This window comes from uncultured Granulicatella sp. (assembly GCF_963516875.1).
GTDB lineage: Bacteria > Bacillota > Bacilli > Lactobacillales > Aerococcaceae > Granulicatella.
In genome coordinates this window covers 1-57,671 of sequence record NZ_CAUQCL010000001.1, presented here as the reverse complement: position 1 = coordinate 57,671, position 57,671 = coordinate 1, and the positions used below count along the sequence as shown (strand labels likewise).

47 protein-coding genes, 1 pseudogene and 1 other annotated feature (1 of these 49 running past the window's edge) are annotated in these 57,671 nt (G+C 33.2%); of the genes and pseudogenes, 43 read left to right on the top strand and 5 right to left on the bottom strand.

Features of this window, described 5'->3' with window-relative positions; translation table 11 throughout:
- The 3 genes in view from RWM24_RS00240 to holA are tightly spaced (at most 59 nt apart) and all read left to right on the top strand, a layout consistent with a single transcriptional unit that may run on beyond the window.
- Nucleotides 1–256, top strand: the end of a protein-coding gene (locus RWM24_RS00240) for a ComEA family DNA-binding protein (protein ID WP_314110474.1). The gene continues 407 nt to the left of window position 1, outside the view; 256 of the gene's 663 nt are visible here — the last part of the coding sequence; the start codon falls outside the window, past its left edge; the stop codon is at nucleotides 254–256.
- Nucleotides 253–2,499, top strand: coding sequence for a ComEC/Rec2 family competence protein (locus tag RWM24_RS00235; protein ID WP_314110472.1), 2,247 nt, complete (start codon nucleotides 253–255; stop codon nucleotides 2,497–2,499). Before RWM24_RS00240 ends, RWM24_RS00235 begins: the two co-directional genes overlap by 4 nt.
- Nucleotides 2,500–2,558: 59 nt before the next feature.
- Nucleotides 2,559–3,587, top strand: coding sequence for a DNA polymerase III subunit delta (gene holA / locus RWM24_RS00230; protein ID WP_314110470.1), 1,029 nt, complete (start codon nucleotides 2,559–2,561; stop codon nucleotides 3,585–3,587).
- A gap of 66 nt (nucleotides 3,588–3,653) precedes the next feature.
- Here the strand turns inward: holA and rpsT are convergent, their stop codons facing one another.
- A complete protein-coding gene (rpsT, locus tag RWM24_RS00225) occupies nucleotides 3,654–3,908 on the bottom strand; it encodes a 30S ribosomal protein S20 (protein ID WP_006703518.1) in 255 nt (84 codons plus the stop codon).
- 224 nt (nucleotides 3,909–4,132) lie between these two features.
- On the opposite strand from rpsT, the gene RWM24_RS00220 reads away from it, so the two are divergent.
- From RWM24_RS00220 to RWM24_RS00190, 7 genes are all read left to right on the top strand, one after another.
- Nucleotides 4,133–5,056 (top strand): Fic family protein, encoded by a 924-nt coding sequence (locus tag RWM24_RS00220; RefSeq protein ID WP_314110468.1) that lies wholly within the window; start codon nucleotides 4,133–4,135, stop codon nucleotides 5,054–5,056.
- Between the two features lie 82 nt (nucleotides 5,057–5,138).
- Entirely contained in the window at nucleotides 5,139–7,115 is a 1,977-nt protein-coding gene (uvrB, locus tag RWM24_RS00215; RefSeq protein WP_314110466.1) for an excinuclease ABC subunit UvrB, read from the top strand.
- Nucleotides 7,116–7,131: 16 nt separating this feature from the next.
- Nucleotides 7,132–7,737, top strand: a complete 606-nt coding sequence (locus RWM24_RS00210; protein WP_314110465.1) for an MmcQ/YjbR family DNA-binding protein — start codon at nucleotides 7,132–7,134, stop codon at nucleotides 7,735–7,737.
- Between the two features lie 79 nt (nucleotides 7,738–7,816).
- Entirely contained in the window at nucleotides 7,817–8,812 is a 996-nt protein-coding gene (locus RWM24_RS00205) for an aspartate-semialdehyde dehydrogenase (RefSeq protein WP_314110463.1), read from the top strand.
- Between the two features lie 335 nt (nucleotides 8,813–9,147).
- Complete coding sequence (locus RWM24_RS00200) at nucleotides 9,148–10,881, top strand: ABC transporter ATP-binding protein (RefSeq protein ID WP_314110461.1); 1,734 nt, start codon at nucleotides 9,148–9,150, stop codon at nucleotides 10,879–10,881.
- Between the two features lies 1 nt (nucleotide 10,882).
- The gene (locus RWM24_RS00195) at nucleotides 10,883–12,628 is read left to right on the top strand and encodes an ABC transporter ATP-binding protein (RefSeq protein WP_314110459.1); all 1,746 of its coding nucleotides are present in this window, start codon (nucleotides 10,883–10,885) and stop codon (nucleotides 12,626–12,628) included.
- A 71-nt stretch (nucleotides 12,629–12,699) separates the two neighbouring features.
- Nucleotides 12,700–12,918 carry a hypothetical protein gene (locus RWM24_RS00190; protein WP_314110457.1) on the top strand — a complete coding sequence of 73 codons (219 nt, stop codon included), beginning with the start codon at nucleotides 12,700–12,702 and terminating at the stop codon, nucleotides 12,916–12,918.
- A 92-nt stretch (nucleotides 12,919–13,010) separates the two neighbouring features.
- Here the strand turns inward: RWM24_RS00190 and RWM24_RS00185 are convergent, their stop codons facing one another.
- Nucleotides 13,011–14,954 carry an ABC-F family ATP-binding cassette domain-containing protein gene (locus RWM24_RS00185; RefSeq protein ID WP_314110455.1) on the bottom strand — a complete coding sequence of 648 codons (1,944 nt, stop codon included), beginning with the start codon at nucleotides 14,952–14,954 and terminating at the stop codon, nucleotides 13,011–13,013.
- A gap of 255 nt (nucleotides 14,955–15,209) precedes the next feature.
- Here RWM24_RS00185 and RWM24_RS00180 point away from each other — a divergent pair, with 255 nt between their 5' ends.
- The 13 genes from RWM24_RS00180 to RWM24_RS00120 all read left to right on the top strand — a co-directional run bounded on the left by RWM24_RS00180 (nucleotide 15,210) and on the right by RWM24_RS00120 (nucleotide 31,924).
- Nucleotides 15,210–15,845: a redox-sensing transcriptional repressor Rex gene (locus RWM24_RS00180; protein ID WP_314110454.1), complete on the top strand. Its 636-nt coding sequence runs from the start codon at nucleotides 15,210–15,212 to the stop codon at nucleotides 15,843–15,845.
- Between the two features lie 722 nt (nucleotides 15,846–16,567).
- Nucleotides 16,568–16,759 carry a hypothetical protein gene (locus RWM24_RS00175; RefSeq protein WP_020991260.1) on the top strand — a complete coding sequence of 64 codons (192 nt, stop codon included), beginning with the start codon at nucleotides 16,568–16,570 and terminating at the stop codon, nucleotides 16,757–16,759.
- 637 nt (nucleotides 16,760–17,396) lie between these two features.
- On the top strand, nucleotides 17,397–19,007 hold the full coding sequence (locus RWM24_RS00170) for an ABC transporter ATP-binding protein (RefSeq protein ID WP_314110451.1): 1,611 nt from the start codon (nucleotides 17,397–17,399) through the stop codon (nucleotides 19,005–19,007).
- A 357-nt stretch (nucleotides 19,008–19,364) separates the two neighbouring features.
- Nucleotides 19,365–20,999 (top strand): ABC transporter ATP-binding protein, encoded by a 1,635-nt coding sequence (locus RWM24_RS00165; protein ID WP_314110449.1) that lies wholly within the window; start codon nucleotides 19,365–19,367, stop codon nucleotides 20,997–20,999.
- Nucleotides 21,000–21,484: 485 nt separating this feature from the next.
- Nucleotides 21,485–23,092, top strand: a complete 1,608-nt coding sequence (locus tag RWM24_RS00160) for an ABC transporter ATP-binding protein (RefSeq protein WP_314110448.1) — start codon at nucleotides 21,485–21,487, stop codon at nucleotides 23,090–23,092.
- A gap of 172 nt (nucleotides 23,093–23,264) precedes the next feature.
- Nucleotides 23,265–24,209 (top strand): ABC transporter permease, encoded by a 945-nt coding sequence (locus RWM24_RS00155; protein ID WP_314110446.1) that lies wholly within the window; start codon nucleotides 23,265–23,267, stop codon nucleotides 24,207–24,209.
- Entirely contained in the window at nucleotides 24,209–25,189 is a 981-nt protein-coding gene (locus RWM24_RS00150) for an ABC transporter permease (protein ID WP_314110444.1), read from the top strand. The genes RWM24_RS00155 and RWM24_RS00150 overlap by 1 nt, the downstream gene beginning before the upstream one ends.
- Nucleotides 25,190–25,198: 9 nt before the next feature.
- The gene (locus RWM24_RS00145; RefSeq protein ID WP_314110441.1) at nucleotides 25,199–26,242 is read left to right on the top strand and encodes an ABC transporter ATP-binding protein; all 1,044 of its coding nucleotides are present in this window, start codon (nucleotides 25,199–25,201) and stop codon (nucleotides 26,240–26,242) included.
- Complete coding sequence (locus RWM24_RS00140; protein WP_314110440.1) at nucleotides 26,235–27,152, top strand: ATP-binding cassette domain-containing protein; 918 nt, start codon at nucleotides 26,235–26,237, stop codon at nucleotides 27,150–27,152. Before RWM24_RS00145 ends, RWM24_RS00140 begins: the two co-directional genes overlap by 8 nt.
- A 120-nt stretch (nucleotides 27,153–27,272) precedes the next feature.
- Complete coding sequence (acpP, locus tag RWM24_RS00135; RefSeq protein WP_006703534.1) at nucleotides 27,273–27,515, top strand: acyl carrier protein; 243 nt, start codon at nucleotides 27,273–27,275, stop codon at nucleotides 27,513–27,515.
- A 517-nt stretch (nucleotides 27,516–28,032) separates the two neighbouring features.
- Nucleotides 28,033–29,820 (top strand): oligopeptide ABC transporter substrate-binding protein, encoded by a 1,788-nt coding sequence (locus RWM24_RS00130; protein WP_314110438.1) that lies wholly within the window; start codon nucleotides 28,033–28,035, stop codon nucleotides 29,818–29,820.
- An 87-nt stretch (nucleotides 29,821–29,907) separates the two neighbouring features.
- Nucleotides 29,908–31,248, top strand: coding sequence for a helicase-related protein (locus RWM24_RS00125; protein ID WP_314110436.1), 1,341 nt, complete (start codon nucleotides 29,908–29,910; stop codon nucleotides 31,246–31,248).
- 1 nt (nucleotide 31,249) lies between these two features.
- Entirely contained in the window at nucleotides 31,250–31,924 is a 675-nt protein-coding gene (locus RWM24_RS00120; protein ID WP_314110434.1) for a ComF family protein, read from the top strand.
- A gap of 645 nt (nucleotides 31,925–32,569) precedes the next feature.
- Here the strand turns inward: RWM24_RS00120 and RWM24_RS00115 are convergent.
- Nucleotides 32,570–32,917: pseudogene (locus RWM24_RS00115) on the bottom strand (iron-containing alcohol dehydrogenase); the annotation flags it as partial.
- 462 nt (nucleotides 32,918–33,379) lie between these two features.
- Between RWM24_RS00115 and hpf the strand changes: the two are divergent.
- The 7 genes from hpf to RWM24_RS00080 all read left to right on the top strand — a co-directional run bounded on the left by hpf (nucleotide 33,380) and on the right by RWM24_RS00080 (nucleotide 43,996).
- Nucleotides 33,380–33,928, top strand: coding sequence for a ribosome hibernation-promoting factor, HPF/YfiA family (gene hpf, locus RWM24_RS00110; protein ID WP_314110433.1), 549 nt, complete (start codon nucleotides 33,380–33,382; stop codon nucleotides 33,926–33,928).
- 155 nt (nucleotides 33,929–34,083) lie between these two features.
- Nucleotides 34,084–36,525, top strand: coding sequence for a preprotein translocase subunit SecA (gene secA / locus RWM24_RS00105; RefSeq protein WP_314110431.1), 2,442 nt, complete (start codon nucleotides 34,084–34,086; stop codon nucleotides 36,523–36,525).
- 59 nt (nucleotides 36,526–36,584) lie between these two features.
- Nucleotides 36,585–37,698 (top strand): peptide chain release factor 2 gene (prfB, locus tag RWM24_RS00100; RefSeq protein ID WP_399539109.1). Its coding sequence is split into 2 segments (ribosomal slippage): nucleotides 36,585–36,644 and nucleotides 36,646–37,698, totalling 1,113 coding nucleotides; the frame shifts between segments, so codons are not numbered across the junction.
- A 209-nt stretch (nucleotides 37,699–37,907) separates the two neighbouring features.
- Nucleotides 37,908–39,338 (top strand): hypothetical protein, encoded by a 1,431-nt coding sequence (locus tag RWM24_RS00095; protein WP_314110427.1) that lies wholly within the window; start codon nucleotides 37,908–37,910, stop codon nucleotides 39,336–39,338.
- 110 nt (nucleotides 39,339–39,448) lie between these two features.
- Nucleotides 39,449–40,135 carry a cell division ATP-binding protein FtsE gene (gene ftsE, locus RWM24_RS00090; protein WP_314110426.1) on the top strand — a complete coding sequence of 229 codons (687 nt, stop codon included), beginning with the start codon at nucleotides 39,449–39,451 and terminating at the stop codon, nucleotides 40,133–40,135.
- Entirely contained in the window at nucleotides 40,125–41,012 is an 888-nt protein-coding gene (ftsX, locus tag RWM24_RS00085) for a permease-like cell division protein FtsX (RefSeq protein WP_314110424.1), read from the top strand. The genes ftsE and ftsX overlap by 11 nt, the downstream gene beginning before the upstream one ends.
- Before the next feature lie 66 nt (nucleotides 41,013–41,078).
- Nucleotides 41,079–41,290, top strand: a binding site (T-box leader).
- 60 nt (nucleotides 41,291–41,350) lie between these two features.
- On the top strand, nucleotides 41,351–43,996 hold the full coding sequence (locus RWM24_RS00080) for a valine--tRNA ligase (RefSeq protein ID WP_314110422.1): 2,646 nt from the start codon (nucleotides 41,351–41,353) through the stop codon (nucleotides 43,994–43,996).
- Between the two features lie 294 nt (nucleotides 43,997–44,290).
- Here RWM24_RS00080 and RWM24_RS00075 read toward each other — a convergent pair whose 3' ends face one another.
- Nucleotides 44,291–45,067, bottom strand: coding sequence for a ferredoxin reductase (locus tag RWM24_RS00075; RefSeq protein WP_314077014.1), 777 nt, complete (start codon nucleotides 45,065–45,067; stop codon nucleotides 44,291–44,293).
- 88 nt (nucleotides 45,068–45,155) lie between these two features.
- A complete protein-coding gene (locus RWM24_RS00070) occupies nucleotides 45,156–45,719 on the bottom strand; it encodes a TetR/AcrR family transcriptional regulator (RefSeq protein ID WP_314077021.1) in 564 nt (187 codons plus the stop codon).
- A gap of 575 nt (nucleotides 45,720–46,294) precedes the next feature.
- Here RWM24_RS00070 and RWM24_RS00065 point away from each other — a divergent pair.
- From RWM24_RS00065 to RWM24_RS00005, 13 genes are all read left to right on the top strand, one after another.
- The gene (locus tag RWM24_RS00065; protein ID WP_314110421.1) at nucleotides 46,295–47,554 is read left to right on the top strand and encodes a folylpolyglutamate synthase/dihydrofolate synthase family protein; all 1,260 of its coding nucleotides are present in this window, start codon (nucleotides 46,295–46,297) and stop codon (nucleotides 47,552–47,554) included.
- 64 nt (nucleotides 47,555–47,618) lie between these two features.
- Nucleotides 47,619–48,305 carry a DNA repair protein RadC gene (gene radC, locus RWM24_RS00060; protein ID WP_314110420.1) on the top strand — a complete coding sequence of 229 codons (687 nt, stop codon included), beginning with the start codon at nucleotides 47,619–47,621 and terminating at the stop codon, nucleotides 48,303–48,305.
- A gap of 182 nt (nucleotides 48,306–48,487) precedes the next feature.
- The gene (locus RWM24_RS00055) at nucleotides 48,488–48,856 is read left to right on the top strand and encodes a PBECR2 nuclease fold domain-containing protein (RefSeq protein ID WP_314110418.1); all 369 of its coding nucleotides are present in this window, start codon (nucleotides 48,488–48,490) and stop codon (nucleotides 48,854–48,856) included.
- Between the two features lie 265 nt (nucleotides 48,857–49,121).
- Entirely contained in the window at nucleotides 49,122–50,195 is a 1,074-nt protein-coding gene (locus RWM24_RS00050) for a D-alanine--D-alanine ligase (RefSeq protein WP_314110416.1), read from the top strand.
- Between the two features lie 46 nt (nucleotides 50,196–50,241).
- Nucleotides 50,242–51,630: a UDP-N-acetylmuramoyl-tripeptide--D-alanyl-D-alanine ligase gene (gene murF, locus RWM24_RS00045; RefSeq protein ID WP_314110414.1), complete on the top strand. Its 1,389-nt coding sequence runs from the start codon at nucleotides 50,242–50,244 to the stop codon at nucleotides 51,628–51,630.
- A 250-nt stretch (nucleotides 51,631–51,880) separates the two neighbouring features.
- On the top strand, nucleotides 51,881–53,410 hold the full coding sequence (locus RWM24_RS00040; protein ID WP_006703553.1) for a DEAD/DEAH box helicase: 1,530 nt from the start codon (nucleotides 51,881–51,883) through the stop codon (nucleotides 53,408–53,410).
- 143 nt (nucleotides 53,411–53,553) lie between these two features.
- Nucleotides 53,554–53,919: a holo-ACP synthase gene (gene acpS, locus RWM24_RS00035; RefSeq protein ID WP_314110412.1), complete on the top strand. Its 366-nt coding sequence runs from the start codon at nucleotides 53,554–53,556 to the stop codon at nucleotides 53,917–53,919.
- An 18-nt stretch (nucleotides 53,920–53,937) separates the two neighbouring features.
- Nucleotides 53,938–55,053: an alanine racemase gene (gene alr / locus RWM24_RS00030; protein ID WP_314110410.1), complete on the top strand. Its 1,116-nt coding sequence runs from the start codon at nucleotides 53,938–53,940 to the stop codon at nucleotides 55,051–55,053.
- 18 nt (nucleotides 55,054–55,071) lie between these two features.
- Nucleotides 55,072–55,410: a type II toxin-antitoxin system PemK/MazF family toxin gene (locus RWM24_RS00025; RefSeq protein ID WP_314110408.1), complete on the top strand. Its 339-nt coding sequence runs from the start codon at nucleotides 55,072–55,074 to the stop codon at nucleotides 55,408–55,410.
- A 143-nt stretch (nucleotides 55,411–55,553) separates the two neighbouring features.
- Entirely contained in the window at nucleotides 55,554–55,823 is a 270-nt protein-coding gene (locus RWM24_RS00020; protein ID WP_314110406.1) for a hypothetical protein, read from the top strand.
- 37 nt (nucleotides 55,824–55,860) lie between these two features.
- On the top strand, nucleotides 55,861–56,082 hold the full coding sequence (gene relB / locus RWM24_RS00015; RefSeq protein ID WP_314110404.1) for a type II toxin-antitoxin system RelB family antitoxin: 222 nt from the start codon (nucleotides 55,861–55,863) through the stop codon (nucleotides 56,080–56,082).
- A gap of 344 nt (nucleotides 56,083–56,426) precedes the next feature.
- Complete coding sequence (locus RWM24_RS00010) at nucleotides 56,427–56,831, top strand: GNAT family N-acetyltransferase (RefSeq protein ID WP_314110402.1); 405 nt, start codon at nucleotides 56,427–56,429, stop codon at nucleotides 56,829–56,831.
- Between the two features lie 49 nt (nucleotides 56,832–56,880).
- Nucleotides 56,881–57,114: a hypothetical protein gene (locus tag RWM24_RS00005; protein WP_006703565.1), complete on the top strand. Its 234-nt coding sequence runs from the start codon at nucleotides 56,881–56,883 to the stop codon at nucleotides 57,112–57,114.
- The last annotated feature ends 557 nt before the right edge of the window (nucleotides 57,115–57,671 follow it).

Here is a 57,671-nt window from a genome sequence, read left to right as displayed (position 1 = left end):
CACAGAGGAAAATTCTGGAAAAGGAAGTTCGACTAATACGAATGTGTCTAATTCAAAACAAGGAACGGTTAATATTAATACGGCAACTTTGGAAGAATTACAAACGATAAAAGGAATCGGAAAGAAAAAAGCAGAAGCCATTTTACAATATCGAAAAGAACATGGAGCCTTTCGTACAAAAGAAGACTTATTACAAGTGAAGGGAATTGGAAAGAAAGCTTTAGAAGCGATTGAAAGCCAAGTGACTTTCCAATGAAGAAGTGGATTTGGGTAACGGTTTTAGAAATCATATTGGGAAGTTTAATCTTTTCTGAATCTTCGCTTTTTTTGAAAGGTGTGTACATTTTATTAGGGATATGGACGTTCATGCTTCATTTTAGAAGTAAAGAACAACTATTCTGGGTGTTTATGATACTCATCTTTTTAGGATTAAGGTCTTATCAAGTCTATCATCCTACAATTGTTCCAGAAGGGGAGCTAGCTGGAATCATAAGATTGAACCGAGATGATTTGAAAATTAATGGAGACTTTGTAACGGGAATTGCTGAACTAGAGCTACCTTCTTCTAAGCATAAAGTATTGTTTCAATATAAAATGCATTCTGAAAAAGAGAGAGCTTTATTTGAAGAAGTGGAAGCAAATCTTACTTTATCCGTTATTGGAAAGAGTAAGCCTGTAAATGAACCTAAAAATAGAGGGGATTTTAATGCGCCAAGTTATTATCGAAGTATTGGAATTCTTCGTGTGTTTGAAGTCAAAGGTTTTAAACAAATGGCAAATAAACCTTCATGGATATCGTTTTTTCAAAATTGGCGTAGAATATTTTATTTAAAAATTAATAAACAGCCAGAAAGTTTCGTTCGAACTTATGCTTTATTATTACTGTTCGGTAAAACGAAGGATGCAGATGCAACGGTGATTCAGCATTATAAGAGACTGGGGATTATGCATGTTTTAGCCATTTCAGGACTTCATATTACACTGTTTATTCATATGCTTGAAAAAGTATTATGGAAATGGAAAATGACTCGAGAAACAAGTGTTGCTGTTATCATCATTGGCTTAGTGATTTATGGCTACTTCATTTATTGGAATATTAGTGGCACACGAGCTATTTTGATGTATGTCTTAGCACAATGCTCTAAAAAATTTCATTGGAAACTAGCAACAGCGGATTGTTTGGGGATTTTGTTCTTGGTATCGTTGCTTTATCGAACAAGTATCATCGAAAATGTAGCTTTTCAACTGAGTTATGGATTAACGGCTATTTTATTATTAACGAGTTATTTTGCCCAGCATAATCTTCAAGAGAAATGGAAGAAAACGATTTGGATTGCTTTTTTGACGCCTATCATTGCTTTGCCGTTAATTTGTCACTATTTTTTTACGTGGAATCTGTTAAGTGTATTATTAGCTGGTTTAGTGGTGTTGTTGTTCGAAAGTATTCTTATTCCAGGAATTTTGCTTTATGCTTTAGCAGTCGCAATAGAGTGGGTGTGGATTTCTAACGGCATAGTTTTCTTTTTAGATGCGTTATTAAATGGATTGAATCACATTTTTGCATTTTGTGAGCAATTTTTATTTTTGCGATTTACATTTGGAACATGGTCAACAATAACTTGGATATTGTATTGGCTTGCTCTTTATGGAGCTCTTGTTTGTTATGAAAAATCTTGGTTTCGTCCTTATTCGAGTGTTGTGTTTGCAATAGGTTCTTGTCTTATTGCTTTCAGCATTCCTTATCATCTGCATGAGCAGATTATCTTTTTAAGTACGGGCTCGCAAGTTTCAGTATTGTATATTCCAAAAGGATTCAATCATGCTACTTTAATAGTAAGGGGAGGAAATTCTTTCATGGATTCGAAGGGGAATGTCCTTCGTAAACAATCATTTTCTAAAACTGTTACAAATAATGTTTTAGTAGAGGGGATTTCTCAGTTGGATTCGATTGTACTAACGAATGCTAGTGTGGAAGATAGTGAGGATTTAAAGGAAATGATACAAGATTTTTCTGTTGGCGAGGTTATTATTTCTAAAAATCATTCTGAAAAAAGAGACTTTGGAGAATTGGACATTACGACACAGTTTCATGAAGTAGGAAAGAAACAATTAAATTCTGGCGTACACTGGGAATTGATTCCAGCGAATGGAAGTAAGAAAGAAGCTCAAAATTCTATTTTTACGTTAGATGAAAAACGAATTTTGATAGTAGATGAGAAGATGAATACTCTACCGAATCAAGCGGATACTGTCATAGCTAGTCAGAAAAATGCAGAAGGAATAGCAAAAATAAAAGGATTTACACAAATGCAAACGAAAAGTTTAATTTTAGAAAAAGGAAGAGAAATGGTGAAATCGCATATTAGTTCACGCTTCTTAGATCAGTTAGAACAACAAATATCTCATATATGGATTTCAGAAGAAGATGGAGCAGTTCATATGATGCAAGAAAAGGATTTTCAAAAATACCATACAATAAAAAGTCATAAAGATGAGTGAAAACATGGACAAAAAGAACACTTCACGATACACTAGACTAAGAGAAAGGGGAGTCATGAATGGAATTTCAAAAGAAAATAGAAGAAATAAAATCCGGGAAATTGTCTTCGATTTATATTGTTCAAGGAAAAGAAGACTATTTACAAAACTGGGCAAGACAAGTATTTTTAGACTCTGTAGTGGCTCCTGAAGACCAAGAATTAAATGTCGCTCGATTTAATATGGAAGAAATCTCTGTCCAAACAGCTATTGAAGATGCAGAATCTGTCCCGTTTTTTGGAGATAGACGTCTAGTGATGATTGATAAACCGTATTTTTTAACAGGGGAAAAAGAAAAAGCAAAAATTGATCATCAACTTGAAAGACTACAGTTTTATTTAGAAAATCCATTAGATTCTTCTGTTGTTGTATTTTTTGCACCTTATGAAAAATTAGATGCTCGTAAAAAAATCGTGAAGCAATTAAAGAAAGTAGCGGTCTTATTAGATGCTTCTTCCTTAGAAGAAAAAGATGTAAGAGCGATGGTTCAAAGTAAAGTCCAAGAACATGATGTTTCGATGGAAACTTCTGTCTTACATTTATTTTTAGAAAAATTACATTATTCTTTAACAGATGCGATGAGAGAAATTGATAAGTTAATTTTGTCTGCGATGGACACGAAAGTCATTGATGTTGACTTAGTAACAACATTAGTTCCAAAAAGTTTAGAACAAAATATTTTTGAACTAGGAGAGGCCGTTCTTCGAAAAGATAGTACAGTAGCGATTGAAATTTATCGAGATTTATTATTACAAAAAGAAGATCCGATTAAAATGAATGCCATTTTGTTAGGACAGTTTCGATTATTATTACAAGTGAGTTACTTACAAAAAGAAGGCTATCACGAGCCTGAAATGCAAAAGGTATTAGGGATTCACCCATACCGTGTAAAACTTGCTCTAGGACAATCTAGAAAATTTTCGATTATATTATTAGAAGCAGTATATCGTTCATTAGTAGAAACAGAGTACGCATTGAAAACAGGACTTGGAATAAAAGAATTACAATTAGAAACATTTATTTTGAAGTTTTGTCAAAAGAGTGCATAAGTGGTTGAATTGAAAAAAGAATAAAAAGTACAAAAAAGGCCCGAGAATCATTTCTCAGGCTTTTTATTATTTGCTTAATTTTGAAGCAAGACGTGATTTATCACGAGAAGCTTTGTTTTTGTGGATTAATCCTTTAGAAGCAGCTCCGTCGATTGCTTTGTGAGCAGCACGTAATAATTCTTCAGCATTTTCAGCACCTTCAGCTACTGCAGCTTCAAATTTTTTGATAGCAGTACGCATAGCAGAAGTTTGTGAGTTATTTGCTAGTGTTGACTTTTTGTTTGTACGAACACGTTTGATTTGTGATGCGATATTTGGCAATGGGTTCACCCCTCTTTCTTACATTTATATAATCACTGATCAGTTGTCTCCAACAGGAATTATTATACAAAAGTCCTTATAAAAATGCAAGTCTTGCGATGAAATAGTACGTTTTCATGTGACATTTATTGTATAAATGTTAAAAATGTTGAAGCTATCGTTTGTAAAATCTTTACTTTTTAAATATTTTTTGGAATAATAAGTAAAGAAAATAGAGGTGGAATATGTATCAATATAATGGATTGCTTCAATTATTAAAGCAAAATCACTTAAATAAATCAGATTTAACAAAAGTTCTTCATATTTCTTCAAGAACAATTGCAAAAATTTCAAAAGGGGAAAAACTTTCTCCAAGAGTCATTCGAAAACTTTGTGATTATTTTGATTGTGCAGAAGAAACTCTTTATAGTGTCGTTCCTAATAATCCAATTCTTAGACAGTTAAGAGAAGAGAAGGATGTTGGGATTTCTGGAGGAATTTATCATGAGCTACAAATACGGATGACTTATAATTCGAATCATATGGAGGGAAGTTGTTTAAACGAAGAACAAACGAGGCATATATTTGAAACCAATACACTTTTTAGTCATGATGCTGTCAGTGTAGATGACATTATTGAAACGGTGAATCACTTTAGAGCAATGGATTACTGTATTGAGATTGCAGAAGAAGCGTTAACAGAAGAAACCATCAAATATTTACACTATTTGTTGAAAAGTAGAACAAAAGATGAAACACTTTCTTGGTTCAAAGTTGGAGAGTATAAAACACGTCCAAATGTTGTAGGGGGAATTGGAACTTCATCTCCGAATAATGTAGCAAATGATATTCAACAGTTACTAAAAAAATATCATGAGAAAAAACAGATTACTTTTGAAGATATCGTAGAATTTCACTTTCAATTTGAAAAAATTCATCTATTTCAAGATGGAAATGGTCGAGTAGGACGATTGATTGCCTTTAAAGAATGTCTGAAACATTCATTGATTCCATTTATTATTGAAGATAAAAAGAAATTTTATTACTATCGAGGATTAAAAGAATTTCTCGATAATACGAATTACTTAATCGATACTTGTTATGATGGACAAGATACGATGAAACGTCTGTTGGAATATTTTCAAGTGGAGCTTCCGATAGAACCATAATCTAGATAGAGAAGTTACTCTGGTTTGTTTTCCACTTCGAGCGTGCTATACTAATTAGGAATATTGAAAAAGGAGTGGAAGAATGGATCATTTTGAATTACATTCTCCCTATCAACCGCAGGGAGATCAACCACAAGCGATTAAAGAATTAGTCTCTGGAATTTTAGAAGGAAAACATGAACAAACCTTATTAGGAGCAACTGGAACGGGTAAAACTTTTACGATTGCTAATGTGATTAAAGAAGTGAATAAGCCTACTTTAGTATTAGCTCACAACAAAACATTAGCGGGGCAGTTGTATGGAGAATTAAAAGAATTTTTCCCGAATAATGCCGTGGAATATTTCGTATCTTATTATGATTATTATCAACCTGAAGCCTATGTACCTTCCAGTGACACGTATATTGAAAAAGAATCTAGCGTTAATGATGAAATTGATAAATTACGCCATTCTGCTACAAGTGCATTGCTTGAAAGAAGAGATGTCATCGTTGTAGCTTCTGTTTCATGTATTTATGGATTAGTAAACCCTGAAAACTACCGTGAACATGTATTATCTTTACGAGAAGGAATGGAAGTAGAACGGAATCAGTTATTAACTCGATTAGTAGAAATGCAATTTGAGCGTAATGATATTGATTTCCGAAGAGGTAGTTTTCGTGTAAGAGGAGATATTGTAGATATTTTCCCTCCAGGTCACGATTCTTCTGCTATTCGTGTGGAATTTTTTGGCGATGAAATTGAAGCGTTAAAAGAAATTGATGTATTAACAGGTGAAGTAAAAGCTACCGTAGAACATGTACCTATTTTCCCAGCTGCTCACTTTGTGTCGAATGAAGATGAAATTAGTCGGGCAGTTTCTACAATCAAAGCAGAATTGAAAGAACGTTTAGAAGAATTAAGAGAAAATAACCAATTATTAGAAGCACAACGATTAGAACAACGAACGAACTATGATATTGAGATGTTACTAGAAATGGGCTATTGTAACGGTATTGAAAATTATTCAAGACATATGGACGGAAGAAAACCAGGTGAAGCTCCGTATACTTTATTAGACTTCTTCCCAGAAGATGCATTATATGTTGTGGATGAGTCGCATATTACCATGTCACAAATTAGAGGAATGTTTAATGGAGACCGAGCTCGTAAAGAACAGTTAATCCAATATGGATTCCGATTACCGAGTGCTTTAGATAATCGCCCATTACGATTTGAAGAATTTGAAGAAAGAATTCCGCAAATGATTTATGTTTCTGCAACTCCAGGACCTTATGAAATGGCTCATACTCCAACCGTTACAGAACAAATTATTCGACCAACAGGTTTATTAGATCCATTAATTGAAGTTCGACCAATTAATGGACAAATTGATGACTTAATCCGTGAAATTCATGACCGAATTGAAAAAAATGAACGTGTATTTATTACGACATTAACGAAAAAAATGTCAGAAGATTTAACGGATTACTTAAAAGAAATCGGTATTCGTGTGAAATATCTTCATAGTGATATTAAAACATTAGAAAGAACAGAAATTATTCGAAACTTACGTCTGGGCGAATTTGATGTATTAGTCGGCATTAACTTATTAAGAGAAGGGCTAGATGTTCCGGAAGTATCTCTTGTTGCAATTTTAGATGCGGATAAGGAAGGATTTTTAAGAAGTGAACGTTCCTTAGTTCAAACAATTGGACGTGCTGCAAGAAATGCGAATGGTCGAGTGATTATGTATGCTGATAAAATTACGGATTCTATGAAATATGCAATTGATGAAACGAATCGTCGTAGAACTATTCAAGAAGATTATAATAAAGAACATGGAATCACACCAAAAACGATTCATAAAAATATTCGTGATTTAATTGCGATTACTCATGCAGTTGAAAAAGAAGAAACAACTCAGACTGATTTCAAACAAATGAATGTTCAACAAAGAAGAGAAGCTATTGAAGTGATGGAATTAGAAATGCGTGCTGCAGCTAAAGACTTGAACTTTGAAAAAGCGGCACAACTTCGAGATATGATTTTAGAACTTCGAGCGCAATATAAATTATAGGAATAAGGATAAAGAAATGAAATGGACATTAACTTCAGATTTAAAAGAATATGAAGGAAAAACAATTCCTAGCAAAATAGACGGATTTTATTTTTATATTGTGAGTGCTTCGGTCAAAAAAGGCTTAGAAATGATTGTACATGATGAATCTCATGAGCGATATTCTTTATTTGATGTGACAAGTACAAATAGTAAAATTGCACAGCAATTAAGGCAAGAAGCGGAAGAGATGGTATTTCAATGGTGCTATTCAGTGGATACAGCTTTAGTAGCTTTAAAAGAACAATGGAATCGTTGGATATTGGAACATATAACGCCTTATTCAGCAATGCCCTTTAAAAAATCAGCAGCTACAGTATACAATGTGAAAGAAAACGGAAAATGGTATGCGTTAATGATGGAAATTCCATTTAGTAAATTTGGAATTACAAGTGATGAAACAGCACTGATTTTGAATGTGAAGATTTTTCCAGAGGAAAAGGAATTTCTCCTTCAAAAAGAGGGAGTGTTCGAAGCATACCACATGAACAAAAAGCATTGGATTTCGATTGCGCTGAATGTTTGTAAGGATGAAGCATTCATTCAGAAGTGTGTCGAAAATAGCTACAAATGTGTTCGTTAGAAGGACGATTTCTTTACATTTTTAGAAACATTCGATATAATTTTCATCACATAGACTTATAGTAAAGAGGAGATTCATTATGGTAAATATTGCAATTGTAGGTGCAACAGGTGTTGTAGGTACAAAAATGATTGAAAGATTAGCAGAAAGTAACCTTCCAGTGGAAAATTTATACTTATTAGCTTCTGCACGTTCAGCAGGAAAAGTATTACAATTTAGAGGAAAAGATTATGTTGTCGAAGAATTAACAGAAAATTCTTTTAAACGTGAGATTGATTATGCGATTTTCTCAGCTGGTGGAGGTACTTCATTAAAATTTGCTCCAATCGCAGAAAAAGATGGCGTCATTGTTATTGATAATTCAAGTGCATGGAGAATGGATCCTGAGATTGACTTAGTAGTTCCAGAATGTAATGCACCAACTTTAGAAAGAAAAATTATTGCAAACCCAAACTGTTCTACAATCCAATCTGTAGTGCCGCTAAAACCACTACATGAAGCGTTCAGGTTAAAGAGAGTGGCTTACACAACTTACCAAGCGGTTTCTGGTTCAGGGCAAGCAGGAATTAATGACTTAGTCAATGGAGAAAAAGGATTAGCACCAACAAATTATCCTCATCCAATTTATAATAATGTATTACCACATATTGATGTTTTCTTAGAAAATGGATATACAAAAGAAGAAATGAAAATGATTCAAGAAACTCGTAAAATTTTAGGGTTAGATGAATCAGTGGCAATTACTGCAACTTGTGTGCGTGTGCCTGTGATGAATTCACATTCAGTAGAAATTAATGTCACTTTTGAAAAAGATACTACTCCAGAAGAAATTCGTGAAATTTTATCGAAAGCTCCTGGTGTTGTGGTAGTGGATAATCCTGCTAATAATGAATATCCAACACCTTTAATGGCAACTGGTCATGATGAAGTGTTTGTTGGAAGAATTCGTCGTGATATTTCTCAACCGAATAGTTTCCATATTTGGTGTGTGGGAGATAATATTCGTAAAGGTGCAGCAAGTAATGCTGTACAAATTGCGGAGTTAATTGAAGAAAAAGAACTACGTAGAAAATGACTTTTCTGAGGTAGCACTTGGACGCCAGAAGCCCCTTTCGGGTCTCTTGGCTAAATTTCGAGCCTAGGTCTCGAAATTCCCTGTACTAGAAGCCAAAGTGGCTTCTAGTACTCGTGCTACGGCGAAAAGTCATTTTCTACTTTAGGCGTGGTGTAATGAGAGTGCGTTTGGGAGTATGACTTTTCTGAGGTAGCACTAGGACGCAAGCAGTCTCGCATTTGCGAGTCTTGTGCTACGGTGATTACGTGTATGAATAAGAGTTTTTTTATATATTTGCATTTTGTATTTACTTTGTTACAATTTAATTATTAAATTTTTGGATTAGGAGTAAGTTTTTGAAGACATTGTGGAAATATGTTCGTTCTTATAAAAAAGAAAGTTTGCTAGCACCTTTATTTAAATTATTAGAAGCCAGTTTTGAACTATTTGTGCCATTAGTGATGGCTCAATTAATGGATGTTGGAATTGCTCAAAATCGTCCGTCTTACATTTTAACGATTTGCGGGTTGTTAATTCTTCTTGCGATGATTGGGTTAGTCGTTTCGATTACTGCGCAGTATTTTGCTGCTAAATCAGCGACTGGCTTTGCGAAGAAATTACGCTATGCTTTATTAGAAAAAATCACGGAAATGAATTTTTCAACGATTGATCAACTTGGAACAGATTCACTTATTACAAAAATGACCAGTGATATTCAACAAGTTCAAACGGGTTGGAATTTATTTTTACGACTATTGCTTCGTTCACCTTTTGTAGTCTTTGGTGCAATGATAATGGCATTTATTGTAAATGTACAAGCAGCTTTTGTATTTGTTGTGACGATTCCAGTTTTAGCGATAATTATTTATGCTATTTTATTAAAAACAATTCCTTTATTTACAAAAGTACAAGAAGGAATGGATCGTATCACTCAAAAAACAATGGAAAATTTAACAGGAGTGAGAGTTCTTCGTGCGTTTAATCGAGTAGAAATCGAACAACATACGTTTCAAACTGAGACAGAGGCATTAGCGAATCAACAAAAATTCGTGAGTCATCTATCGAGTTTAACCAATCCTATTACAATGATTATCATTAATATTGCGATTATTGTGTTATTACAATTAGGAGCGGTACAAATTGATACAGGAATCTTAACAAAGGGACAAGTCATTGCGTTAGTAAATTATATGTCGCAAATTTTGTTAGAGCTTATTAAATTAGCGAATTTAACGATTCAAGTGACACGTTCCATTGCAAGTGCTAAGCGAATTGAAGCGATATTGACGATTGAACAACCTGATGAATTTGTAGAAAAAATGGATAGCTTATCTTCAAAAGAAGAGACAGATGTTGTACTTTCATTTGAAAATGTTTCGCTTAAATATGAAGGAGATAGTCATGAAGTGTTAGAAAACTTAACGTTCTCTCTAAAAAAAGGCGAAACTTTAGGCATTATTGGTGGAACAGGAAGTGGGAAAACTTCACTAATTTCACTGATTCCAAAATTTTATCTTCCAACAAGTGGAACGATTCGTATAAATGGTCAACCTATAGAATCTATTCCAACAGAAGAATTAAGACAGAAAATAGGGATTGTTCCTCAAAAGGCAGCTTTATTTAGAGGAACAATTGCTGAAAATTTAAGATGGGGAAATGCAGATGCTACAACTCAAGAATTATATGAAGCATTAGAAATTGCCCAAGCAAAAGAAATGGTTGAACAAAAACCAAATCAATTAGAGTATGTATTGGAACAAGAAGGAAGAAATCTATCTGGTGGACAAAAACAACGCTTAACGATTGCGCGAGCTATCGTTAGAAAGCCAGAGATTTTAATATTAGATGATAGTTTTTCTGCTTTAGATTATGCAACGGATGCAGCCTTAAGAAAAGCCATTTCAAAAGCTCCGTTTAAACCAACAACTATTATTGTCTCTCAAAGAGCGGCTTCAGTGATGCAAGCTCATCAAATTATTGTGATGGAAAAAGGAAAAATCGTAGGAATTGGAACTCATGAAGAGTTACTAGAAACAAATGCGATTTATCAAGAAATAACGGCCTCACAATTTCAAAAGGAGGAACAGTAGTATGAAGCATGAAAAAATGGAAGTGTATAAAAAATTATTTCCTTATTTAAAAAACTATAGTGTTCTCTTACTATTTTCTCTCTTTTTAGCAATGGTGAGTGTGTTATCTAGTGTATGGATTCCAAAAGTTATTGGTCAAACCATTGATGCTATGATAGGAGTTGGAGAAGTACAATTTTCGATTGTGACAAATGGCTTATTATGGATTTTAGTGCTAGCATTCATCAGTATGGTGAGTCAATATGTGATGAGTTTGTGTCATAATCATATTGCTTATGGCATGGTGAAGTCATTGAGGGATGATGTCTTTATTCATTTATCTAAAATGCCCTTAAGTTACTTAGATTTAAAAGCACATGGTTCTCTTCAAAGCATTGTTATTTCTGATACAGAACAAATGGCAGATGGCTTATTATTAGGATTTTCTCAATTATTTACAGGAATCTTAACGATTATCAGTACATTATTTTGGATGTTTAGTATTCAACTAACAATGACAATAGTTGTTCTTCTTTTAACGCCTATTTCATTTGTCGTTGCATCCTTTATTGCTAAAAAAACATATGATTTATTTCATGACCAATCAACATTAAGAGCGGAACAAACAGCCTTTACTCATGAAACGATTACTGGAATAAAAGTAGTTCAAGCGTATAGTCAAGAAAAAAATGTTTTAAAAACTTTTGATAAAATGAATGAAAATTTGGCGAACCGTTCTTTAAAAGCTATTTTCTATTCTTCGATTACGAATCCAGCAACTCGTTTTGTGAATAGCTTAGTGTACACAGTAGTAGGATTAGTGGGAGCATTTTTTGTGTTGAAAGCTCAGCTAAGTATTGGACAATTGGCAGCATTTTTAACGTATGCGAATCAGTATACAAAACCTTTTAATGAAATTTCAGGTGTGATGACTGAGTTTCAAAATTCAATCGCTTGTGCAAGCCGTATATTTGAATTGATGGAAGAACCTATGGAATCTGAAGAAGGAAAAGAAATCAATTTACCAGAAATAATTAAAGGGGAAGTTCTATTTGAACAGGTGTCATTTTCTTACCAAAAAGACCGAACACTGATTGAGGATTTTTCTTTAGAAGTAAAACCTGGAGAAAAAATTGCGATTGTGGGACCAACTGGAAGTGGTAAGAGTACACTTATTAACTTATTAATGCGTTTTTATGAAGTCGATAAAGGGAATATTACCATTGATGGCATATCAATAAAAGACATGACTAGACAGCAACTTAGACAATTATTTGGAATGGTGTTACAAGAAACTTGGTTGCAATCGGGGACTATTCGAGAAAATTTATTATTAGGAAATCCAAATGCAACTGATGAAGAAATTCAACAAGTATTAATCCAATGCCAATTGGATAAAATGATTGAAAAGCTACCTCAAGGATTAGAAACACCTCTTCAACGACAAGGAGAAGACTTCTCACAAGGACAGAGACAACTCTTGTCCATTGCTAGAGTAATGCTAAGCCAGCCATCGATGCTCATTCTTGATGAAGCAACTTCTTCCATTGATACAAGAACAGAGTTGAAAATTCAACAAGCTTTCCAAACATTAATGGAAGGGAAAACAAGTTTCATTGTGGCTCATAGACTTTCAACGATTCAAAATGCAGATAAAATATTAGTGTTGAAAGATGGACAAGTCATTGAACAAGGAACACATGAAGAATTGATTGCAAGGCAAGGGTTTTACCAACATCTTTATCAAAGTCAATGGATGAATGAGTAAGAGTTTATTTTAATAGAATAATTTTATACAATGAATATAAATAGAAATTTAAAAGAAAGGAAATGACTGTGATGACGGTGAAAGAAGAACTAAAAAGGATTTTAAACCATCTAAATGTCGATGAGTTAGATGATGAACAAGCAAATGCTTTGGTTTCGCTTATTTCTTTATTCCAAGATAGTGTCATTCCTACCAAAGAAGAATTAAAAGCGATTGATAAATATGAAAAGGGCGATATGGAATTTGTTGATTTTGAATCATTCGCAAATGAAATGGGCTTTGAATATTAAGATTTCATGTTAACCAAAAAGACTTTTCTTCAGTAGCAGACATGTCGTAAGCTACGAGGAAAAGTCTTTTGATTTTTATTTGAGAGAAGTCATTAAGATTGGAATTCTTCTAAAGCTAAGCTTGCTTCTTCCCATTCCATCATTACTTCTTCTAATGATTCATTTAATGTTTGTAAAGTTTGTTGAAGTTCACTAGAACGAGTAGGATTCGTATAAACTTCTTCTAATGTTAATTCTTCGTGAACGGAAGAAATTTCTTGTTCGATTTGATGAAGTTTTTCTTCTAGTTGTTCTACTTGTCTTGTCAGAGTACGAAGTTGTTTTTGTTCTTCTTTTGAACTTAAGTAATTTTTCTTAGTATCGGTCAAAGCTACTTCTGCTTGAACGACAGGTGTGGCTTCTTCTTGTTTTATGGCTTCAAGCTCTTGTTTCTTTTCAATATAGTAATCGTAATCTCCAAAATACAAGGTACTTCCCTCAGGAGTGACTTCTAAAATAGAAGTTGCTACTTGGTTAATGAAATAACGGTCGTGTGAAACAAAACAAATCGTACCATCATATTCAATAAGAGCTTGTTCAAGAACTTCCTTACTATCGATATCTAAGTGGTTGGTAGGTTCGTCGAGTAATAAGAAATTATCATGTTCTAATGAAAGTTTTGCTAAAGCAAGTCTTGCCTTTTCACCCCCACTTAATTGGGCAGTTGATTTTTCTACATCTTTTCCTGAAAATAGGAAGTTTCCTAAAATTGTACGAATATCTTTTTCAGGCATCGTTGTATGTCGGCTCCAAAGCTCTTCTAAAACAGTTGTTTTAGAGTTTAATCCGCTTAAATTTTGATCATAGTAACCGACTTGAACATTAGCCCCTAATGAACTTTCTCCAGAAATCCATGGAATTTCTTGTATTAGAGATTTTAAAAATGTTGATTTACCAATTCCGTTTGGCCCAACAATCGCAATTGCTTCTTGTTTTCGGATATTTAAATTGATTGGACCCGCTAGCGTTTGTCCGTCATAGCCAATATAAGCATCTTGCACATTTAACACTTGATTACCAGATTCTTTTTGAACAGAAAATGAAAAACGAGCGGATTTTGAATCTGACTGTGGTTTTTCAATTCGTTCCATTTTTTCTAATTGTTTTCTACGTGACTGTGCTCGTTTCGTAGTAGAGGCACGAACAATATTTTTCGCAACAAATTCTTCTAATTTTTGAATTTTTTCTTGTTGTTTTTCATAAGCTTTTTGTTGTAGTAAGAATCGGTTTTCGCGTTCAGTAACATAGTATGAATAATTGCCCTTATAATATTCGCAAGTGTGATGATGAATTTCATATACTTCTTGACAGACTTTATCTAAAAAATATTGGTCATGGCTGACAATCAGTAGTGATACGGGTGAAGATTTTAAGTAATCTTCTAACCACGTTAATGTTTCAATATCTAAATGGTTCGTAGGTTCGTCTAAAATTAAGATATCATGTTTTTCTAATAAAATTTTAGCTAAGGCTAAACGAGTTCTTTGTCCACCGGATAATTGTTGAATAGGCTTATCATAATCTTCAGGATAAAATTGGAATCCATGTAAGACAGAGCGAATTTCACCTTCATAGCCATAGGCGTTCATTTTATTTAATTGTTCTTGTAAATCATCGTAACGTGTTAATGTTTGTTGGTAGAGTGATTCATTGGCTAATACGTCTGGATTACCTAATTTATCAGCTATTAAAAGAGCTTCTTTTTTTAGAGCTTCGACTCCTTTAAATAATTCAATCATTTCCTCCCAAATTGTATTTTCAGAATCGACTGAAGCATATTGATCTAAGTAACCGATGGAAAGGTCTTTTTTCTTACTGACCATTCCTAAACTAGGTTCTTCAATTCCGGCTAAAATTTTTAATAATGTTGATTTTCCAGTTCCGTTTCTTCCCACTAATGCAATACGAGAACGTTCTTGGACTTCAAGGGAAATATTTTCAAATAGTACATCTGGGCCAAAATGTCTAGCTAGCCCTTGACCTTGTAATAAAATCATGTCATAATCCTCTTTCTATGCAGTTTCAAATTTATTCTATCACACATATGGTAAGTACAAAAGTTTTTAATGTTCTATCTCTAAATGTAAGATTGAGAAAAAATCACAATGTTCACGAACGGTATATATTCTAAGGAATATGTATAATAAATTTTACAAATGTAATAATTTATGTAAAAACAAGCATATTGTTTGTGAAAATTATGAAACTTATGCTAAAATGTCTATGAAAATTGATACAAAGGAGATTGAAAAATGAAAAAAGTTGAAATTCCAAAAGCTACAGCAAAGCGCTTGGCAATTTATCATCGTTATTTAAGATTTTTACATGATGCAGGGAAACGTCGTATTTCTTCAACAGAATTAAGTGAAGCAGTAAAAGTTGATAGTGCAACGATTCGTCGTGACTTCTCTTATTTTGGAGCGTTAGGAAAGCGTGGTTATGGTTATGATGTGGAGTATTTATTAGATTTCTTCAGTCAACAATTAAATCATGATCGTTTAACAAATGTTGCTTTAGTTGGAGTAGGTAATTTAGGTCAAGCTTTATTAAACTATAATTTCCACCAAAGTAATCATGTAAGAATTAGTGCTGCGTTTGAAGTAGACGAAGGTATGGTAGGTAAAATCGTGAGTGGAGTACCTGTTTATTCTATGGACGATTTGGTTGAACAAATTCGTGTACAACAAATTCAAGTGGCGATTTTAACAGTTCCTCAAGAGGTTGCTCAAGAAACTGCTAATTTATTAATCGAAGCTGATGTTCGTGGTATTTTAAACTTTACACCGCTTCGTTTAACTGCACCGGATCATATTCGTGTTCAAAACGTTGACTTAACAAATGAATTGCAAACTTTGATTTATTTCTTAGATAACAACAATAATAACTAATTGTAGAAACATCTTGTAAATGTGAGGAGCATTTATGAGATGTTTTTTTGCGTAAATGACTTTATCTTATAGTAGCAGAGAGGACGCAAGCAGCCTCGCAAAAGCAAGTCTCATTGCTAAACTTTGAGCCTAAGGTCTCAAAGTTTCCTGTATTAGAAGTCGAAGCGACTTCTAATACTACTGCTACTATGAAAAGTCATTACTTGTTATATGGAAGGAAATAGCGGTTTGATGTGGAGTACGGAATGCGTAAATGACTTTGTCTATAGTAGCAGAGAGGACGGCAGCAAACCTTCGGTTTCATGCCTAAACTTTGAGCCTGAGGTCTCAAAGTTTCCTGTATTAGAAGTCGAAGCGACTTCTAATACTAGCGCTACTATGAAAAGTCATTACTTGTTTGATGGAAGGGAATTGCGGTTTGATGTGGGAAACGGAATGCGTAAATGACTTTGTCTATAGTAGCAGAGAGGACGCAAGCAGCCTCGAAAAGTGAGTCTCATTGCTAAACTTTGAGCCTAGGGTCTCAAAGTTTCCTGTATTAGAAGTCGGAGCGACTTCTAATACTGCTGCTACTATGAAAAGTCATTACTTGTTTAATGGAAGGGAATAGTGGTTTGATGTAGAGTGCTAAAGCGTAAATGATTCTGTTGACAGATAGTTGATTTAGAATTACAATCAAGTTAGTTAATTAACTAATTTGATTATGAAAGGGGAGATGGCATATGTTTAATATAAAATGGAATGGTAATCAAGTAATAAAAGAAACAACATCAGGATTGTTTAAAAAAGAAATTGGGTACAATGAGCAAGTAATGAAAGAACAAGAAAAATTAAAAGTTATGAATGCGCATACAGGTGGAGGGACTTCTTCATCTACACCATCTTCTTCAGAACCAAGTATTGTGATGTTTTAATTTTGTTACTATTTTAACAGTACATTTAAGCTGTAACATAGATTACCGAAGCTATGTTACAGCTTTTTATGTTTATAAAATGTGGAGGGTTTTATGAATTGTTATATTAACAAAAGGTGGTAACTAGAATATCCAATTATGGCTATAATGAAATACTTACATATATTTAATTGATGAGAAAAGTAGATAATATACAAAGTAAAAAAAGCATATTACAAAAACTATCGAAAAATATAAAGATTTTAAGTTCATTAGCTATTGCTAGTATAGATACTTACGATGCACTAAATAATATTAATATATTAGGAAATAATAAAGTTGAATCATTAGGAAATGCAACATTATATGACCAATTCGCTTGCCAAGTTGATAATTATGGATTTTCTACCTATAAATAATCATTAAGTTTGTTTGTGCCATGGCATAGCAGGGATTATATATTATCTCTGGCGTGAGGGTTGTTTAGAGTGTAGTCATAATATCTTAAGATTATTGAATCGATATTATAAGCGCCTATTTATCGAACCAAACCAAGATTTTCGAATTCTAGAGGGGTATGTTATTGGTTATGTTAGCATTACACATGAATAAACAATTCAAAGGAGATATTCTATTAGGATATAGTTAGGAGATTAATATGAAAAGTTTAATGAAATATATAAAAAGAGAATGGAAAAAGAATAGTTATGTATTATTGACAATTATTGTAGGGCAAGCTTGTTTAGTATTGTGGGGAGTTAGTATAGCTAATTTAGTGACGGCTTTAGCCAAGTTGGAAATTGAAACAGCAAAGTTATTAAGTGTTCAATTGCTTGTTATTTTCATGGTATGGATGTTTCAACTATTTTTTGAGAGAAAATTACTAACAGATGCAGTTCAAAGTATGGATTGCAGAATACGAGAGGATATTGCGCAAGAATTAGTGACAACAGATTACCTTTCTTTTAATGAAAATGAACAGGGTGTTTATTTGTCTTGGTTGACGAATGACATCATGACGATTAATCAACACGGTTTTAACAACTTAGAGATGATGATTAATCAGGCTGTGGGGATTGCTTTGAGTGTATCGGCTATAGTTTATTTTCATTATTCAATTATTGTCGTAATAGTGTTATTATTTATAGCAATGGTGTTAGTTCCAAAAAAATTTAGCATCAAAATGACAAGTAGTATGGAAATTATGACCAAAGTCAGTGATGAGGTGACGAGTACTTTTACAGATGTACTGCATGGATTTAATGATTTATCAAGTATGAATTTAGGAGATTATTTTAAGGATAAAATCTTATTTGGATCGTACAGATTAAAAAAAGTAAAGGTACAATACGCTGTTGATTCTGGGAAAATGATATCTGCCACAAATGGATTAAGTTTATTTAGTCAAATTATCTTATTGGTATTTACAGGGTATTTATATGTAGAAGGGTATGTCCCTATAGGAGCTATAGGTGGAGTGCAGTTTTTCGCTGCAACAATTTTCTCGAGCCTAACAGGGTTTAATGCTAATTATGCGGAACTGAAAACCGTTCAACCTGTGTTTGAGAAATATAGTAAGAAATTAAAAAGTAATTGTGAAAGAAATGATGGAAAAGTTGTTAATGAGCTAACAAATACTATCCGGTTGCAAAATATTCATTTTAGTTATCCTAATACTGAACGTGTTGTTTTAGAAAATATGAACATGGAAATTAAAAAGGGAGATAAGGTAGTGATTACTGCTGAATCAGGAAAAGGGAAATCAACACTGTTAAATATTATGAATCGTCGTCTAGAACCAACTAAAGGTAACATCTACTGGGATAATATTTCTTATAAAGACTTAGACATTACTAGTTTACAAAATTCTATAATCTACATTGATCAAAATCCACATTTATTTAATGCAACGATACGTGAAAATATTATTTTAAATGAATCGATAGAGGAAGATAGATTAGAAAATATTTTAAAACAGGTTGGTCTTAGCGACTGGATTGATTCTTTGGAACTAGGGTTAGAAACAATTATTGATTATCAAGCAAAAAATATTTCTGGCGGACAGAAACAAAAAATAATATTAGCAAGAGGTTTGTTGAGAAATAAAAAAGTCGTGTTATTAGATGAAATTACTTCATCGCTAGATAATCAATCTGCACTAGAAATAGAAAAATTGTTGTTCGATAATGACACGCTTACTGTAGTAATGGTAACTCATCATCTGTCAGAGTATGTGATTCAAAGATTAACTAAACAATATGTTTTGTAACTGAATAACTTTCTTTTATTACGAAATATTACACTGAGACTTAATGTGTAGAACAAATAGTGGAGTATTTCATATCAGCATGTTCTCTGAAGTGACTTTATCTATAGTGGCAGTATGGACGGCAGCAAACCTTCGGTTTCATTGCTAGTGCTGCTATGAAAAGTCATTGTCCATTCTTAAAATATGTCTGATGTAAAAGTTCCATCAAGAAATTTTCTAATCGTATTGTTTTTTTTTAATTGAACTATAATCTGAATTGGAAGTAGTTTAATCTTCTAAAATTTAATGTGAAGGAGGTAACATCATGTTTTTTAATCGAGTAATGGATGTATTTTAGATTTTTATGGAGGAATTTTAATGTATCGTTATATTCGTAAAAGTATGAAACCATTTATTGCCTTTTCTTTCGTTAGTATGCTTGGGGCAGTATCTGTTGTTTTTATGGCTTATATTATTAATTTATTAGTAGAAACTATCACCGAAGGTAAATTTGAAAATTTTATATGGATTGCAGTTTTATCCTTTGTTTATGTATTGATTGATTCATATTTAGATTATGCAGTAGATGTTGTAAATGAAAGACTTACGCAGGAATTAATGTATCACATTCGAGAAGATTTACTCGAATCAATTGAAAGTCAATCCATTGTGGAGTTTGAAAAATTAGGTAGAGATTACTACTTAAATATGTACACAAAAGATTTAGAAACTATTGAAAGTGATTATATTAAAGAATTGTTAAGTATGTACAATGATGTATGGGTGTTTATTTTAGGATTCGTATCTGCCATAGTCATTAGTCCTTTGTTTGCTATTTTAATGATTGGATTAAGTTCATTACCATTTGCGTTGCCATATTTTTCAAGGAAAATTTTAGGAAATGCAAAATTAAATTTATCTCAAATCAATGAAAAGTATTTATCGTTATTAACAGAGATATTCGATTCTTTTACAACTTTAAAAGTATATGATGTTTTTCCGTTATTTAATAAACGTTTAAGAAGTAAAAGTCGTGATTTAGTAGAAGCAAAGGTATACGTAACTCATACTAATAAATTTGTTTATGCAATTTCTTATGGATTGAGAATGTTTGTAAATGTATTCTCTTGGGTATTAGGAGGCTATTTTGTATTAAACCATTCGGTTACTTTAGCAGTATTTTTTACAATTAAACAATTAACACAATATGTAGCATATCCTATTCAAGGATTTGGAGCGAGTTATACGGAAGTAGTCGCTGCAAAAAGTGTGAAAGATAAAGTGTTTGAAATTATTGATCAAAGAAAAATTGAAGTCGTAAAAGAACAATCTAACATCCAAAAGATTATTTTTGAAGATTTTGCGGTAAATTTTGATGAAAAACTAATATTTCAACAGTTGAATCTTCAATTAGAAAAAGGGAAGAAGTATCTTTTAATCGGTGAAAGTGGTAGTGGAAAATCAACATTTTTAAAATCACTTATTGGTTCAATTTCTGTTAAAAATCAGTCATTGAAATTTCAATTAGAAAATGGGAAATTGTTGGATAGTTCTGAATTAGAAAAAATTTCTCATCAAATTTCTTATATTGGTCAAGAAACTTCACTCTTTCAATTATCATTAAAAGAGAATATAAGTTTGCAAAATTCAATTACTGATTCTCAGTTTCAAGCGTTATGTAAGCAAGTTGGATTAGAAAAATGGGTTAATGAGTCAACGGAGTTTGATACTATTCTTTTAACTGCTTCTGGTGGCGAAAAGAGAAGAATTGATTTGGCGAGATTATTATTCTTTGATAGAGAAATTTTATTATTTGATGAACCAACTGCTGGTTTGGATGCTCAGAATCGCTTGAAAGTAGAAGAAGTAGTGAGTCATTTAGAAAATAAATTAATTGTTTATAGTACACATCAGTATGATGAAGAATTTATGCAACAATTTGATTATTGTTTAGAAATACAAGATGGAAGCATTGTGATGAGAGAGACAAGCGTAAATGACTTTGCCTTATAGTAGCAAAGAGGACGCAAGCAGCCTCGCTTAGCGAGTCTCATTGCTAAACTTCGAGCCTAGGTCTCGAAGTTTCCTGTATTAGAAGTCGAAGCGACTTCTAATACTACTGCTACTATGAAAAGTCATTACTTGTTATATGGAAGGAAATAGCGGTTTGATGTGGAGTACGGAATGCGTAAATGACTTTGTCTATAGTAGCAGAGAGGACGGCAGCAAACCTTCGGTTTCATGCCTAAACTTTGAGCCTAGGGTCTCAAAGTTTCCAGTATTAGAAGTCGAAGCGACTTCTAATACTGCTGCTACTATGAAAAGTCATTACTTGTTTCATGAAAGGGAGTATCGGTTAGAAGTGGAATACGTAAAGCGTAAAAGACTTTGTCTTATAGTAACAATTGAGAGTTAAATTTCTTGCCAGAAAACTATTTACTAACCCTCTACTTTGGGATATAGTTAACAATAATGCTGAAAAAAGGGAGAAATGAAATATGCTGAGTTTATTAAAATTATTCCAATCGATTCCAAAGAAAATTCTTTTGCTTATTGTTATTGGGATGGGGATTACGGCATTGGATGGAATTGTAATTCCTTATTTTATTTCCAATTTAATCGAAGTGGGAACTTCTAAAAATGTTTCGGATTTAGTACTTATTTCGATTGTTGGGATATTAGGGTATGGTTTTGTTCGTTTTGGAGTGTTTATTTGGGATGAATTTCAACAACGACTATTAAAATTATTGTCGATTCAAACGAAGGAAAAACTGATTACGAATTATTACGCAGGTGACTTTGAACAAAGTGAAGTAGAATCCATTTTATTAACGGAATGGAATGTGATTCAGCAACAAGGAATTGTTTCGTTTATTAGTTTTGTCTATTGTCTGACTTTTTCGTTTGTTACCTTTGTTTATATTGCGGTTTTAGATTTGAAAATGACGATTATTTTCTTAGCTTTTGCGATTTTACCTTTATTAATTCCGCATTTGTTTACGAAGAAGATTAAAGCGAAGGCACAAGAGTGGTCACAGAATAATCAACAGTATATTGCAAGACAACATGAGTTTATTGATTATAAGCGTGTCATTAAGAATTTTCGAGTAGAATCGATTGCCATTTCGAATTTGGGTAGTAAAATTCGTGCTACCGAAGAAGATTATTATCAGATGAATCATTTACGTTTTCTTTCAAAAATATTAGCGAATTTAGTATCCGGAATTAGTTCTTTTCTTCCTTTAGCAATTGGAGTTTATTTTTCTATTCAGGGTGATTTGAAATTATCTGTTGTCATGGCGATTTATTTAGCAAGTGATCGTATTATTAGTCCATTATTAAATGCGATGGATTTTTATCAAAAAATGAATACAACGATTCCAATGGTTCAACGAATGAATAAATATTTGGAATTTGAACCATTGAAGGAAGAAAAAGTACTTGTCACAGATGTTTTTCCGATTCAATTAACGAATATTCATTTGACATTAAAAGAACATACGATTTTGCAGGAGTTACACTTTATGATGAATAAAGGAGAACGGCTTTTATTAATGGGGCCTTCAGGAAGTGGGAAAACAACTTTATTAGATTGTATTTATGGAGATATCCATCCACAAGTTGGAAAAATAAGATTTGCAGGAGTTGAAGCTTCAGGGAAGAATAATGCCTTTCAAAAAGATAAAATTGGTTATTTTATGCAAGAGTCTAATATTTTCATGAATTCATTAGCGTTTAATCTAACACTTGGTGAGGAGTATTCTGTAGAACAGATGGAGAATGTTCTAAAAGAAGTGCATTTGTCTTATTTATTGGAACGATATGATTTAATGGATGAAACTGTAAATTTAGTTGACAATTTATCTGGAGGAGAAAAAGCCCGATTATGTTTAGCCCGATTACTGCTTCGTTCTTATGAAATGTTATTAATAGACGAATTTTCTTCTGCAGTTGATGAAGAAACAACTACTTTTATTCGAGACTTATTAAAAGAAAGACAAATGAGTTTCATAGAAATATCTCATCGTATGCCAAAGCATCCAGAGGACTATCATAAAATTTATGTATTGGAAGATGGGAAGTTAAAAGTAACTGGAAAAATTTAAATGGAATGAAAGTATATTTATTGAAAAGGACACTTTATGTGTCTTTTTTTGTTAAGAACACTACATTTTCAAACTTTTTCAAACAAAATGATTGAATTATAAAAGCTAAAAATAGTATGATAGATAAAACATTCTTTATTAAAAAGTGAAGAGTATTTTCAGGAGGAAGTACATGAATCAATATACGAAATATATTTTAAAACGGATATTCTACATGATTGTTACATTGTTTTTAATTGCGACAATCACGTTTTTCTTGATGAAATTATTACCAGGTTCGCCATATGCAAATGAAGAAAATTTAACAGATGCTCAATTACAAATTATGAATGCAAAATATGGGTTGGATAAACCAGTTTGGATGCAATATTTCATTTATCTAGGTGGTTTAGTTCGATTAGATTTAGGAATGTCTTTCCAATATAATTCAACAGTCTTAAATTTATTATCTAGCCGTGTAGGCCCATCGTTTCAAATTGGGCTACAAGCATTAATTTTCGGTATGGGAATGGGTACATTGCTTGGATTAGTGGCAGCGATGAAACAAAATACAATTGTGGATACTGGAGCAACTTTCTTTGCGATTATTGGACGTTCAGTGCCAAGTTTCGTATTTGCAGTTGTTTTACAATTAGTATTCGGCGTTATTTTTCCGATTTTGCCAATTGCATTATGGAATCAAGGGTTTATTTCTTCAATTTTACCGACTTTAGCATTATCTATTTCTCCAGTAGCGGATTCTGCTCGTTTTATTCGTACGGAAATGGTTGAAGTGTTACAGTCTGATTATATGGAATTAGCACGTGCAAAAGGTTTGAGCCGTATGGAAGTGGTCATGAAACATGGGGTACGTAATGCGTTAATTCCTTTAGTGACTATTGCTGGTCCAATATTAGTTGGTTTAATGACAGGTTCAATGGTCATTGAAAATATTTTTGCCATTCCTGGTATTGGGGAGCAATTTGTTAAATCCATTTTAACAAATGATTATCCAACGATTATGGGTGTGACAATGATGTATTCATTTTTACTTGTTGTGACAATTTTAATTGTGGATTTACTATATGGATTTATTGATCCTAGAATTCGTTTAACACAAGGAGGAGAAGCTTCATAATGACAGAAAAAGTAGCATTTAAACGTGTAGCATCATCTTTTGAACAAGTGGAAACTATTTCACTTCCTCCTCAAAGTTTTTTACAAGATGCATGGAGACGATTGAAAAAAAATAAGGGAGCAGTTGTATCGTTAGGAATTGTAGTTCTCTTTATCGTTCTTGCATTATTAGCCCCTTTTATTAGTCCGCATGATCCATTGGAACAAAATGTTCAATTTGCGAATTTACCAGCTAAAATTCCTGGTATTTTTAAAGGGATGAGAGCGGGAGTAGATGCATATGCTCAAGCAGGAGTTCCTGAAGGGACTTATTACTATTTAGGAACAGATGGTTTAGGAAGAGATTTATTATCTCGAATTTTATATGGAACAAGATTATCATTATTAATTGCTTTTGCTGCTGCAATGTTTGATTTAACAGTAGGGGTATTATATGGGTTGATTTCTGGTTGGTTTGGTGGTCGTGTAGACACAGTGATGCAACGTATTTTAGAAATTATGACGGCTATTCCAAACTTAGTTATCTTAGTGTTAATGTTGTTATTTTTACAACCAGGTGTCGGTACAATTATTTTAGCCATTGGGGTTACAAGTTGGTTAACAATGGCCCGTGTCGTTCGTGCGCAAACATTAAAATTAAAAAATTTAGAATATGTCCTAGCGTCTAAATCATTAGGACAAAGTTTTTGGAAAATTGCATTGAAACACCTATTACCAAATATTGCTGGAATTATTATTATTCAAACGATGTTTTCAATTCCTTCAGCAATTTTCTTTGAAGCATTTTTAAGTTTCTTAGGAATTGGGGTTCCAGTACCAAATGCCTCATTAGGTTCGCTTATTAATGATGGCTATAAAACATTTAGATTTTTACCGCATTTAATGTGGTTCCCGGCAACTGTATTATGTATTTTAATGATTAGTTTTAATTTATTAGCAGATGGATTAAGAGATGCCTTTGATCCAAAAATGAAAGAATAGGAGAAATGTATGAGTGAAACAATTTTAAGTGTAAAAAATTTACAAGTATCCTTTCAAACATTTGATGGAAAAGTTCAAGCGGTTCGAGGGATAGATTTTGACTTGAAAAAAGGAGAAACTTTAGCGATTGTTGGTGAGTCTGGTTCAGGTAAATCTGTTACAACTAGATCCATTATTCAATTATTATCTGCCAATGCGTTAATTGAAAACGGAGAAATTATTTTCGAACAAGAAAATATTTTAGAAAAATCAGAATCTGAAATGCAACAAATTCGTGGGAAGAAAATTGCGATGATTTTCCAAGATCCAATGACGTCATTAGATCCAACGATGAAAGTTGGTATGCAAGTGGCGGAATCAATGATCAAGCATTTAAAATTATCGAAAAAAGAAGCCTTGCAACAAGCCGTTCAATTATTAGAACAAGTCGGAATTCCAAATGCGGAAAAAAGAGTGAATGATTATCCACATCAATTTTCTGGTGGACAAAGACAAAGAATTGTTATTGCGATTGCATTAGCATGTAATCCAGATATTTTAATTGCGGACGAACCAACAACTGCATTGGATGTAACGATTCAAGCACAAATTTTAGAATTATTAAAAGAAATTCAACAAAAGCATGGCACTTCTATTATTTTTATTACGCATGATTTAGGAGTTGTAGCGAATGTTGCAGATAGAGTGGCTGTAATGTATGCTGGGAAGATTGTAGAATATGGACTAGTCGATGAAATTTTTTACAATCCAAGACATCCATATACTTGGGGATTATTATGCTCAATGCCTTCTTTAGAAGAGGAAGGATCCTTATATACGATTCCTGGAACACCACCAGATTTATTAAATCCTCCAAAAGGAGATGCATTTGCCCTAAGAAGTGATTATGCATTAGATATTGATTTTGAAGAAATGCCACCAATGTTTGCTGTGTCGAATACACATGCTGCAGCAACATGGTTGTTAGATGAACGTGCTCCAAAAGTAGAGCCACCGGAAGAAATTCAAAAACGCTGGGCACAATTTGAAAGTAGGAGAGTGACAAATGAGTAAACGTAAATTAGTCGAAGTTAAAGGCTTAAAGTGTTACTTTGGTTCTTCTTCGAAACAAGTTGTAAAAGCAGTCGATGATATTAGTTTTGAAATTTTTGAAGGTGAGACTTTTGGTCTTGTAGGAGAATCAGGTTCAGGAAAGTCTACGACAGGTCGTTCGATTTTACGATTAAATGATGCAACTGACGGACAAATTTTATTTGATGGAAAAGAAATTCCAACGAAGACTAAAGACTTAAAAGAGTTTAGAAAACAAGCTCAAATGATTTTCCAAGATCCGTATGCTTCATTAAATGGAAGAATGAAAGTTAGAGATATTATTGCTGAAGGAATGGATATCCATGGTATCGTAAAAACTCGTGCAGAAAGAGATGCAAAAGTAAACGAATTGTTGAAAATGGTAGGATTGAATCCAGAACATGCGAATCGTTATCCACATGAGTTTTCTGGTGGGCAACGTCAAAGAATTGGGATTGCAAGAGCTTTAGCAGTAAATCCACGTTTTATTGTCTGTGATGAGCCAATTTCAGCGTTAGATGTATCAATTCAAGCTCAAATTGTGAATTTACTAAAAAAATTACAAAAAGAGCAACAATTAACGTATTTATTTATTGCGCATGATTTATCAATGGTCAAATATATTAGTGACCGAATTGCAGTCATGTATCAAGGCAAAATAGTTGAGTTAGGAACTGCTGATGCTGTTTATCATCAACCATTCCATCCGTATACGAAGAGTCTATTATCAGCAATTCCTTTACCAGACCCTCAATATGAAAGAAATCGTAAAAGAGTGATTTATCAGCCAACCGTTCAAAATGAACCAGAAGAAATTTTTGAAATTACTCCAGGACATTTTGTGCTAACTACAAAAGAACAAGCTGAAATTTGGAAAAATAGTTTATCATAGTACTATATAAAATAAAGTGCTTTCAAAAGAAATGATAGACAATAAAGCCAAATTTGAGTAAAATAGAGGTATAGCAATTAGGAGTGTAGGGAGAAATCGCTTAGACAAGGAGGACAACAAATGTCAGAGCAAGAAGTACTAGACAAAGTAATTCAATTAATTTCGGAACGTTTTAGTGTCGATGTATTAAAAATTACAAAAGATACAACATTCCAAGAAGACTTAGGTGCTGATTCATTAGATGTCGTTGAATTAGTCATGGAATTAGAAGATGCATTTGGAATTCAGATTTCTGATGAAGATGCCGAACAAATTGTTACAATTGGAGATGCTGTAAACTATATTGTTAGTCAACAAGCGTAATAAGGTTACGAAAAGACTTTTCTAAAATAGCAGAGGACGCAAGCAACCTCGCAAAAGCGAGTTTCATTGCTAAAATTCGAGCCTAAGGTCTCGAATTTTCCTGTCATAAAAGCCGGTGTGATGGCTTTTATGACTCATGCTATAGAGAAAAGTCTTTTCTTATTGGATAGGTGTTTATGAGAGTACGAAAAAAAGTAACTTTTCTATAATAGCAAAGGATGCAAGCAGTTTTGCAAGAGCGAGTTTCCTGTCATGCTATAACGAAAAGTCTTTTTTGTTGTTTAAAATTAAAAAATGAGTAGAAGAATCAATAAAGTGTATCATAATTTTTGTAAATTTTATCGTTATAAAAATTATCTATAACTATAAAAGGTTATAATCATAATATATAGATATGTTTTTAACATTAAAAAATGATGAAATATCTATTAGAAATTGCAATAAATATTGAAATGAGTTCTAAACTTTGTTACTATCTTGACATTCATTAGTTTTTTAAAAACTTAGGAGGGATAATATGAAAAACAAGAAATTATATACAGGATTTCTTAGCGTTACTGCTGCGCTAGCATTAGCAGCATGTGGTAACAAACAACAATCTTCTTCATCAGTACAGGCTCCTGTTGAAGACGGATTTAAAACTGAGGTGGTAAACGATGGTACTGCAATTAGTGGGGGAACACTAAATTATGCACAAGTATCAAACTCACCATTTAAAGGATTATTTAACCCTATTTTATATATCGACTCTGGTGATGGAGATATTGTTAACTTGGCTTTCACTAATTTATTTGGTTATGATGGAAATCAAAAAATTGACAATAGCAAAGGGATGGCTGAGTATAAGTTAGACCGTGAAAATAAAATTTTTACAATCCATTTGAAAAAGGGAGATTATAAATGGTCAGATGGACAACCTTTAACAATTGATGACTACATTTTCACATATGAAGTATTAAGTCGTTCAGATTATGAAGGAGTTCGTTTCTCTGAAGATATTTTAAATGTTGAAGGGGTAGAAGAATTCCATGAAGGAAAAGCATCATCAATTTCAGGTTTAGAAAAAGTTGATGATCAAACTGTCAAACTTCACTTAAAAGAAGTTTATCCAGCGTTAGAGTATGGTGGAGAAGCTGTCAATACTTTAATGATTCCAAAACATATTTATAAAGATATGACTTATCAAGAAATGATTACTTCAGATTACTCTCGTACAAAAGTAGTGGGTAGTGGTCCATTCATTATTAAAAACATCGTACCAGGTGAATCTGTAAGCTTTGAGAAAAACCCTTATTACTATAAAGGTCAACCAAAAATTGACTTGAAATTAGATGTTGTAAGTAGTGAGCAAATTGTTTCAGAATTAAAAGCAGGTCACTATGATTTTGTAAGTGGTATGCCTTCTGATCAATATGAAACATTCAAAGATTTAGATAACATTTCATTATTAGGATTAATGACAAACCAAATTAGCTATACTGGTTTTAATGTAGGACATTGGGATGCAGCTAAAGGCGAACACGTAGTAGATCCTTCTAAGAAAATGAATGATGTGGCTTTACGTAAAGCAATTGGATATGCAATCGACAATGATTCAGTAGCGAAAGATACTTATCACGGCTTATCTGTTCGTGCCAATACATTATTATCTCCATTCTTCAAAGACTTATATGTAGGTAAAGATGTCGTTCCAGGATTCGACTACAACCCTGAAAAAGCAAAAGAAATCTTAAAAGAAGCTGGCTATAAAGATGTTGATGGCGATGGACTTGTAGAAGATAAAGAAGGAAAACCATTAGTGATTAACTTCTTAGCAGCTAAAGGAAGTGAAACTGCAGAAGCAGTATTACAACAATACATTACATGGTGGAAAGAAGTTGGATTAAATGTACAATTATTAAATGGTCGTACATTAGACTTCCAAACTTATGCAGAAAAATTACAAAAATATGCTGATGACTTTGATATGTGGACTGGAGGATTTACAATTGGATTTAACCCATCTCCAGATGGATTATATGGACCAAAAGCTGCCTTCAACTTTGGTCACTTTGTAGAACCAAAACATACAGCATTATTACAACGTATTTCATCTGACGAAACATTCGATGAAAAAGTTAAAAAACAATTATTCTTAGAATGGCAACAATACGTTCAAGAAAACCCATTTGCAATTCCTCGTTTCAATACATTTGAATTAACAGCTGTTAATAAACGTGTGAAGAAAATGAATATTACAGTTGAAAACGGAACTGGTTGGGAAGAAGTAGAATTAGTAGCTGATAAAGGTGTCGCTGCTAAATAAGCTTCGTTTTGAAAAAATAGTATAAAATTTTTTAAGCAGCGAATTTTTTCGCTGCTTTTTTCGTATATAAAGATTAGGAGGTGTGTGATGGAAGAACAAGGAAGAATTCAAGTGAAGTTTCAATCGCAAAGAGATGCTACATTAGAACAAATGGGAGAAGTATTGCCTGGATTTCATAAGGGAAGTGGAAAATTTGTTTGTAATCGTTGTGGCAATCAAAATGTTGAAGAGTTTGCTGTGGGACCTTGTATCATTTGCCAGAAAAATTGCCATTATTGTTTGAGATGTTTAAATATGGGGAAAGTAAAAGAATGTTGCGTACTAGTAGCTGTTGAGGAGCAAACTCCGGCATTTCCACCGCATTCCGTTCAGTTATATTACAAGCATACGATGTCTAAAGAACAGGAAAAATTATCAAAAGAATTAGTAGAAGTAACGGATAAGGAACATTTAGTATGGGCCGTTACCGGAGCGGGAAAGACTGAAATGATTTTTGAATTAATTCGAACAGTATTAGAAAAGGGAGGAAGAGTTGGATTAGCAGCTCCAAGAATTGATGTATGTAACGAATTAGCTCCCAGAATTAAAGAAGCCTTTCCTTTAGAAGAGGTGACTGTTTTACATGGATTAACGGATGAAAGTTATAAAAGAACCCCTATTACTATTGCCACGACTCATCAAATGTTGCGATTTTATCATGCTTTTGATGTTTTAATGATAGATGAAGTGGACGCCTTTCCTTATTCTGATAGTGACATGTTACAATTTGCGGTTCATCGTGCGGTTAAACCAACGGGAAGGCTAGTCTTTATGACAGCAACACCTTCAAAGTTGGAGTTGTACAAAATTCAACATCATCAACTATCGTACTCTTTATTACCAGCAAGATTCCATCGGCATCCTCTTGTTGTACCTCTGTTTAAGGAATTACGAAATTGGAATAGCGCTTTAGAAAAGAAAAAAATTCCACAAGAGTTGTATCTCTGGATGAAGAAGCGACTAGATGAAAAAACTCCGTTTTTAATATTTGTGTCAACGATTGGGCAAATTTGTGCAGTGGAAGAGATGATGAGTCGAGCTTTTTCGAATGCAAGTTTTTCCAGTGTTTCCTCTCAAGAGGATCAGCGACAAGAAAGAATACAACAAATGAGAGATGGAAAGTTAGATTTTCTAATTACAACAACGATTCTTGAGAGAGGAGTTACTTTTTATGGAATTGATGTAGCTGTAACAGAGGCTCAAGAAGAGATTTTTACAAGGGAAGTGTTAGTACAAATTGCAGGAAGAGTAGGCAGAAGTGTAGATCATCCAGGGGGAGAAGTTGTCTATTTTTATGAAGGAATGAGTCGAGCAATGAAACAAGCTAAAAAAGAAATTGAATCATTGAATGAAGAAGCTAGAAAAAGAGGATTAATAGAAGGTGACTAAAATGCGTTGTGTATGGTGTGGAAAGGATGTAACAGCAGATTCAGGAATTAGTTCTTTATTCATGTGGAATTCAAGACCGATTTGTCGTCAGTGTCAAAAATTATTCCACTCATTGGAAAAGGAACCTACTTGTCCGGGATGTGGTCGTTTAATGGAGGAAGCGGCACTCTGTTATGACTGCGTTCGTTGGAAAGAGATGGAGTCTTATTTCCCTAAGAATCAAGCATTATATGTGTATGATGAACAGGCAAAAGAATTTATGGAACGATATAAATTTGCAGGAGATTGTGCTGTAGCTTTTTTAATCCAAGAAGATTTGAAAAGGGCGTTAAAAACATATCTCAAACAAGGATATACGATTTGTCCACTACCCACTTCTAAACAAAGTTTAGAAAAAAGAGAGTTTGAATCGGTTGAGTACTTTCTAGAACTATCGAAAATTCCGTATCAGCAATTCCTTTACCATATTGGAAAAGGGAAAAAACAATCTGAAAAGACGAGAGAAGAGAGAATGCAATTGCAACAACCCTTTGTATTGAAAGAAGAGGTAAACTTGCCGGATAAAGTTTTACTGTTTGATGATATTTATACGACTGGGAAAACCATTCGACTAGCAGCTAAGTTATTACAGGAAAAAGGGATAGAGGACGTCAAATTGTTTACGGTATTTCGATAACAGGAGAAAACAAAAAGGAATTAAGTCATTTAAAGTTACTTAATTCCTTTTAAATTTAAATATAGATACTGTTTAAAATTTTGATAAAACAGTTAAAGAAATAACTACCCCAAAAACAAAAGTGAATGAAAAAAGGGATGTAATCAATTGGGTAAAAACATAAGTTTGTAAAATTTTTGGAATACCAATAATCAAAATAAGAAGGAGTAATCCAATAAAAAGATAGATTCCAACAGTTATCATACGAGATTCCAGTAGGTTAGTTTTGATTGATAGAGTAATGACTAACATTGTTAATACGATATTCAGGATAAATAAAATGGATATTCCCAAAAGAGCAGTATGATTATCCCTTAAAAAGTTAGGATAAAATACATTCATCATTTGAATATCGAAAAAAGGTAATAATAGATATGCTAATAAACTAGTAGAAGCAATAATTCTTTTTAAAATAATGATCCTCCGTTCAATTTTAATGATTCCAATGAATTTAGATGAATTTTTTACTTATATTATACTGTGTTTAATGAAGTATTTATATATGAGTAATGAATTACTTAGGAAATATTCAAAAAAATCAGCAGAAGCAGTTATCTGCTTGAGCTGATTAGTATTATCTTTTGAATAAAATATATTCTTCAATAATTAAAATCGAGTTGTCACGTAATGATCAAGAGCAACTAGAGCATTGGCTACATCTTCAGCAGTATATTGAACCACCATTTGATGGATTGTTTCGCCATCTTGTGTAGCTAAACGACCGATTTTTAGTAAATCTTCATATGGTACAGTATCTAATTTTACTTCTTTTAATGTCGTTGGTAAGCCTAATTCTTTGTAGAATGTAATATATTTATCTAATTCTTCTTTAGGACGATTTTCTAATAATAGTTGTGTTAATGTTCCATAAGCTACTTTTTCACCGTGAGTAAGAGAGTGAATATCGCCATGTAAAGTAGTGAATCTATTATGGATGGCGTGAGCAGCAACTAAATTTTCTTCTAATTCTTTTCCAACTAAATCATAAATGATTGGGTCACATAGAAGAAGTAGTCGATTTCCTAAAGCTAAAACATGGAAAAGACCTGTTTTAAACACATCTTTTCCTTGAACATAACGAGAAGGAATCGCAAAAAACTTTTTCCATAAAATAACACTTCTTTGTGTTATAAGTTATCTTTAACATAATAATGAAAACGGTTTCTGTCAATAGTGTTTATCCATTTAATTCCTGATATTTTGGTAAATTGAATTGTTTTTTGGAAAAAATGAATAAAAAAAATTACAATGTTAAAAAATGTTTAGGAATTCCTAAACATTTTTGAAAACGGTTGTAAAAAATAAGAAAAAGGTTTATAATGAAACCATAGAAAGAAATCAAAAGAAGGGATTCTTAAGAGTGGTCCTTAAGAGATTTCTTCAGTCTGGCATAGCCAGATGAAAGGGGAGATTATTATGTTCAAATATAATATTCGTGGAGAAAACATTGAAGTTACTGAAGCAATTCGTAATTATGCTGAAAAGAAACTTTCAAAATTAGAAAAATACTTTGGAGATGTTGCTAATGCAACGGTTCATGTTAATTTGAAAGTATATTCTGAAAAAACTGCAAAAGTTGAAGTAACAATTCCTCTTCCTTATTTAGTCTTACGTGCAGAAGAAACTTCTGGAGACCTATATGGTAGTATTGACTTAGTGATTGATAAATTAGAAAGACAAGTTCGTAAACATAAAACAAAAATTAATCGTAAATCTCGTGAAAAAGGATTTGAAGTGCTTGTTGCCCCTGTTGTATCTGAAACAGTGGAAGAAGATGAATCAGTATTAGAGATTGTACGTACCAAACGTGTTGATTTAAAACCAATGGATAGTGAAGAAGCGGTTTTACAAATGAATATGTTAGGTCATAACTTCTTTATTTACCAAGATGCAGAAACAAATGAAACACATATTGTTTATCGTCGTAAAGATGGTAAATATGGTTTAATTGAAACAAATGCATAAAATCCTTCTTTAAGGTAGAGTTGGAAAAAAATTTTCCAACTCTGCCTTTTTTTCTTTTCTATTTTGAATAATGATGGTAAAATGAATAAGATGCAACTGGTATACTCATTTGCAAGATAGATGATTTAGAAAGAAAAATATAAAGGAGTCAGAGAATGGCAAATTTTTTAAAGCAATTAGTTGAAAATAACAAACGCGAAGTTCGTAAACTTGAAAAAATAGCAGATAAAGTAATTAGCTTGGAAAGTAAAATGGAAGCATTAAGTGATGCAGACTTTCCAGTAAAAACAGAAGAATTCAAAGCAAGATATGCTTCAGGAGAATCATTAGATAAATTATTACCAGAAGCATTCGCTTTAGTACGTGAAGGTGCTAAACGTGTTTTAGGCTTATTCCCTTATAAAGTTCAAATTATGGGAGGTATCACTCTACATAATGGGAATATTGCGGAGATGCGTACAGGGGAAGGTAAAACATTAACAGCGACAATGCCTGTATATTTAAATGCACTTTCAGGTGATGGTGTACACGTAGTAACCGTTAATGAATACTTATCTACACGTGACGCGAAAGAAATGGGAGAATTATATAATTTCCTAGGATTAAGTGTAGGTGTAAACTTAACTGGACAATCACCAGAAGAAAAACGTGCTGCTTATTATGCAGATATTACTTATAGTACAAATAGTGAGTTAGGATTTGACTACTTACGTGATAATATGGTCGTTTATAAATCACAAATGGTACAACGTCCATTAAACTATGCGGTAGTTGACGAAACAGACTCAATTTTAATTGACGAAGCTCGTACACCATTGATTATTTCAGGTCAAGCTGAAAAATCTACCGTTTTATATCAACGTGCAGATTTCTTCGTTAAAGCATTGAAAGAAGATGAAGACTATACGATTGATTTAACTTCGAAATCTATTTCATTAACAGACGAAGGTATTAATAAAGCAGAACAAACTTTCCGTTTACCAAACTTATATGATGTGGATAATTCAGCATTAGTTCACCATATTGACCAAGCATTACGCGCAAACTACATTATGATCCGAGATATCGATTATGTAGTAGATGAAGGACAAGTAAAAATCGTAGATGGATTTACAGGGCGTATCATGGAAGGTCGTCGTTATTCAGATGGATTACACCAAGCAATTGAAGCTAAAGAAGGTGTAGAAGTTGAAAATGAATCTAAAACAATGGCGACAATTACATACCAAAACTTCTTCCGTATGTATCGTAAATTATCAGGGATGACAGGTACAGCTAAAACAGAAGAAGAAGAATTCCGTGAAATTTATAATATGAACGTTATTACGATTCCAACAAACCGTCCTGTTCAACGTATTGATGCGCATGATGTGATTTATCCATCATTGAAGAGTAAATTTAAAGCGGTAGTACGTGATATTAAAGAACGTCATGAAAAAGGACAACCAATTCTTGTTGGTACAGTAGCCGTTGAAACAAGTGAGTTAATTTCACAAATGCTACATCAAGAAGGAATTCCTCATGAAGTATTAAATGCGAAAAACCACTTTAAAGAAGCAGAAATCGTTATGATGGCTGGACAACGTGGAGCCGTTACAATTGCGACAAACATGGCAGGACGTGGAACAGACATTAAGTTAGGTAAAGGCGTTAAAGAATTAGGTGGATTGTGTGTTATCGGAACAGAGCGTCATGAAAGTCGTCGTATTGATAACCAGTTACGTGGACGTTCTGGACGTCAAGGAGATCCAGGTGCAACTCAATTCTACCTATCATTAGAAGATGACTTAATGAAACGTTTCGGTGGAGAAAGAATGCAAGCCATTTGGGAAAGATTAAATATTGACGAAAATGGAGATGACAATTTCATTCAAAGTAAAATGTTATCTCGTCAAGTAGAATCTTCTCAAAAACGTGTAGAAGGAAATAACTATGATACACGTAAAAACGTATTACAATATGACGAAGTGATGCGTGAACAACGTGAAATCATTTATTCGCAAAGACTACAAATTATTAATGAAGAAAATTCATTAGAAAAAGTAACGAAATCAATGATTCGTAGAACAATTCATCGTATGGTAGAAAATCATACATTAGGTGAGAAGAAAACTTGGGATTTAGATGGATTAGTAGATTTTGCTACAAGTGCTATTTGTCATCCAGATGATATTTCATTATCTGATTTGAAAGGTAAAACACCATCAGAAATTGAAGGTCTATTAAATGAAAAAGCAATGGAAATTTACAAAGAGAAACAAGAGCAATTAAATGGGGATTCTCAAATGCTTGAGTTTGAAAAAGTTGTGATTTTACGAGTTGTTGACCGTAAATGGACAGATCATATCGATGATATGGATCAATTGCGTGAGGGTGTAGGGTTACGTGGATATGCACAAATCGACCCACTTACTGAATATCAAACAGAAGGATTCAATCGTTTCCAACAAATGATTGCTGCGATTGATTATGATGTAACTCGTATCTTGATGAAATCTCAAATTCGTCAAAACTTACAACGTGAACAAGTGCAAGGTGCTAGAAGCGTGATTGCCCAAGGGCATGATCGTCCAACTGAAGAACCAGAACAAGCATAATAAGAAGTAGGCTGGGCAAAAGTCCAGCCTACCTTTTTACAAAAAGATAGGAGAATGGTATGGAAATTAGTGAAATTAGAAATGCTTTAGAAAAAATGAATACGCAAATGACAAGTTATAGGGGGTCTCTTTGACTTAGATCATTTAGAAGAAGATATTGCTTCTTATGAGCAACAAATGTCAGAACCTGGATTTTGGGATGATAATGAAAAAGCACAAATTGTCATTCAAAAAAGTAATGAATTAAAAGCAGTCTATGATACTTTTCATCAATTAGAACTACAAGTAGAAGAAGTGGAACTGCTATTTGAAATGTATAAGGAAGATCCAGAAGAAGAAATTCATAAGGAATTAGTGGAACGTGTTTATAGCGTTGAAAAAGAATTAGAAAAATATGAATTAAGTATGTTACTAAGTGGACCTCATGATAAATGTAGTGCGATTTTAGAAATTCATCCAGGAGCTGGTGGTACAGAATCACAAGACTGGGGAAGTATGTTGTTAAGAATGTATATAAGATGGGCTGAACAACATGGATATCGTATCGAAACAGTCGATTATCAAGATGGAGAAGAAGCAGGTATTAAATCTGTGACTTTATCTATTGAAGGATTAAATGCTTATGGTTATTTAAAGAGCGAAAAAGGGGTGCATCGTTTAGTGAGAATTTCTCCATTTGATGCTGCCGGAAAACGCCATACTTCATTTTGTTCCATTGATATTATGCCTCAATTAGAAGGGGATATTGATATTGAAATTAATCCGGACGATTTGAAAATTGATGTCTATCGTGCGAGCGGTGCTGGTGGGCAACATATTAATAAAACTTCATCAGCTGTTCGTATTACGCATATTCCAACTGGAATTGTAACGCAAAGTCAGGCGCAGCGTTCGCAATTTAAAAATAAAGATCAAGCGATGGCGATGTTAAAAACAAAATTATATCAATTAGAAGAAGAGAAGAAAGCAGCTGAATTAGCTGAAATTCGTGGGGAGCAAAAAGATATTGCATGGGGTTCTCAAATTCGAAATTATGTGTTTCATCCGTATTCATTAGTGAAAGATTTGCGTTCGGGTCATGAAACAGGGAATATTGGTGCTGTGATGGATGGAGATTTAGACCCATTTATGGATGCGTACCTAAAATGGGCATTATCTGGAGAGACGGAATAAAAAATGACTTTTTGGATATAGTAGCAAGAGGACGCCAGCAGCTTCGCAAGCGAATCTCATGGCTAATGCTACTAAAATAGTAAATCATATAAAGTTGTTTGGATATAAAATTCAAACAACTTTATTTTTCGGAAAAAAGTCAAAAAACATTTGTTTTATAACGATGAAAGCGGTAAAATAGAGTTAGAAAATAAAAGGGGGGTTTGGGAATGCAATATACAGTTAGTGAACTTCGTGGATTATTCGATACACTTGATTTAATTGAAGAATTAAGTCAAAAATACGAATATTTTGATAAATATCAGTTGGATCAACGGGATAATATTTTTCAATTTGAGTTTATGGATAAATATCTGAAATCTCAAAATTCAAAGAAAATCTACCAATATTTTATGAATCATATAGATGAACTAACCCTATATGAGAAAAGTAAAATACAAAAAATTTCTGATTATTATTTAAAGGAGAAATATGCAAAAAAATATTTTGTGAAAAATTTAAAAGAGGCTAAAGATGAATTAAAAGTAAAATGGTTAGAATGTCTAACTCCTAAATTATTTGAATTATCATTTGAAGAAGATTTAGACAATCTTCGATTGTTTTATATGAATTATTATTCTGAAAAATTTCATCTGTATTCTCCAACCTATCAAGAAATTTTATCTTACATATATGGTGAGGACTTTGTCTGCTCTAGTTGTCATCAGATAAAAAAACATCGAGACAAAGTCATTCAAATGTATCATTCTTATTTTCTCTCTAAAAAATATCCTACAAATGCTACTGTACGTGAACTGAATATTACGCAGCAACAAGCTGTTTCTTTCTTTAATTTCTTCCTTCATCAAGTTAGTGCTCTTTTAAAATCTTATAAAATTTCTGTCGAATTTAGTCAAAAATCTATCATAAAAAAAGATAAGCATAAATTTTCAATCTATTTATCACCATATCATTCATATTCTATTTCGTTATTTGAATTTTTAAAATTATTTGGAGAAGTTTACTTCAATATTTATTCAGCACATAAAACTCACGAAAAATATTCTTTCTATCAAAAAGAAGCATTTCGATATTATACGACATTGCTCCCTATCATCTCCCAAGATATTGCTCAAATGATTTCAAATTATTTTGTTGAAATTGGAACTACTGAAGAAGTCTTTCATATTTTACTGAAAAATTTCTTGTCACTTAGAAGAAATCCTATTTCATTAACGAATATAAATGTTATTCAACTATTTGTGATTGACATAATTGGTTATGAGTTGGAGGAAAAATGGTTCAATGGAGAAACTTCTTCAAGGGAGTTGATTGAAAAATGGAAAGAAATGATTGAGAAGTATTTTGGTAAGTCCTCGTCTAATCAATTTGAAATAACATTGAGAATCTTTCGTTTACTATTAGAGGGGTTAGGAATTCCGTTGTTAAGATTAGGGATTACTTTATCAACTTTTGAAAGAGGAATGTTAACGGAACATTATAATCATCCATTTAAATCAGTATTGGAACATTTTAGATGTCAAAATTTAGAACAGTGGGTACCGAATATGGAATTTATAACTCCTCATAGCATTAAAGAAGAAACTTTACAATATATGTTTTTTTATCTATCACAGTTATGTAATCATGTTTATAAATAAGAAAATCTAAAAATTGACATCTGTTTGTAATATGCTGTCAATAGAATGTCATCATAAAAATGGTATAATGGATAAGACATAGACTATGAATAGAGAAAGCTGGTGAGCACATGATTGAAATGATGAATGTTTCAAAAAAATATGGAAAAGGTATTTTAGCCGTTAATAATTTATCTGTCAGAATTCAAGATGGAGAATTTGTATATGTTGTTGGCCCATCAGGTGCAGGAAAATCAACATTTATAAAAATGATGTATCGTCAAGAAAAAGCTACTAAAGGAAGAATTACGGTAGGGAAATACGATTTAACAAAAATGAGAGAACGTGAAATTCCTTATTTAAGACGTTATGTAGGAGTCGTGTTCCAAGATTTTAAATTGTTACCTCGTTTAACAGTATATGAAAATGTTGCATATGCGATGGAAGTAATTGAAAAAGCACCAAAAGAAATTCAACGAAAAGTTGAAGAAGTATTAGCTTTAGTAAACTTGAAACATCGTATGATGATGTTTCCTGATCAATTGTCAGGGGGAGAACAACAACGTGTAGCAATTGCAAGAGCAATTGTTAATAATCCTGCTGTTTTAATAGCTGATGAACCAACAGGGAACTTAGATCCAGAAACTTCAATGGAAATTATGGATATTTTAGAAAGAATTAATCAACAAGGGACAACCATTGTAATGGCCACCCATAATAGTCAAATTGTTAATGAAAAGAAACATCGTGTACTGGCTATTGAAATGGGTCGTATTGTCCGTGACCAAGAGGAAGGGGAGTACGGATATGAAGATTAGAACAATGTGGCGTCATATTCGTGATGCCGTTAAAAGCTTATTTAGAAATGGTTGGTCAACTTTTGGTGCGATTTCTGCCGTTTCAATGGTATTGTTACTAGTAGGAATTTTTGTTTCATTATTATTTAATATGAATAAAATTGCGACAGATGTTGAACAAGATGTGAATGTTCGTGTGTATATTGATTTAGCAGCCGATGAAACAAAGACTGAAGAGTTAAAGGCAGCAATTGAAGCATTAGATACAGTTGCTTCTGTAAAATTCCGTTCAAAAGATGAAGAATTAGAAGATATCACTAAGAGTGTCGCACAAGAATTTGAATTATTTAAAAATGATAGTAATCCACTAAGAAATGCTTTTGATGTGAGCACTAAAAATCCAAAACAAACGAAGGAAGTTGCAACTACCATTGAAAAAATGGATTATGTTGCTCGTGTAAACTATGGAGGAGCACGTGCGGATACATTATTTAAAGTCATATCAACCGCTAGAAATGTTGGGATTGGTGTGATTTCAGTACTATTAATTATTGCATTATTTTTAATTTCCAATACGATTCGTGCAACGATTCATGCTCGTAGAACGGAAATTGAAATTATGCAATTAGTAGGAGCAACAAAAGCTTATATTCGTTGGCCTTTCTTCTTAGAAGGCGGATTAATTGGGTTAATTGGCTCAATTGTACCAATTGCTTTATTGTGGGCTTTATATTTATGGATTTATAAAGGCGGAAGTGATTTCTTTGCGGGGTCAAACTTTAGCTTATTAGCACCAAATCCTTTCTTATATCGTTTGTCTTGGGCGATGGCTGGAGTTGGGATTTTAATTGGATCATTTGGTTCGATTTTCTCAATGCGTCGTTTCTTGAAAAAATAAGTGTGATACATGCAAGGAAAATCATTTGCAAGTATGGTTAAACAATGGTAGACTATATGGCATAGAATAAATGCATTGCACAAGAGGAGTAATACGAATTTTAGTTGATAGAGAGAGAAGGGTTGGTGAAACTTCTTAACAAATTTGTATGAAGGTAGCTTGTAAGTTGGCTAGGGGAATGATAGTAACTTAGCTCGGAGTAGACTTCGTTAACAACGTTAAAGGCATCAGTTCTGATGCGAATATTAGGTGGTACCACGAAAATAATCGTCCTATGAAGTGAATCTTCATAGGATTTTTTTATTGTATCAAAATTATTTCATCAAGGAGGAAAAAGAATGGCAAAAGAAATGTCACCAAAGTTTCAACCACAAGAAGTTGAAGCGGGAAAATATCAATGGTGGGTTGAATCAGGAGTCTTCCATCCAAATGAAGATCCAAATGCAGAACCTTATTCAATCGTTATTCCACCACCAAATGTAACAGGTAAATTACACTTAGGACATGCGTGGGACGTTACATTACAAGATATGATTATTCGTCAAAAACGTATGCAAGGATACGATACATTATGGTTACCAGGGATGGACCATGCAGGAATTGCGACTCAAGCAAAAGTAGAAGAAAAATTACGTGGAGAAGGCTTATCTCGTTATGACCTAGGACGTGAAAAATTCTTAGAACAAACATGGGAATGGAAAGAAGAATATGCAAGCCATATCCGTGAACAATGGGCAAAAATGGGAATTTCAGTGGACTATCGCCGTGAACGTTTCACATTAGACCAAGGACTATCAGATGCTGTTAAAAAAGTATTCGTAACGTTATATGAAAAAGGCTTAATTTACCGTGGAGAATACATTATTAACTGGGATCCAAAAGCAAAAACTTCATTATCAGATATCGAAGTTATTCATAAAGATGTAGAAGGTGCTTTCTACCATATGAATTATCCATTAGCAGACGGAAGTGGAGTATTAGAAGTTGCAACAACTCGTCCTGAAACGCTACTTGGAGATACTGCAGTTGCAGTTCACCCTGAAGATGAACGTTATCAAGCATTGATTGGAAAAACAGTTATCTTGCCATTAGTTGGAAAAGAAATTCCAATTATTGCTGATGAGTATGTTGAACAAGATTTTGGAACAGGGGTTGTAAAAATTACACCTGCCCATGACCCAAATGACTTTGAAGTTGGTAATCGTCACAATTTACCACGTGTAAATGTGATGAATGATGATGCTACAATGAATGAATTAGCTGGAAAATACGAAGGTATGGATCGTTTTGCAGCTCGTAAAGCTATTGTCAAAGATTTAGAAGAAGCAGGTCTTCTTGTAAAAATCGAAAAACATGTTCATAGTGTGGGACATTCTGAACGTACAGATGTAGTGGTTGAACCTCGTTTATCAAAACAATGGTTTGTTAAAATGGGACCTTTAGCAGAACAAGCGATTCAAGAACAACGTGCAGAAGAAGACAATACGGTTAATTTCTACCCACCACGTTTTAATGATGCTTACTTACGTTGGATGGAAAATATTCACGACTGGGTAATTTCTCGTCAATTATGGTGGGGACATCAAATTCCAGCATGGTATCATAATGAAACAGGTGAAGTATACGTTGGAATGGAAGCTCCAGCAGATGCAGAAAACTGGACACAAGATGTGGATGTATTAGATACATGGTTCTCATCTGCATTATGGCCATTTTCAACAATGGGTTGGCCAGATGTTGAAGCTAGTGACTATAAACGTTACTATCCAACAAGTACACTTGTAACAGGTTATGATATTTTAACATTCTGGGTAAGTCGTATGATGTTCCAAGGGTTAGAATTTACTGGCAAACGTCCATTTAAAAATGTATTAATTCACGGATTAATTCGTGATAGCCAAGGACGTAAAATGAGTAAATCTCTTGGTAATGGTGTAGATCCAATGGAAGTCATCGAACAATACGGAGCAGATGCATTACGTTGGTTCTTAGCAAATGGTTCAGCACCTGGACAAGACGTTCGTTATTCAACAGATAAAATGGATGCTGCATGGAACTTTATCAATAAAATTTGGAATGCAAGTCGTTATGCATTAATGAATATTGGTGACTTAACAGTGGATCAATTAGATATCACTGGTGAAAAAACATTAGCAGACAAATGGATTTTAACTCGCTTAAATCAAGTCATTACTAAAGTAACAGAATTATTCGAGAAATTTGAATTTGGTGAAGCAGGTCGTCTATTGTATCGCTTCATTTGGGATGATTTCTGTGACTGGTATATTGAAATGTCTAAAGAAACATTAGCAGGAAATGATGAAGCTGCTAAGTTAACAACTTGTAGTATTTTAGTGTATGTATTAGATCAAACATTACGTTTATTACATCCAATTATGCCATTCGTAACAGAAGAAATTTGGCAATCAGTTCCTCATATTGGAGATTCATTAGTAGTTGCTCAATATCCAGTTGTACAAGAAAGTCAAATGGATGAAGTAGCAGCAGAAAAAATGGAATTCTTAATGGACTTTATTCGTTCAGTTCGTACAAGCAGAAATGAAATGAATACACCATTATCGAAACCAATTGCAATTGTTGCCAAAACTTCAAGCGCAGATATTCAAGCTATTTTATCAGAAAATGAAAGCTATATTGCTCGTTTCTGTAATCCTGAATCATTTGAATATGGTTTAGATGTAGAAGCACCAAGCCACGCTGTAACAAGTGTGATTAGTGGAGCTGAAATTTACTTACCATTAGCAGGATTAATTAATATTGATGACGAAATTGCTCGTTTAGAAAAAGAAGCGGCTAAACTACAAGATGAAGTAAATCGTGTAGAGAAAAAATTATCAAATGAAAAATTCGTTGCGAAAGCACCAGAAGCTGTTGTAGAAGCAGAACGTGCAAAAGGTAAAGAATACGCTGATCAACGTCAAGCAGTTCTAGAACGTATTGCAACCTTAAAAACATTAGCATAAAAGAATACTGAGATAAATCAGGTGTTCGATAAATCCTGTTGGTGAGAAATCACTAGCAGGATTTTTTCAGGCTCTTTGTCAAATAGGGTTGATGAAACAATTTTAGTGAAGGGATTAAGCAGCGTCAGGTTGCTTAATTCCTTTTTTAGTTGTTGTAGTAAATAGTTTGGACGCCTTTAATATAAGGGGTGAAGCCCTTTTTGTATACACTAAAATAGGGTTGGTGGATTTTCTCCATCAACCCTATAAATTATAGAACCGGAATGATTCAGATATACAGAAGACAGATTGCTTTTATTTCAAACCTGTAAACGAGCTTACTTGGATATTTTTGTTATCAATGCCATTTTCCTTTAAAAAATTCTTTATCTCATTTACATCATCAGGCTGACCTGTGATGAGATAGCTGGCTTGATTGCCGTATTCATCAATAGCACGTTTAAAAAATGCTTGACTTTGAGAAAGTTCATCGCTAGTTTTATAAGTAAAATTCGATGTGTTTTGAGCCAGTTCCTTCATCTCATTATCGAAAATAGTAACTCCTTTATCAAAATGGTTGAGAATAATCGGAGCTTTACCAGCCCATTCTTTGATAAGGGGGCGTAGAGCAGACATACCAACATCAGATGCAAAGCAAACTAGTGGCTGGTTCGTATCTTTAACGGTTAAAGAGGATTCAAGCCAACTCATCTCAATCTCACTTCCAGCCGGTAAATGTGCCAAAGTTTCTTTAAAGTGGCTACCACTATTATGCGTTAGAATGAGGATTTCATCTTCATCAGGTGTGGAGGCAATGGTTAGCCATCGACTGGTCTGATCTCCCTTAGCTTCGTTTTTCCTAGTAGCGGACGACGTATCAGGGAGTGTAAACTTAGCAAAAGCCCCAGCTTTCCAGGTTTGATGACTCGGCTTTGTGATATGAATTAAATACAGATCTCCTCTGGGGTTTTCGATGGATTTTATTGATAATTTCTGACTTCGTCCAAGATAGGCGATGGCACCCCAAGTTATAAGGGCTAGTAATCCAAGTATTGATAGAATGACAATAAACATTTTTTTACCTCTTTTCATTTTTTATGACTCCTGTTTTTTATTTTTTGAATGAATCGAAATAAAATTCATTCACATATTTTCAAAAAAATAAAGAAAACCATTTTCTTTATTTTAGAACTCCTTTTATGAAGTTGGTTGCAAGTATTTCGACAGTTTTGCCTATATCTGGAAAATCTTTTTCCGTGATATGCATATCCATGTAGTAAAATAGGTTGTAAACTTGTAAAATCTCTTGAATCTTTTCTGGAGAATACCCTTCAGCCTGCATACGATTTGTAAAAGTTTTAACTAGAAATTTATGAAATGGATTTGCGACTTTGCCTTCTTCTGAGGAATAGTAGCTATGCAACTCATCTGCTATAGCAGGGTTGTACCATTCTGCAAGGATTTTATTGGAAGAAACGAGTGCTCTGGACTGAGCAAAGAGTTGACTAATAAGATCAATCATATCAATTTCCCAATCCAGTTCTTCGATCATAGCTTGGCGAACACGGTTGTTTTCACCTATGTAGATGTCTAGAAAAATGGCTTCTTTACTCTCGTAATAATTATAAAAAGAGCCTACTGCCATGCCAGCTTGTCTAGCAATTTCTGAAATTCCTGTTGCCTTGTAACCCTTTTTCGAAAAAACTTCGTAGGCCGCTGTTTTTAAAGCTTGTTTTTTGTCCAATTTGACCTTTCCTCCTTCAGGGTGAATGAATATTATATTTGGTTCATTCATATTTTAGTAAATCCTAGCTGGCTTGTCAATAAGAAAGCTAAATCTAGTTGTTTAACGATACTAGTTGTATCAGCAGTAAAACTATGGGAGTATTCACGGCAGAAGAAAAGATGTTTTCTTAATTTAAGAAAAGCAGGCAATCCAGAAACCAGATTAAGCGTAATTCTAGAAGCACGAGTACCGTTTTTAACAATAGAAAAATCACGCTTTACTCAACCATAATTAGGGCAAGCATCTGGGCAATAGGTATAGGTAGCGAAGAAAAACAGGCTTTGTTTCTTCTTAAAATACACTTCCTCCACATTATCTTCCCATTTTATATTTTTATCTTTGATTTGTAGCACAACTAGGGTTTTCATCTCCTCTTAAATAGTTTGGACGCTTTTAATAAAAGGGATGAAGCCCTTTTTATATACCCTATAAATTATAGAACCATTTTTTGTTTAGATGGAGGTAGAAAGTTTAATATTTCTTGCAATTTGAAGTTGGAATTTGTATGATGAAAAATGAAAGAAGGGGAGTTCATGCAAACTGTTAGAGAGTGGATATTAGATCGAATGAAATATAAACGAAAATATGGATTAGAAAGAATGAGGGTGTTAATGTCTCTTCTAGAAAATCCGCAAGATGATTATCCGATTATTCATGTGACAGGAACAAATGGGAAAGGTTCGACGATTGCGATGTTATCGTCCTTATTTGTTCATCATGGGCAAAAGGTAGGAGCATTTGTTTCCCCTCATTTAATCGATTATACGGATCGGTTTTTAATCGATGGTAACGTAATGTCCGAAGAAGATTTTGAAATTGTTGGAGAGCTTGTTCGACAGGCAGAAGTAACATTGATAGACGAATATGAACCATTAAGTTTTTTTGAAATCATGACGGCTATGGCGTTAGTGTATTTCTCTAGAAAAAAAGTAGAAGTTGCTTTATTAGAAGTAGGAATTGGTGGATTATTAGATATAACTAATATTGTCAATTCAACAATTAGTGTAATTACATCAATTGGAATGGATCATGAAGAAATGTTAGGAAATACGCTTGAGGAAATTGCGATTCAAAAAACAGGAATTTTTAAACAAAATCAAGAAGTCGTATTGGGAAATTTGCCAACAGAAGCCTTGAAAGTCGCTGAAGTCGTGGGAGAAACTTATAACTGTGACATCCATCAGTTTGAACGAGAATTTAACATCGAACCGTTTGAAGAAGGGCTAATTTTTAAACGTTCAGATTTTCAAATTCACATTCCATATTTGAATTTGAAAGGAAAGTATCAATTAGAAAATGCTGCAGTAGCGTTAGAATGCTTTTTACGATTTGAAAAGAAATTCCAACTTCCAATTGATTCATCAGCAATTCAAGAAAGTTTCCAAACGGTTACTTGGCCAGGAAGAATGGAAGTCGTGCATCATAGTCCTACAGTAATACTCGATGGAGCACATAATATTCATGCATTAAAACGATTTGTTGAAACGGTGAAACAGAACAGAGAACTGGAAGATCAACAGACAATTTTATTTTCAGCTTTAAAGAGAAAACACTATAAAGAAATGGTCGATTATTTACGAAAAGAGTTACCTGAAGCTCGTTTAGTAGTAACAACATTTGAGTATGCAGGTGCAATTGAAAAAACGGACTACCCTTCTAGTGAGATTGAATTTGTAGAGAATGCTCAACAATTTGTTGAGAAATATATGAATAAAACTTCAGACCAAGAAGCGCTTTGGATTACAGGTTCTCTTTATTTTATTTCTTTCATGAGAAAAATTTTTATAAAATAAATATTTTTTAGCCTTTTTTGCATATATATAAGTTGAAAGAACTATTGCAAAAGGGGGAAATAAAATGGAACTTGATCAACAATTATTAGAATTGCCATTAGAATCAATGCCAAGAGAACGATTGGAAAAATTAGGAGCAAAAAGTTTAGAAACTTATGAATTATTAGCTATTTTGCTTCGGACAGGCTCTAGGGAATTAAATGTGTTGCAATTAGCGAAAGTCGTGTTAAATACGTTTGAAGATTTATTTACATTAAAAATGGCAACAGTGGAAGAATTAATGGCGATTTATGGAATTGGACGAACAAAAGCTATTGAATTAAAGGCTGCAATGGAATTGGGAATTCGATTAGGAACAGCGAAGCAAACAAAATTAGGACATATTACAAGCTCGCAAAAAGCGGGAGAATGTATTATGGAAGAATTAAAAGATTTATACCAAGAACATTTAATTACATTATTCTTAAATTCGAAAAATGAAGTGATTAAGAAAAAAATTATTTTTCGAGGAGGACTCAATCAAGCTGTCGTTCATCCAAGAGAGATTTTTAGAGAAGCCGTTCGATTTTCTGCAGCAAGAATTATTATTGGGCATAATCATCCAAGTGGAAATGTTACGCCATCTCAAGCGGATATTGATTTTACAAGACGATTATCGGAATGTGGAGAGATGATGGGGATTGAATTGTTAGATCATTTTATAGTAGGGGATCATTCATATTGTTCTTTAAAGGAAGAGGGGTATTTCTAAAGAGGGATATTTAATTTGAAATTCTTAGATTTAAAAGGTTAAAGTTTTATCAAAAAAGTCAAATTAAAATTTACTACTTACATAAGATAGATTTCATTTATTTTTACTATTGTGATAATTTCTATAATACTTCCCACAATAGTTAACAAGTTTTGCTACACTTTATGTGGGAGGATTGGATAATGAAAGTTGAGAGGTATATTAAGGAATTATTAGGTATAGTTAGTGAAGTCCAGAATATTAAGTATTCAAAAACTAATCTTGAAAAACATTTAATTAAAAGAAACCATATAGATGCTTTAAAATATTTTGATAAGATAGAAGAAATTATAAATAATCCAGATTATGTAGGAATGAATCCAAATGAAAAATCTGAGAGTATAGAGTATGTAAAGATTTTTGAAGATAATGTTTTAGTAGCATTAAAAATTCATGGTTCTAAGGATTTTTATTATATACCTAGTATGTATACAATAACAGATTATAAATTGCAATCCCGATTATTTAGTGGGAGACTGAAAAAAGTTGACAATAAAAATAATAAGCCGTAAAATACAGATAACAAGTATTATTCTTTGAGGGCAGAAAGGGTTCCTGCCGCACCTTATTAGGTACCTGAGATGCTGGATACACCGACCAGCCAAGGAATAATCGTAAATCTGTTGAAGAGTCAAGTTCGCTTGGCTCTTTTTATATTTTCTGAAGGTGTTTTGGCAAAATGTGAGTACCTTGTCAGTTTATAGTGCATTTGATATACTAGTGTATGAACTATGAAAGAAGTATCTAGAAAAGATAGTTCTAGTTGGAGGATTGTTTATGAAAATTATAGTCGTTTATGGAGGCAAAAGTGCTGAACATGATATTTCAATTTTAACGGCTTTTTCAATTATTAAAGAAATCTATTTTGATTATTATGAAGTTCAACCAGTCTATATTAATCGAAAAGGAGAATGGCTGAAAGGGGAACCGTTAACAGGCCCTGTAGCTTTTTCTGAAGCATTAAGATTAGAAGCAAGTCAAGAAGCTCACTTTGCAACAAGTGAAGGAGAAGTTTCGACAGGTGTATTTGTAACTCCTTATGATTTAAAAGAAGAGGAATGTGTTGTTTTCCCTGTATTACATGGACCTAATGGGGAAGATGGAACGATTCAAGGATTATTTGAAATGATGGATGTTCCTTATGTCGGTTGTGGAGTATTGGCAAGTGCTTGTGGAATGGATAAAATTACAAGTAAACAATTATTCCAACAAGCAGGATTACCACAATTACCATATGTTCCATTTAATAAAACTCAATGGAAACAAAATCCAGAAAGTATTTATAATAAAATTGAAGGAACATTAATTTACCCAGTATTTGTTAAACCAGCCAATATGGGGTCAAGTGTAGGAATTTCAAAAGCAGAAAATCGTGAAGAATTAACGAATGCAATTGTTGAAGCTTTGAAATATGATCGTAGAATTGTAGTAGAACAAGGAATTGAAGCAAGAGAAATTGAATGTGCGGTTCTAGGAAATGACGAAGCGAACACTTCAGTTGTAGGAGAAATTGTTAAGACTAGTGGTTTTTATGACTACAATGAAAAATATGTTAACAATACCGTTACATTAGAAATTCCAGCGCAAATTTCAGATGAAGTTTCTGCAAAAGTAAGAGAATATTCTGCAAAAGCATTCCGTGCCATTGATGGTAGTGGATTAACAAGATGTGATTTCTTCTTAACAGAAACAAATGATATTTACATTAATGAAGTAAATACTTTACCAGGATTTACTCAATTTAGTATGTATCCACTTCTTTGGGAGAAAACAGGAATTTCTTACAAAGATTTAGTTGAAGAATTAATTCAATTAGCTTTAAAACGTTATAAAGATCGACAAAATGGATAAGAAAGGCGCCTCACAGAGGCGCTTTTTTGAGAGAGGAAGTAAAAATATGGCAATCGGAACAGTTGCACAAATTGTAAAAGCTGTTAAAGCAATTGATTATCAAACAGATTATCGTTTTGATATGATTGAATCAGTTTCATTTGATACAAGAAAATTATCTCAAAATAGTCTATTTATTCCTTTAAAAGGACAAACAGATGGACATGATTATATTCAACAAGCAATAGATCAGGGCGCAAAAGCTGTATTTTGGGGAAGAAAAGACCAAACTCCACCAGAAGGAATTTGTGCGATTTGGGTAGATGATCCACTAGAAGCTTTTCAAGAGTTAGCAAAATGGTATTTAGAAAAAGTTCAACCAAATGTTATCGGCATCACAGGAAGTTCTGGGAAAACAACGACAAAAGATATGACAGCTGCAGTACTTGCTAGTCGTTATCGTGTCTATAAAACTCAAGGGAATTTTAATAATGATATTGGATTACCGCAAACGATTTTAGATATGCCAGAAGATACGGAACAATTAGTATTAGAAATGGGCATGAGTGATTTTGGTGAAATTGAATTTTTAAGCAAACTAGCAAAACCTTCTGTAGCGGTGATTACTCTAATTGGTGAATCCCATATGGAAAATTTAGGAAGTCGTGCAGGAATTACAAAGGCTAAATTAGAAATCTTAAAAGGATTGCGTGAAAAAGGAAGTATCATTTTCCCAGCTAATGAACCTTTATTAGAACAACAACTAGAAGAAATGCAGGCAGAAGAACACTTTAAGGTGTTACCGTTCGGAGAAGGTACGAATAGTGTGATTCAGGCTGAACATATTCAACTATTTGAAGACCATACTATTTTTGATTTAGTAAAACCTTCTAAACATTCAGTTCAACTTCCTGTATTAGGAGCTTACAATGTCAATAATGCGCTAGCTGCTCTTCAAGTAGGATTAGAATGTGGTGTGCCATTAGAACAAGCCATTGAAGCGATTCAACAGTTTGAATTAACAAAAAATCGTACGCAATGGGTAGATGGCATTCATGGTTCTAAAATTTTAAATGATGCTTATAATGCAAGTCCAATTGCGATGAAATCTGTGATTCAATCCTTTACATCTGTAGCTTCTAATGGACGTAAAGTTGTCGTGTTAGGAGATATTCGCGAATTAGGAGAACAATCAAAAGCATTACATGCTAGTATTTCTGAAGTAATGTTCCCAGAGAAAATTCAAGAAGTGTATTTATACGGGGAAGAAATGAGTGCTTTATATGAAGCGTTAAAATCTCGTTTTGAAGCATCTCACTTACATTATGTTGAAAGTGATAAAGCTGCATTGATTCAATTATTAAAAGAAGATTTACAACAAAATGACCAAGTGTTAGTGAAATCAAGTAATGGTACAGGATTATTAGCAGTTGTAGAGGCGTTAAAAAAAGCATAAATTCTATTTGTTCAGCATTTCATTTGTGAAATCAAAGGGCTTTTCTTTGCAATCTAGCTTTGAACATGCTATAGTACTTGGAGAGTTGAGAAGTTTACACAAATGTAATGATATATATCATGAAGATTGAACAAGTAATATTGTATAATCTCGTAATGTTCAGAAGTCTGGAGCTCAAGATGTTCCAGACTTTTATTGTGAAGGTCTATATACCTCGTGTGCTTCTCTTCAGCAGTACAAGGAGGAAAATATGAAATTTAATGAATTAGGCTTAGATTCAGCCTTATTAGAATCTATTGAAAAAATGGGGTTTGAGGAAGCAACACCGATCCAATCACAAACGATTCCATTAGCCTTAGCCGGCAAAGATGTGATTGGTCAAGCGCAAACAGGTACAGGAAAAACTGCTTCTTTTGGATTGCCAATGCTTCAAAAAATTAATCTTCGTAATCGTAAAGTACAAGGATTAGTCATTGCTCCAACACGTGAGTTAGCGATTCAAACGCAAGAAGAATTATATCGCTTAGGAAAAGATAAAAAAATTCATGTACAAGCTGTTTATGGTGGTGCAGATATTGGTCGTCAAATTCGCCAATTAAAAGATCAACCACATATCGTAGTTGGAACACCTGGACGTTTATTAGACCACATTTCTAGAAAAACACTTCGCTTAGACAATATTGAAACATTAGTATTAGATGAAGCGGATGAAATGTTAAACATGGGATTTTTAGAAGATATCGAATCGATTATTAAATTAGTTCCAGAAAACCGCCAAACTTTATTATTCTCTGCCACAATGCCAGATGATATTAAACGAATTGGAGTTCAGTTTATGAAAGAACCTGAACATGTTCGTATTAAATCAAGTGAAATGACAGCGACATTAATTGATCAATATTTTGTAAAATGTAAAGATTTTGAAAAATTTGACATTATGACTCGTTTATTAGATGTTCAAACACCAGAATTAACGATTGTATTCGGTCGTACAAAACGTCGTGTGGATGAATTAGCACGTGGACTTGAAATGCGTGGTTTTCGTGCAGAAGGAATTCATGGAGATTTAAGTCAACAAAAACGTATGAGTGTTTTACGTGATTTCAAAAATAATCATTTAGATATTTTAGTAGCAACAGACGTAGCAGCACGTGGATTAGATATTTCAGGTGTAACTCATGTTTATAATTACGATATTCCACAAGATCCGGAAAGTTATGTTCACCGTATTGGACGTACAGGACGTGCGGGACAAGAAGGAATGTCTGTTACTTTTGTAACACCAAATGAAATGGATTATTTAAGAGTCATTGAAGATTTAACTCGTAAGAGAATGACTGCATTACGTCCACCAACTCAAATGGAAGCAATAGAAGGACAAATGAAATCTGCTATTGAGCAAATTGATGAAAAGATGAAGTCAGTAGACACACGTCGTTTCAAAGAAGCTATTTCTTATTTATTAGATGAATATGAAGCAGATGAATTAGCAGCATTGTTAGTGAGTGGAATGATTAAAGACCCAACAGAAATTCCTGTTAAAATCACTCCAGAACGTCCATTACCAAGCCGTAAACGTAGCAATAACCGTGGAAACTACAATCGTAGTGATCGTAAAGATAACCGAGGTCGTAATGGTAAAGGAAGCTTCAAACGTAAAGAAGACCGCCGTGGTCGTGGGTTAGATGAAGAATATACTCGTGGATATAAGAGTAAAGATTCTCGTCGTAGAAATCATAAAAAGAAATCTGACAAAGGATTTACAATCCGTCAAAAATAATGAATAAGAAGACGACTTCGGTCGTCTTTTTTCGTTCCTATAATTGAAACAAAATTTACTAAAGATTATTAAATTTTTCTGACAAATAGTATTTCATTTGATACAATAGAAAGTAACATTATGTTTTTAAAGGGAGTATTGAAATGGCGATTTTTGGTGTCGGAATGGATGCGATTGAATTATCAAGAATTGAAAAAATTGTAGTACAAGATTCATCCTTTATTCAACGAGTATTAACTCCAAAGGAATTTTCTGTATATGAAACTTTAGGGATGAAAAGAAAAGTTGAATACTTAGCTGGAAGATTCGCAGCAAAAGAAGCATATTCTAAAGCCTTAGGTACTGGAATAGGGAAAGCTGTGTCTTTTCAAGAGATTGAAATTCTAAATGCTGAGACTGGACAACCGGTATTAACTGCTCCACACCATTATCAAAAACATATCAGTATCACGCATACAAACCATGATGCGTATGCTGTCGTTATATTAGAAGAGACTCCCCAAATATAGAAGAAGGAAAGTGAAGATATGTTTCCTGCAATTCATAGGAATACACGTGTAATCGTTCATTTAAATGCAATTAAACAAAATATTAAAGCTGTTAAAGATCATTATCCCAATACAGATATTTTTGCCGTAGTAAAGGCAAATGCTTATGGACATGGAATGATAGAAGTGGCTAAAGCGGCTCATGAAGAAGGAGTTGCGGGATTTTGTGTGGCATTGTTAGATGAAGCGATTCAATTAAGACAAGAAGGATTCCAAGAACCGATTCTGATATTAGGAATTAGCCGATTAGAAGATGTACCAATCCTCTGTGACTATCGTATATCTACTACAGTGAGTTCTTTAGATTGGTTACAAAAAGCTCAGACTCTAATTCCAGATGGAAAGCAACTGATTGTGCATCTAGCGATTGATACAGGGATGGGAAGAATTGGAGTTCGAACACCAGAGCAAGTTCAAGAGATAGAACAATTTCTAAGAGAATATGATAAACAATTTATTTTTGAAGGTATCTTTACTCATTTTGCGACCGCTGATGAAGCAGATACGAGTCAGTTTGAACACCAATTGATAGCTTTCAACGAGTGTGTAGAAGCTTTAGAACAACGTCCAACTTATGTTCATTGTTCAAATTCAGCTGCAGCTATTTGGCATGAAGAATTAACAACAAATGTCATTCGCTGGGGGATTGGCTTGTATGGATTAAATCCTTCTAATGGAGGGTTAAGACTTCCTGATACATTACAATTAGAAGAAGCATTAACTTGGGAAACGGAGATTGTTTTTGTAAAACAATTACATGCAGGGGATACGATTAGTTACGGTGCTACGTATACTTGTAGTGAGGATGAATGGATTGCTACATTACCAATAGGATATGCTGATGGCTATCTTCGTGCCTATTCTCCTGGTGAAGTGATTGTTTCTGGAGTTAGATGTCCGATTGTTGGACGAGTATGTATGGATCAATGTATGATTCGTCTTCCTTATGAAATTCCTGTTGGTACAAAGGTAACTCTATTAGGAAAAAATGGTAATGAGTGCATTACAGCAGAAGAATTGTCTCATAGAAGCCACACAATTTCATATGAATCACTTTGTTTAATTAGTGATCGTGTACCAAGAAGTTATAAATGATGATTAGGAGAAAGATAAATGGTAAAAAGAGGAGAAGTATATTTAGCGGACTTATCTCCTGTAGTAGGAAGTGAACAGGGAGGAAAACGTCCCGTTCTAATTGTTCAAAATGATGTTGGGAATCATTTTAGTACGACGGTAATTGTCGCTGCCATTACGGCAAAACATGAAAAAGCGAATTTACCAACACACATTGAAATTCAAAAAGATCAATTTCAATTTAGTAAGGAATCTACTGTGTTATTAGAACAAGTTCGTACCATTGATAAAGTTCGATTAATTGAAAAAATAACAGAAGTTGATGATGCCTTTATGGAAAAAGTAAACGAAGGACTCAGAATTAGTTTTGGGATTTAAAAGTATAGATGAAAATAAGTATTTCGTATATAGTTTGAAGTGTAAGATAATATAAGAAAAAAGAGGGATTTAATATGAGTTAGTTATATGTACATCGTAATCAAGTAAAACAACAAAATGAATCTTTAGAAGTAGCATTCCCAATGGTGAAGGATTATTATTGTTTTGATTCTTATAAAGCATTAGCACATTTTATTTCAGAACATTGTTTTTCAGAAGAGGATGAATGGAAGAGCACATTACCATTTGATAGAGAATTTGAAATTTGGAAAGAAAGCTTTGAAGCAGACCATTTGGATTTGGACTATGACTTATTTATCGCAAGCTTATCTGAATACGATTATCAAACAATCTGTGAAGAGTATAAGGACGAGTTGCAAATTGAGTATCTTGAAAGTGATGAAGGGTTGTAAGGTTAGAAAATATGTGTGGAAACGAGAAATAGACAGAATGATAGTATCCATACATCTGAGTGAAGAGGAGAATCAACTCTTCAAAAATTACGCTGAATTTACAGAAGTAGATTTGTCCACTTTATTTAAACGAGCTTTATTGGAAAAGATTGAATTAGAGCATGAGTTAAACATAATTGCTGAATATGAAAAAGAAAAAATAAATGGTACGCTAGAGTTGTTTGATGTGGAAGAAGTTGTGGCTGAAATAGGTGTATAGGGGTATTTTTTATCTCTTGCTCTAATGGTAGAAGTGGACTTCGTAGACGGTTGTTTTCTAATTGCATTTCATTTTTTTCTTTGATATAATTATGGCGTAAAACTAATTCGGCTTTTTGTTTGGTTCGATTTTTTCAAACCAATCAAAAAGTTTTTTCATTAACTGCACATAATTTACCATTATGCTGGCTGAGCATGATGGTTTTATTTAGATTGAGATAAAGTCTATATCCAAAACAGCAACATAACTAAAGCGAGTTTGTATAGAATATCCTTTATAGAATACAAAGCTTGTCTTTAAGTGATATAATAAGTGTACAAAAAGGTATTGGAGGAATTACTAGTATGGAATTTATTCATAAAGTACCAAGTGTCGAAGCTTATAACAAATTGAGAGTTAACTCTGGGATGAACAGTACTAAACCAAATTCTGAAGTTAAAAAGGCACTTGATGGGACTCTTTTCGCCGTTTCGGTTTATGAGGATACTGAACTTATTGGACTTGGAAGAGTCGTAGGTGATGGAGGAATTACTTTTGTTGTCTCTGATATTATGGTGGACAAAAAGTTCCAGAGACGTGGAATTGCCAATAAAATGATGGAAATCATTGATCAATGGTTTGATGAAAATACACATGAGAGTAGTTTTATTACTTTAGTAGCTAAAATCCCGGCTGATAAATTATATCTTAAACATCATTTTTGTTATCTTCCAGAAAATAGAGTTGGGATGATTAGAGATAAAGATTAATGAATTAAGAATATAACTCTAATTTTAAAAAGGAAGGAGATAAGGAACAATGAAAAAACTATCAATGATTGAAAAATGTAAATTAATAGCTACAGTTTTAAAAAGTGATTTAACTCCAGAAGAAAAAGCTGAGAAATTATCTATACTAAAAGACGATTATGAATTTGAGACTTTTGCAAAAATGACTTTTCATGATTTGTACATAGCTATATTAGACCATTTAGGCATTGAAGAATATAAAGGGGATAACGTACGAATCAAACACATAGCTCGTGTATTTTAATACTAAATTTCATCCAAGTACTTAACACTTGTTAAGTGCTTTTTTGCATAAAAAAAGCATCTAGTAAAAACTAGATGCCAAAATAAGCAGGACTGTCGGGTCTCCTATATTTCTGGCACATCTCCTATGAGATGTCGCATTGGATTCTGATACTTCTCAACCTCTAAGTTCAAAAATAAAAAACACCTCACTTCAAAAAGCAAGGTGCATTTTTTCATCTTAACCATAGGGGTGTTATTTTCTTTTCTTAATATTGTTATCAAAAATCTCTTTAGACTTTTCTTTAGACACCCATTTACTCAAGTAATTTAAAAATAATTTAAAAATCAAAACTTCCCACATTATAAAATATTGATTTTAAAAGTATTTATTTCGTATCTATTCCATGTTCCAAAAATGTTCCGTGTTCCGTAAATGTTCCGTGAAATCGGCGAAACAAAAAATAGAAAACGTTGATTTAACAACGTTTTACAATCCCAGGAAACACTAGAAAATACAAAAAATGCCCCCTACAGGGATTTGGAAAGGACTTTCATATTGAGAGCAATTAAAAATAT

Coding starts and splice junctions, on each gene's coding strand:
- RWM24_RS00235 (WP_314110472.1), top strand. CDS start 253: ATGAAGAAGTGGATTTGGGTAACGGTTTTAGAAATCATATTGGGAAGT.
- holA (WP_314110470.1), top strand. CDS start 2,559: ATGGAATTTCAAAAGAAAATAGAAGAAATAAAATCCGGGAAATTGTCT.
- RWM24_RS00220 (WP_314110468.1), top strand. CDS start 4,133: ATGTATCAATATAATGGATTGCTTCAATTATTAAAGCAAAATCACTTA.
- uvrB (WP_314110466.1), top strand. CDS start 5,139: ATGGATCATTTTGAATTACATTCTCCCTATCAACCGCAGGGAGATCAA.
- RWM24_RS00210 (WP_314110465.1), top strand. CDS start 7,132: ATGAAATGGACATTAACTTCAGATTTAAAAGAATATGAAGGAAAAACA.
- RWM24_RS00205 (WP_314110463.1), top strand. CDS start 7,817: ATGGTAAATATTGCAATTGTAGGTGCAACAGGTGTTGTAGGTACAAAA.
- RWM24_RS00195 (WP_314110459.1), top strand. CDS start 10,883: ATGAAGCATGAAAAAATGGAAGTGTATAAAAAATTATTTCCTTATTTA.
- RWM24_RS00190 (WP_314110457.1), top strand. CDS start 12,700: ATGACGGTGAAAGAAGAACTAAAAAGGATTTTAAACCATCTAAATGTC.
- RWM24_RS00185 (WP_314110455.1), bottom strand. CDS start 14,954: ATGATTTTATTACAAGGTCAAGGGCTAGCTAGACATTTTGGCCCAGAT.
- RWM24_RS00180 (WP_314110454.1), top strand. CDS start 15,210: ATGAAAAAAGTTGAAATTCCAAAAGCTACAGCAAAGCGCTTGGCAATT.
- RWM24_RS00175 (WP_020991260.1), top strand. CDS start 16,568: ATGTTTAATATAAAATGGAATGGTAATCAAGTAATAAAAGAAACAACA.
- RWM24_RS00170 (WP_314110451.1), top strand. CDS start 17,397: ATGAAAAGTTTAATGAAATATATAAAAAGAGAATGGAAAAAGAATAGT.
- RWM24_RS00165 (WP_314110449.1), top strand. CDS start 19,365: ATGTATCGTTATATTCGTAAAAGTATGAAACCATTTATTGCCTTTTCT.
- RWM24_RS00160 (WP_314110448.1), top strand. CDS start 21,485: ATGCTGAGTTTATTAAAATTATTCCAATCGATTCCAAAGAAAATTCTT.
- RWM24_RS00155 (WP_314110446.1), top strand. CDS start 23,265: ATGAATCAATATACGAAATATATTTTAAAACGGATATTCTACATGATT.
- RWM24_RS00150 (WP_314110444.1), top strand. CDS start 24,209: ATGACAGAAAAAGTAGCATTTAAACGTGTAGCATCATCTTTTGAACAA.
- RWM24_RS00145 (WP_314110441.1), top strand. CDS start 25,199: ATGAGTGAAACAATTTTAAGTGTAAAAAATTTACAAGTATCCTTTCAA.
- RWM24_RS00140 (WP_314110440.1), top strand. CDS start 26,235: ATGAGTAAACGTAAATTAGTCGAAGTTAAAGGCTTAAAGTGTTACTTT.
- acpP (WP_006703534.1), top strand. CDS start 27,273: ATGTCAGAGCAAGAAGTACTAGACAAAGTAATTCAATTAATTTCGGAA.
- RWM24_RS00130 (WP_314110438.1), top strand. CDS start 28,033: ATGAAAAACAAGAAATTATATACAGGATTTCTTAGCGTTACTGCTGCG.
- RWM24_RS00125 (WP_314110436.1), top strand. CDS start 29,908: ATGGAAGAACAAGGAAGAATTCAAGTGAAGTTTCAATCGCAAAGAGAT.
- RWM24_RS00120 (WP_314110434.1), top strand. CDS start 31,250: ATGCGTTGTGTATGGTGTGGAAAGGATGTAACAGCAGATTCAGGAATT.
- hpf (WP_314110433.1), top strand. CDS start 33,380: ATGTTCAAATATAATATTCGTGGAGAAAACATTGAAGTTACTGAAGCA.
- secA (WP_314110431.1), top strand. CDS start 34,084: ATGGCAAATTTTTTAAAGCAATTAGTTGAAAATAACAAACGCGAAGTT.
- RWM24_RS00095 (WP_314110427.1), top strand. CDS start 37,908: ATGCAATATACAGTTAGTGAACTTCGTGGATTATTCGATACACTTGAT.
- ftsE (WP_314110426.1), top strand. CDS start 39,449: ATGATTGAAATGATGAATGTTTCAAAAAAATATGGAAAAGGTATTTTA.
- ftsX (WP_314110424.1), top strand. CDS start 40,125: ATGAAGATTAGAACAATGTGGCGTCATATTCGTGATGCCGTTAAAAGC.
- RWM24_RS00080 (WP_314110422.1), top strand. CDS start 41,351: ATGGCAAAAGAAATGTCACCAAAGTTTCAACCACAAGAAGTTGAAGCG.
- RWM24_RS00075 (WP_314077014.1), bottom strand. CDS start 45,067: ATGAAAAGAGGTAAAAAAATGTTTATTGTCATTCTATCAATACTTGGA.
- RWM24_RS00065 (WP_314110421.1), top strand. CDS start 46,295: ATGCAAACTGTTAGAGAGTGGATATTAGATCGAATGAAATATAAACGA.
- radC (WP_314110420.1), top strand. CDS start 47,619: ATGGAACTTGATCAACAATTATTAGAATTGCCATTAGAATCAATGCCA.
- RWM24_RS00055 (WP_314110418.1), top strand. CDS start 48,488: ATGAAAGTTGAGAGGTATATTAAGGAATTATTAGGTATAGTTAGTGAA.
- RWM24_RS00050 (WP_314110416.1), top strand. CDS start 49,122: ATGAAAATTATAGTCGTTTATGGAGGCAAAAGTGCTGAACATGATATT.
- murF (WP_314110414.1), top strand. CDS start 50,242: ATGGCAATCGGAACAGTTGCACAAATTGTAAAAGCTGTTAAAGCAATT.
- RWM24_RS00040 (WP_006703553.1), top strand. CDS start 51,881: ATGAAATTTAATGAATTAGGCTTAGATTCAGCCTTATTAGAATCTATT.
- acpS (WP_314110412.1), top strand. CDS start 53,554: ATGGCGATTTTTGGTGTCGGAATGGATGCGATTGAATTATCAAGAATT.
- alr (WP_314110410.1), top strand. CDS start 53,938: ATGTTTCCTGCAATTCATAGGAATACACGTGTAATCGTTCATTTAAAT.
- RWM24_RS00025 (WP_314110408.1), top strand. CDS start 55,072: ATGGTAAAAAGAGGAGAAGTATATTTAGCGGACTTATCTCCTGTAGTA.
- RWM24_RS00020 (WP_314110406.1), top strand. CDS start 55,554: ATGGTGAAGGATTATTATTGTTTTGATTCTTATAAAGCATTAGCACAT.
- relB (WP_314110404.1), top strand. CDS start 55,861: ATGATAGTATCCATACATCTGAGTGAAGAGGAGAATCAACTCTTCAAA.
- RWM24_RS00010 (WP_314110402.1), top strand. CDS start 56,427: ATGGAATTTATTCATAAAGTACCAAGTGTCGAAGCTTATAACAAATTG.
- RWM24_RS00005 (WP_006703565.1), top strand. CDS start 56,881: ATGAAAAAACTATCAATGATTGAAAAATGTAAATTAATAGCTACAGTT.